The following is a 56,527-nucleotide window of genomic DNA, read 5'->3' as shown; positions in this document are numbered from 1 at the left end:
GACCTCGACCTCGACGAGGTGCAGGACGTCGTGGCGGCCGCGTGCCTGCTCGGCGTCGAGGACGCGGCAGCGGCGCGCGACGTGCTGCACCGCGTGGTGCCCGGCGTCCCGGTCCGGGCGGGCGCCCGCTGGCTGCTCTCGCTGCCGACGGCGCCGGTCGAGCTGGGGGAGGGCCCCGCGGGCGCCGACCGGTTCGGCGACCTGCTGGTCGTGGACCGGCTCGGGGGCTCGGTCGCGCTGGTCGGCTCGTGCACGTGGGGGCTGTCCCGCAGGGTGGCGCTGCGGGTGGTGCGCGTCGCGCGCCGGCTGGAGGTCGAGCTGTCCGAGGTCCCGGGCGCGACAGCGCTCGCCGCGGAGCTCCTGCGCCGCGCGGCCGACTCGTACGGCGACGACCCGCGCGCGCTGCGGACCGCGTTCCTGCTCAAGCCGCGCTCGGTCGCCGACGCGTCGCCCGACGACGTCGACAGGGGCGAGCGGGCCGTCGCGGCGGCCAAGGACGCCGTCGGGCGGGCCGAGGCGCTCGTCGACCTCGGGTCGGCGCTGCGCGACGTCGCGCGGCTGGCCGAGTCGGTCGAGGTGCTCGAGACGGGGGTCGCCGCCTGGCGCCGGATCGCGGCGGGCGACCCCGACCGGTATCGCACCGCGCTCGTCTCCGCCGTCAACGCGCTGGGGACGGCGCACTGGCGCTCCGGGCACGCGCAGGAGGCCCTGACGGCCCAGCGGGAGGCGGTCGAGCTGTGCCGCGCCGCACCCGAGCGGGACAAGACCTGGTGCGAGGCCGAGATGGCTCGCGTGCTGCTCAGCCTCAACGTGGTGCTCAACGACGTCGGCACGCCGCAGGACGAGGACGAGACCTTTGCCGAGCTCCTGCCGATCCTGCGCACGCTCGTCGGGCGCGACCCCCGGCAGTGGGCCACGTTCCTCACCACGGCGCTGTCCAACCGGTCCGTCACGCTCACCGAGAGCCGCCCCGAGGAGGCCGTCCCGCTGGCGCAGGAGGCCGTCGAGCTCAGCCGCCGGATGGTGCTCCAGGCCCCGGAGCGGCACCGGTTCGAGCTCGGGTTCGCGCTGACCAACCTGGCCAACGCCTACGCGGCGCTGGGGCGGGACCGGGAGGCGATCGCGCCGCTGGAGGAGGCCGTCGCGCTGCGCCGGGAGCTCTCGCGGGAGAACGCGGCGGCGCACACGTGGACGCTCGCCTACAGCCTCGCGTCGCTCGGCGCGGTGCGCTCACGCCTCGGCGACCACGACGAGGCCGTCTCGCTCGAGCGCGAGGCCGTGCTGCTGCGCCGCACGCTCGCCAAGGAGCACCCCGCCCGGTACCGGCGCATGCTCGCCGCGTCGCTGTCGAACCTCGCCGTCACCCACTCGCGCGCGGGCGAGCCCGAGGAGGCGCTGCCGCTGGAGCGGGAGGCGGTCGCGATCCGCCGCGGCCTCGCCGAGGAGGGGCAGCCTGGCGAGGAGTACCTCGCCAGCTCGCTGTCCAACCTCGGCGTGCTCTACTCCGAGCTCGGCAGGCCCGCCGACGCCGTGGCGCCGACCGAGGAGGCCGTCAGCAGGCTGCGGCGGCTCGCCCGCCGGGACCCCGACCGGTTCGAGCCCGACCTCGCCGACGCCCTGCTCAACCTCGGCGCGGCCCTCATGGACGCCCGCCGCTCGCGCGACGGCGTCGCGCCCACCGCCGAGGCGGTACGGGTGCGCAGGGACCTCGCCCGGCGCAGCCCCGACCGGCACCTCCCCGGTCTCGCCGCGGCCCTGTTCAACCTCGTGACGGTGCACATGGACCTCGAGGAGTGGGACACGGCCGCCGAGCACGCGCAGGAGGTGGTGGACGTGCGCAGGCGGCTCGTCGACGGCTCGTACGCGCACGAGCAGGACCTGCTGCGGGCCCTCGACCTGCAGTCCCGCGTGCGACGGTCGCAGGTCTCCGCGGGCCGTGCGGTGCGCTGAGCACCGCGCCGACGCGGTGCGAGCGGTGTGACCTGTCTGTGTGACCCATAGAACAGGCGTGCGAATGTCGGTGTCCCGCCCTAGGATGCCTGTGTGAGCAATCGTCTCGTCGTCTCGGGTGCCCGAGAGCACAACCTCAAGAACGTGGACCTGGACCTGCCCAGGGACCGGCTCGTCGTGTTCACCGGGCTGTCCGGGTCGGGCAAGTCGTCGCTCGCGTTCGACACCATCTTCGCGGAGGGGCAGCGCCGCTACGTCGAGTCGCTGTCCGCGTACGCGCGCCAGTTCCTCGGCCAGATGGACAAGCCCGACGTCGACTTCATCGAGGGCCTGTCGCCCGCGGTGTCGATCGACCAGAAGTCGACCAACCGCAACCCGCGCTCGACCGTCGGCACCATCACGGAGGTCTACGACTACCTGCGCCTGCTCTTCGCACGCGCCGGCACGCAGCACTGCCCGGTGTGCGGCGAGAAGGTGCAGTCGCAGACGCCGCAGCAGATCGTCGACCAGATCCTGGAGCTGCCCGAGAGCACGCGGTACCAGGTGCTCGCCCCCGTGGTCCGCGGCCGCAAGGGCGAGTACGCCGACCTCTTCAAGGAGCTGCAGGCCAAGGGGTTCTCGCGCGCCCGGGTCGACGGCGAGGTCGTGCAGCTGACCGACCCGCCCGCGCTGGAGAAGAAGCTCAAGCACGACATCGAGGTGGTCGTCGACCGTCTGGTCTCGCGCGAGGGGGTGCAGCGCCGGCTCACCGACTCGGTGGAGACCGCGCTCGCCCTGGCCGGCGGCCTGGTGATGATCGAGCTGGTCGACGCCGACGTGGACGACCTGAACCGGACGCGGAAGTTCTCCGAGAAGCGCGCGTGCCCGAACGAGCACCCGCTGACGCTCGACGAGATCGAGCCGCGCACCTTCTCCTTCAACGCGCCCTACGGCGCGTGCCCCGAGTGCACGGGTATCGGCTTCCGCCTCGAGGTGGACCCCGAGCTCATCGTGCCCGACGACGAGAAGACGCTGCGCGAGGGCGCGGTGGCCCCGTGGGCACAGACGTCGTCGGAGTACTTCGAGCGGGTGCTCACGGCGCTCGCCGACGAGATGAAGTTCTCGATGGACGTGCCGTGGCGCGCGCTGCCGGAGCGGGCACGGGAGGCGATCCTGCACGGCCGCGACCACAAGGTGCACGTCCGCTACAAGAACCGCTGGGGCCGCGAGCGGCAGTACTCGACCGGGTTCGAGGGGGCGGTGACGTTCCTGGAGCGCCGGCACCGCGAGACGGACTCCGACTGGTCCAAGGAGAAGTACGAGGCCTACATGCGTGAGGTCCCGTGCCCCACGTGCGGCGGCGCGCGCCTCAAGCCCGAGGTGCTCGCGGTCAAGATCGACGGCAGGTCGATCGCCGACGTGTCGCGCCTCCCGGTCGGCGAGGCGGCCGAGTTCCTCAAGGGCATCGAGCTCGGTGTGCGCGAGGCCCAGATCGCCACCGAGGTGCTCAAGGAGATCCACGCGCGCCTGGGCTTCCTGCTCGACGTCGGGCTGCACTACCTGACGCTCGAGCGCCCCGCCGGCACCCTGTCGGGCGGCGAGGCCCAGCGCATCCGGCTCGCGACCCAGATCGGCTCCGGCCTGGTCGGCGTGCTGTACGTGCTGGACGAGCCGTCGATCGGCCTGCACCAGCGCGACAACCGGCGGCTCATCGACACGCTGACCCGGCTGCGCGACCTCGGCAACACGCTCATCGTCGTCGAGCACGACGAGGACACGATCCGCGCGGCCGACTGGATCGTCGACATCGGCCCGGGCGCGGGCGAGCACGGCGGATCGGTCATCCACTCGGGCGACTACGCGGGCCTGCTGGAGAAGAAGGACTCGCTCACGGGCGCGTACCTGTCCGGGCGCCGTTCGATCGCGCTCCCGGCCGTCCGCCGGCCGGTCGACCCCGAGCGGCAGATCACGGTCGTGGGCGCGCGGGAGAACAACCTGCGCGACGTCGACGTGTCGTTCCCCGTGGGCGTGCTGACCGTGGTGTCGGGCGTGTCCGGGTCGGGCAAGTCGACCCTCGTGAACTCGATCCTCTACACCGTGATGGCCAACCACCTCAACGGCGCGCGCCAGGTCGCGGGCCGGCACCGGCGCGTCACGGGCCTGGAGCACCTCGACAAGGTCGTGCACGTCGACCAGGGGCCGATCGGCCGCACGCCGCGGTCGAACCCCGCGACGTATACCGGCGTCTGGGACCGCATCCGCAAGATCTTCGCCGAGACCGAGGAGGCGAAGGTCCGCGGGTACGGGCCGGGCCGGTTCTCGTTCAACGTCAAGGGCGGGCGCTGCGAGGCGTGCGCGGGCGACGGCACGATCAAGATCGAGATGAACTTCCTGCCCGACGTCTACGTGCCGTGCGAGGTCTGCCACGGCTCGCGGTACAACCGGGAGACGCTCGAGGTGCACTTCAAGGGCAAGACGGTCGCCGACGTGCTCGACATGCCGATCGAGGAGGCCGCCGAGTTCTTCAAGGCGTTCCCCGCGATCTCGCGGCACCTGACGACGCTGGTGGACGTGGGCCTCGGCTACGTGCGGCTCGGCCAGCCCGCCCCCACGCTGTCCGGTGGCGAGGCCCAGCGCGTGAAGCTGGCAGCCGAGCTGCAGAAGCGGTCGTCGGGCCGCTCGGCGTACGTGCTCGACGAGCCGACCACGGGTCTGCACTTCGAGGACGTGCGGCGCCTGCTCGGGGTACTGCAGTCGCTCGCGGACAAGGGCAACACCGTGATCGTCATCGAGCACAACCTCGACGTCATCAAGAGCGCCGACTGGGTCATCGACATGGGCCCCGAGGGCGGCAGCGGGGGCGGCACCGTCGTCGCGCAGGGCACGCCTGAGGCCGTGGCCGCCGTGCCCGAGAGCCACACGGGCACCTATCTCGCCGAGGTCCTGGACGCGGACGCCGTCGCGGCGGCGGCCGCGGCTCCGGCGGCCTCGAAGGCGTCGAACGGGTCCGCGAAGCGCGCACCGGCCCGCAAGCCGGCGAAGAGCAAGGCGAAGGCCAAGGCCTCGGCATGAGGTCGCGTCGGGACGTGCGCCGCGGCGCGCGTCCCGACGGTGTGTCAGCGCCCGCCTGTCGTCCCGCCTCCTGCTGCTCCGTTCCCCGTCGCCTCCGCCCGGGGCCGGGGCCGGGACCGGAGCAGTGCGGGGACGGGCGAGGCGCCGGAGAACCAGTCGCCGAGCACGGGGTCGATCGCGCGCAGGAGGCGCACCATCGTCCGGTGGTAAGCCAGGACATCGACCCCGATCAGCGGCTCGTGGTGCGCGACGCGGTTGCGCAGGCGGTGGAGTCGACTGACCCAGAAGTGGATCACGCCGGGGTCCTGGTGATACGGGAAGGCGTGCCGGATCGCTGCCTGCCACATCGTCTGCTGGGCGCGGCGCCGAGACGCGTGCGCCGTGCTGTCGGGCAGGAGCGTGACCCACGTGCCGAACATGAGGTTGGCCACCAGGTCGTCGTGCGTCACCGGGGCGGACGACCGCGGGTGTCCTGAGCCGCGAGCTTCTCTGCTCTCGGCGGCACGCCGCGCTGCGCGGAGGTACGTGCTGTGCCTGCGGCCGTGCCGGACCGTGTTGAGGAGACCGTAGAGCGGTGCCGCCGGGACCTCGAGCCAGTTCGAGGAGTAGCTCGCCACGCCGTGCTGCGGTGCCGGTGGTTGGACGGCGTTCCAGGTCCGCAGGCGTGCGTCCAGTGCGTTGCGCAACGCCACCTCGACGTGGCCGAGCGCCTCGTGCGTCGCGCCGGTGAGCCGGCTGTTCCACTGGTACAGCTCGAACGCCCGGTCGGCGTCGCCGGCCGCCCGGCCGAGATACGGCGCGAACCGGGCCGATGAGATGTACACCTCGAAGGCGTGCGCCGGTTGCTGGAACGCTTGCGACGCCGATCGGTCCACGTTATCGTCCTTTGCAGAGGCGCGGGCTTGAGACCGCGTGATGATTGAGCCAACCCCCTGGATCCTCGCGATCCAGGGGGCGCTTTCGTCTCGGGCGCCTCTATCCTCGGACCTCTAGCCCTCCCGCGCCATCGCACCGGTGATCTCGGTCGACGAGCACGGCCCCGGCGCGCCCGTGGCTTCCGGGCAACGCGACATCTAGGGTGTTCTCATGAGCGGAGCCACGCATGACTACGCCGTGACGGTGCGCTGGACGGGCGCGGGCGAGAAGGGGACCTCGTCGTACACCGCGTACTCGCGGGACCACGAGATCGACCTGCCGCACAAGCCGCCGCTGCCCGGTTCGGCCGATCCGGCGTTCCGTGGTGACCCGGAGCGGAACAGCCCCGAGGAGCTGTTCGTCGCGAGCCTGAGCCAGTGCCACATGCTGTGGTTCCTGCACCTGGCCGCCGAGTCGGGCCTCGTCGTGCGCGGGTACACCGACGCGGCGACGGGCACCATGCGGGTCGAGGCGCGCGGCGAGGGTGCGTTCACCGACGTCACGCTGCACCCGAAGGTCACGGTCGACCCGGGCGAGCTCGCCACGGACGAGCATGTCGACGCGCTGCACCACAAGGCGCACGCGATGTGCTTCATCGCGCGCTCGGTGAACTTCCCCGTGCGCGTCGAGCCCACGCCGCTGCAGGTGACCGCCTGACGCACGGCACCGGGGGAGCGCTGCCCCGACGTGTCAGTGGCAGCGCATAGGTTGGTGCCATGGCGGATCCAGCTACCTACAGGCCCAAGACGGGTGAGATCCCGACGTCGCCCGGTGTCTACCGGTTCCGCGACGAGCACGGCCGCGTCATCTACGTCGGCAAGGCGAAGAACCTGCGCCAGCGTCTGAACAGCTACTTCCAGGACGTGGCGCACCTGCACGAGCGCACGCAGCGCATGGTCACCACGGCCGCGTCCGTCGAGTGGACGGTCGTCGGCACCGAGGTCGAGGCGCTCGCGCTCGAGTACACCTGGATCCAGCAGTACGACCCCCGGTTCAACGTCAAGTACCGCGACGACAAGTCCTACCCCTACCTCGCCGTCACGCTCGGCGAGGAGGTGCCGCGCGCGCAGGTCATGCGCGGCGCCAAGCGCAAGGGAACGCGCTACTTCGGGCCCTACGGGCACGCCTGGGCGATCCGCGAGACCCTCGACCTGCTGCTGCGGGTGTTCCCGATCCGCACGTGCTCGGCCGGCGTGTACAAGCGGGCCGGGCAGTCGGGCCGGCCGTGCCTGCTGGGGTACATCGACAAGTGCTCCGCGCCGTGCGTCGGCCGCATCAGCGTCGAGGACCACCGCGCGCTGGTCATGGACTTCTGTGACTTCATGGCCGGCGACACAGCCAAGTTCGAGCGCCGCCTGACCAAGCGCATGCAGGAGGCGGCGGCCGAGATGGAGTACGAGCAGGCGGCCCGCCTGCGCGACGACATCGAGGCGCTGCGCCGGGCCACGGAGAAGAACGCCGTCGTGCTGGGCGACGCCACGGACGCCGACGTGTTCGCCCTCGTGGGCGACGAGCTCGAGGCCGCGGTCCAGGTCTTCCACGTGCGGGGCGGGCGCATCCGCGGCCAGCGCGGCTGGGTGGTCGAGAAGGTCGAGGACGTCACCGACAGCGAGCTCGTCGAGCACCTGCTCCAGCAGGTGTACGGGTCCGTCGAGGAGACGGGCGGGGTCGAGGCACGCGACGCGGTGCCGCGCGAGGTGCTCGTCCCGGTGCTGCCGCCCGACCTCGACCAGGTGGGCGCCTGGCTGAGCGGTCTGCGCGGCGCCCGGGTCGACGTCCGCGTGCCGCAGCGCGGCGACAAGAAGGAGCTCGCGGCCACCGTCCGCAAGAACGCCGAGCACGCGCTGATGCTGCACCGCACCCGGCGCGCGGGGGACCTCACCACACGGAGCCAGGCGCTGCGCGAGATCCAGGAGGCGCTCGACCTCGAGTCCGCGCCGCTGCGCATCGAGTGCTACGACATCTCGCACACGCAGGGCACCTACCAGTCGGCGTCGATGGTCGTGTTCGAGGACGGGCTGCCCCGCAAGAGCGAGTACCGCTCGTTCAGCATCCGCGGCTCGGACGGCGACGGCGCGCGCGACGACACCCAGGCCATGCACGAGGTCATCACCCGGCGGTTCCGGCGCTACCTCGCCGACCGGCTCCGGTCGAACGACGTCGAGATCTCCGCGGGCGAGGAGACCGGCCCGGACGATCCCGCCGGCACGCTGCCGGGTGGCGAGGTCGCGCCGGACGACGCCGGTGAGAGGAACCGCTTCGCGTACCCGCCGAGCCTCGTGGTGGTCGACGGCGGCCCGCCCCAGGTCGCGGCCGCCAAGCAGGCGATGGACGAGCTCGGCATCACCGACGTCGCCCTGTGCGGCCTCGCCAAGCGCCTGGAGGAGGTCTGGCTGCCGGGGGAGGAGTACCCCGTCATCCTGCAGCGCTCCAGCGAGGGGCTGTACATGCTGCAGCGCGTGCGCGACGAGGCCCACCGGTTCGCGATCACCCAGCACCGCAGGCGGCGCAGCAAGGGCATGACCGCCTCGGTGCTCGACGACGTGCCCGGCCTCGGCCCGGCCCGCAAGAAGGTGCTGCTGACGCACTTCGGCTCGCTCAAGCGGCTCAAGGCGGCGAGCGTCGAGGAGATCGCGAGCGTGCGCGGCATGGGGGACAAGACCGCGCAGGCCGTCGTGGCCGCTCTCAAGGGCTGACGCTGGCATGCTTGGAGGCATGAGCAACACCGAGCCCTCGCCCACCACAGCGCCCGACGGGATCGCCGAGGTCGAGGCCGCCACGCACGGGCCCGACCGCAGCGAACCCCAGGTGCTGATCATCACCGGCATGTCCGGCGCCGGCCGGACCCGGGCCGCCGCCGTGCTGGAGGACCTCGACTGGTACGTGGTCGACAACCTGCCGCCCATGATGCTGGTCCCGCTGGTCGACCTCATGGCCACGGGGTCGAGCATCGAGCGCGTCGCCGTCGTGGTGGACGTGCGGGGCCGGGAGTTCTTCTCCGAGCTGGACAAGGTGCTCGTGCACATGACGGAGGCGGACGTCGCCTACCGGATCCTGTTCCTCGACGCGAGCGACGAGGTGCTGGTGCGCCGCTTCGAGCAGGTGCGCCGCCCGCACCCGTTGCAGGGCGACGGTCGCATCCTCGACGGCATCGCCGAGGAGCGCGCCGTCGTCGCGACGCTGGCCGCGCGCGCCGACCTGCGCATCGACACCTCCGACCTGTCCGTGCACGACCTCTCGCGCGAGATCCGCTCCTGGCTGGCGCACGACGCGGAGCAGCAGCTGCGCATCAACGTGATCTCGTTCGGGTTCAAGTACGGCATCCCTCTGGACGCGGACCACGTGGTGGACGTACGGTTCCTGGCCAACCCGTACTGGATCACCGAGCTGCGACACCTGACGGGCCGTGACCAGCCCGTTCGCGACTACGTCCTGGCCCGGCCCGGCGCCGTCGAGTTCATCGACCGGTACGTCGACGCCCTGGCGCCGGTGCTCGCCGGCTACCTCAACGAGGAGAAGCGTTACGTGACCATCGCCGTGGGATGCACGGGGGGCAAGCACCGCTCCGTCGCCATCTCCGAAGCCATCGCCGAGCGCCTGCGCGCACGCGGTCAGCTCGTCTCCGTCTCGGCCCGGGACCTGGGACGCGAATGATCCCGCACGCCCCCGGAGTGCCCGACGTCCCGGCTCCGGAGTGGAGCAAGAACCCGTCGGTGGTCGCGCTGGGCGGAGGCCACGGGCTGTCCGCGAGCCTGTCGGCGCTCCGGCTCATGTCGGACCGCCTCACGGCCGTCGTCACGGTGGCCGACGACGGCGGCTCGTCCGGCCGGCTGCGTGACGAGCTCGACGTGCTGCCCCCGGGTGACCTGCGGATGGCGCTCGCGGCGCTGTGCGACGACTCGGAGTGGGGGCGCACCTGGAGCGCGATGCTCCAGCACCGCTTCGCGTCGTCGGGGGAGCTCGACAACCACGCGATGGGCAACCTGCTCATCGTGGCGCTGTGGGAGCTCCTGGGTGACCCCGTCGAGGGCCTGGACTGGGTCGGGCGCCTGCTCGGCGCCCGCGGGCGGGTGCTGCCCATGGCGTCCGTGCCGCTCGTCGTGGAGGCGGACGTCCGGCACGCGGCGGGCCCGGGGGAGCCGGAGCGGCCGCTGGAGACCGTCGTCGGGCAGAGCCGGGTCGCGGTGACCGACGGACGCATCGAGCAGCTCCGCCTCGTGCCGGCGGACCCGCCCGCGCTGCCCGAGGCGGTCCAGGCCGTGCTCGACGCCGACTGGGTCGTGCTCGGGCCCGGCTCCTGGTACTCGTCGGTGCTCGTGCACCTGCTCGTCCCTGCTCTGGCGGACGCGCTGCACGCCACGAAGGCGCGGCGCTGCGTGACGCTCAACCTGTCGGCCGACCACGGCGAGACCGCGGGGCTGACCGCCGTCGACCACCTCGAGGCGCTGCACAAGCACGCCCCGGGGCTGCGCATCGACGCGGTGCTGGCCGACCCGTCCGCCGTCGAGGACGTGGCAGCGCTCGAGGCGGCGGCGGCGTCCATGGGGGCGCGCGTCATCATGCGGCAGGTGCGGCGTGGCGACGGCACCGCACGGCACGACGGGCTGCGCCTCGCCGCGGCCTACCGCGACGTGTTCGAGGGTGTGTACGGGGACGTCTGACCGCGGCGACACGCGACGAGCACGAGCACGACGACGCAGGGCCCCGGGGACGGTTCCCCGGGGCCCTGCGCGTACGTCCCCCGGGCCTGACCAGGGGAGGGCCCCGCGCGTGTCCACGACCGCGTCCGGCATGCGAGACGGCGCCGGGAGACCGTTGACACGCCCCTGACCCGGCCGTAACTTCCCGCGCACCTCGATCCCCGACGACGTTCCCGACCACATCGGTCGGGAACACGACCCGACCCCAGCCCCCGCGTCACCGCCGGTGACGGGCCTGAGTGCACCCGCACGCAGGTCTGCCTCGGCGTGCCCTCGCGCGGACATCGGAGAGGACCTCGCATGTACCCGACCAGCCGTCAGCAGGACGCACCCCTGCGCCGCTCCGCCCGGCGCGCCGCCTCGATCGCCGCCGTCCTCGGCGCCTGCCTCGCGCTGGCCGGCTGCGCGGGCACCGCAGCGCAGGGGGCAGGCCAGGAGGCAGGTCCTGCCGAGCCCGCCCCGGGCGGCACCCTGCGGTTCGCGCTCGGCGCGGCACCGCAGGGCGTGGACCCGCAGCAGGTCGGCACCAACGTGAGCATCTACGTCGCACGCCAGCTCGCCGACTCGCTCACCGACCAGGACCCGGTGACCGGCCGCATCGAGCCGTGGCTCGCGGAGAGCTGGGACATCAGCGACGACCTCACCCGCTTCACGTTCCACCTGCGCGAGGGCGTCACGTTCTCCGACGGCAGCGACCTGACCGCGGACGACGTCAAGGCAGGCTTCGACGCGATCGCGGGCGACCTCGGGGCGACCGCCCCGCTCGCGGCGAGCTACCTGGCCGGCTACGAGGGCACAGAGATCGCCGACGACCACACCCTCACCGTCGTCTTCGACGCACCGAACGCCCAGTTCCTGCAGGCGACCTCGACCGTGTCGCTCGCGGTGCTGGCGCAGGAGACCGCCGCCGTCGACCCGTCCGAGCGGTTGCAGGGCGAGATCGTCGGGTCGGGCCCCTTCGTCCTGGAGAGCTACACGCAGGACCAGGGTGCCGTGCTCACGCGCCGCGCCGGGTACGACTGGGCGCCCGCGTCCGCCGCCCACGACGGCGAGGCGTACCTCGACCGCATCGAGTTCTCCGTGGTGCCGGAGTCCGGCGTGCGCGCGGGCGGTCTCGCGTCCGACCAGTTCGACGCCGTCGGCGACGTGCTGCCGCAGGACGTGCCGCAGATCGAGGGCTCGGGCGGCACCGTCCTGACCCGCGCGAACCCCGGCGTGCCGTTCATCCTCCAGCCCAACCTCACGCGCCCGCCGCTGGACGACGCCGACGTCCGCCGCGCACTGCTGCTCGCCGTCGACCGGACCGAGCTCGTCGACACGGTGCTCTCCGACGCCTTCGAGCCGGCCACCGGCGTGCTCGCCTCCACGACGCCGGGTTACGTGGACCGGTCCGACCGGCTCGCGTTCGACCCCGACGAGGCGGGCCGCATCCTCGGTGCGGCGGGCTGGACGCCCGGCGCCGACGGCATCCGGGTCAAGGACGGCGAGCCCCTCGAGCTCGAGGTCACCTACGCGCCCGTGTTCACGGGCAGCGGCCCGGTGCTCGAGCTGGTCGCCCAGCAGCTCCGCGCCGTCGGCGTCGACCTGCGTCTGCGCCAGGTCACCGCGGCGGAGCAGACCACCGCGCAGCAGTCGGGCGACTACGACCTGTACTACTACAACGTCACCCGGGCCGACGCCGACATCCTGCGCACGCAGTTCTCGACGGCGCAGCGCAACCTCAGCCTGCGCGAGGCGGACGACGTCGTCGACCCCCTGCTGGAGGAGCAGCTCGGCGAGCGTGACGCGGACGCGAGGGCCGCGCTCGTCGCCGACGCGCAGGACGCGATCCTCGACGACGCCCTCGCGGTACCGCTGTTCGAGCTCTCGCAGTCGATCGGCGTGCGCGGAGACGTGCACGACGTCACCTTCGACGCCTCCTCCCGCCTCCTGTTCCACGACGCCTGGATCGAGCAGGAGGGCTGATGGCCGCCTACGTCCTGCGCCGGGTCGGCGGCGCCGTCGGGGTGCTCTGGGCGGCGTTCACCGTCTCCTACCTCATCCTCTACCTGCTGCCGAGCGACCCCGTCGCGATCATGCTCGACCAGGGCGCGGGCGGCGAGCGCGTCGACCCCGCCCGCGTGGCCGAGCTGCGCGAGCGGTACGGGTTCGACCAGGGGCCCGTCCAGCAGTACCTCACCCTCCTCGGCCGCGCCCTCACGGGTGACCTCGGCACGTCGATCAGCAGCGGGGCGCCCGTCGCGGGACTCATCGCCGACGCCCTGCCGCAGACCGCCCAGCTGGCGGGCCTCGCGCTCGTGCTCGGGCTGGCCGGCGGGACCGCGATCGCGGGGCTCGCGTCGTGGACCCGTGCCGCCTGGCTCCGCGACCTCCTGCTCCTGCTGCCGCCGCTCGGTGTCGCCGTGCCCGGCTTCTGGGTGGGCCTGGTCCTGCTGCACCTGTTCTCGTTCACCTGGTTCGTCTTCCCGGCCGTCGGCAACGAGGGGTTCTCCGCGCTCGTGCTGCCCGCCGTCACGCTCGCGGTCGGGCTGTCGGCCGTCGTCGCGCAGGTGCTCGCCCAGGGACTGCGCGAGGCGTGGCGGGCCCCCTACGTGGAGGTCGCCTTCGCCAAGGGTGCCGGTCGGGGCCGGGTGCTGGCGGCGCACGTGGCGCGCAACGGGTCGCTGCCCACCGTCACCGTGCTCGGCGTGCTCGTGGGCAACCTGCTCGGCGGCACGGTCGTGGTCGAGACGGTGTTCTCCCGCCAGGGCTTCGGCCGCCTCGTCGAGAACGCCGTGACGACGCAGGACATCCCGGTGGTCCAGGGGCTCGTCGTGGTCGCGGCGGCGGTCTTCGTCACCACGAGCCTGCTCGCCGACCTCGCCCACCCGCTGCTCGACCCCCGCGTCACCACCGCACGGGGCGCGCGATGACGGCGCTCCGGCCCCCGGTGCGTCCCGCCGGCCGGCTCGCCGCCCTCGCCCGCCCCGCGACCCTCGTGGCGGCGCTCGCCGTCGCCGTCGTCCTCCTGTGGGCGCTCGCCCCCGGTCTGTTCACCGGCCACGACCCGGTCACCGGCGTGCCCGCCGAACGGCTCCAGGCCCCCGGCGCCGCCCACTGGTTCGGCACCGACCACCTCGGCCGCGACCTGTACGCACGCACCGTGCACGGCACCAGCCTGTCCGTGCGCGCCGCGCTCCTGGCCATCGCCGTCGCCCTCGTCGCGGGCTCCGCCGTCGGGCTCGTCGCCGGGTTCACGGGCGGCCCCGTCGACGAGGCGCTCATGCGCGGCACCGACGTGCTGCTCGCCATCCCCGGCCTGCTCCTGTCGCTCGCGGTCGTCACGGCACTCGGCTTCGGCACGGTCAAGGTCGCGATCGCCGTCGGCGTCGCCTCCGTCGCCACCTTCGCGCGCGTCATGCGCACCCAGGTGCTGCGCGTCCGGCACGCCACCTACGTCGAGGCAGCACGTCTCGCCGGCGCCGGCCGCGCCGCCGTCCTGCTGCGCCACGTCCTGCCCAACGCGGCAGGGCCCGTGCTGGCGCTCGCGGCGGTCGAGCTCGGCGCGGTGATCCTCGCGGTCTCGGCCCTGAGCTTCCTCGGGTACGGGGCCACGCCGCCGACGCCGGAGTGGGGCTCGCTCGTCGCCGAGGGGCGTGACTACCTGGCCGTGGCGTGGTGGTACTCGACCCTGCCGGGTCTCGTCGTCGCCGTGTTCGTGCTCGCCGTCGGCGTGCTGGGGCGGGCGCTGGCCCGCGAGGGGAGGACCGACCGATGACCTTCACGACGAGGCAGGCCGCCGCGCGGGACGTGGTGCCCGTTCCCGGGGCCGTCGGGGCGGGGGAGGGCGCGCCCGGTGCCCTGCTCACGGTGCGCGGTCTGCGCGTCGCGTACGGCGGCCGCGAGGTGGTGCACGGCATCGACCTGGACGTGCGGCCCGGCGAGGTCGTCGCGCTCGTGGGCGAGTCGGGCAGCGGCAAGTCCACCACCGCGCACGCGCTCGTCGGCCTGCTGCCCGACGGCGGGCACGTCACCGGGGGCGAGGTGCGCCTCACCGACACCGGGCACGAGCGGGCGGTGTCGCTCACCGCGCTGCTGCCGGACGCGTGGCGGCGTGTGCGCGGCGTCCGCATCGGCCTCGTGCCGCAGGACCCCGGCGCGGGCCTCGACCCGGTCGTGCGGGTCGGGGAGCAGGTCGCCGAGGCGCTCGTGGTGCACGGCACGCCGCGGCGGGACGCGCGCCGCCGGGCCGTCGAGATCCTCGGTGCCGTCGGCCTGGACCACCCGGAGCTGCGCGCCCGCCAGTACCCGCACCAGCTCTCGGGCGGCATGCGGCAGCGCGTGCTCGTCGGCATCGCGACGGCGTGCGAGCCGCGCCTCGTGATCGCCGACGAGCCGACGTCGGCCCTCGACGTGACGGTGCAGCGCCGGGTGCTCGACCTGCTCGCGGACCTCACGTCCCGCACCGGCACGGCCGTGCTGCTCATCACCCACGACCTCGCCGTGGCGGCCCACCGCGCGGACCGCGTCGTGGTGCTCAAGGACGGGCGGGTCGTGGAGGAGGGCCCCGCGCGGCAGGTGCTCGGTGCACCCGCGCACCCGTACACCCGCGAGCTCGTCGCCGCGGTGCCGGGACGGGCGACGTCGGCGGCGGCAACAAATAGTGTGCCAAGCGCCGCCGTCCTCCCCGACGCGGCCGCCGCACCAGCGCTCCTGGAGGCGCGGGGGCTCGTCAAGGAGTTCCGGCTCGGCCGCGGTCGGCGGCTGCGCGCCGTCGACGACGTGTCGTTCACCGTGCCGCGGGGTTCGGCGTACGCACTGGTGGGGGAGTCGGGGTCGGGCAAGTCGACGACCGCACGCCTCGTGCTCGGCCTGGAGCGCCCGGACGCCGGGTCGGTGCGGCTGGACGGTGCGCCCGTCGCCGACGACCGTGCGACCCGGCGCAGGACCCAGCTCGTGCACCAGGACCCGTACTCGTCGCTCGACCCGCGGTTCACGGTGTCCGCGGTCGTGCAGGAGCCGCTGCGCGCGCACCGGGTCGGTGACCGGGCCGAGCGGCGCGACCGGGTCGCCCACCTGCTCGAGCAGGTGCACCTGTCGCCGGACCTGGCCGGGCGTCGCCCCGCGGAGCTCTCGGGCGGACAGCGGCAGCGTGTGGCCATCGCCCGTGCCCTCGCGCTCGACCCGGAGCTGCTGGTGCTCGACGAGCCGACCTCCGCGCTCGACGTGTCGGTGCAGGCCCGCGTGCTCGAGCTGCTGGACCGGCTCCGGGCCGAGCGGGGCCTGACCTACCTGTTCGTGTCCCACGACCTCGCGGTGGTGCGCCAGGTCGCCGACCACGTCGGCGTGCTGAGCGCCGGCCGGCTCGTGGAGACCGGCCCCGTCGGCCGCGTCTTCGACCACCCCGCCCACCCCTACACCGCCGACCTGATCGCCGCGATCCCCGGCGCCGCCCGGCGCCCTGACCGGAAGGACCACCCATGACCGGAACCCTCGGGAGCACACGGGCCGCGACGTCGGGCGCGCAGGCCGCGGACCGGCACGCGGCCTGGCGCGCCGCCCGCGACCGCGCGCTGCGCGCCCCGCACGGCTGGCTGTCGCCGACCGCCCTGCTGTGGCCCACGTCGACCCCCGGCCGCCTGCCGGGGCTCCCCGGCGAGTGGTGGGTCGCCGACGACCGGCTCCTGACCCGAGCCGTGGCAGGCGACGAGAGCGTCCTGGTGGGCGAGCTCGTCGAGTACGGCGGCCCGACGGCGGTCTCCGTGGCCGAGGGGCGCAGCCTCGTGCTCGGCACGTTCCTGCCCGCGGGGCGCTCCGGCACGGCGTCGGACGGCGACCCGGACGGTGGTTCGGACGGCGAGCGGGAGGTCGCCGTCGAGGTGGTGCGCCGCACCGGCCGGTACGGCCTGCGTCCGCGTGACCCGCTCGCCCCCACCCGCACCGGCTTCACCGGCGTCCCGGCGTTCGCGTACGACCCGGCGTGGGTGCTCGACGCACCCGTGCGCTGGTACGACGAGCCCGCACCACGGACGGTCGGCGCGGCCCGGCCACGGCTGGTGCACCACGTGGAGGCGGTCGGCGAGATCGAGGTCCGGCACGACGGGGCGACGCACGTCCTCGTCCTGACGGGCAGCCGCACCCGGCCGACGGTCCTGTTCACCGACGAGGCGGACGGCGTCGCGCCGTGGCGGGTCGTCGACGTCGAGGCAGGGGACGAGCAGCAGGGCACCGTCCGCGTCGACCTCAACCGGGCGACCAACCTGCCGTTCGCGTTCACCGACCACGGCACGTGCCCCGCCCCGGTGCCCGGCAACCACCTGCCGTTCGCCGTGACCGCGGGCGAGAGGGCACCGCGATGACGACGCCTGCCACCACGCCTCACGCCGTGCCGCTGTCCGTGCTCGACCTCGCGCTGGTCCCCGAGGGCGGCACCGGCGCCGAGGCGCTCCGCGACGCCGTCGACCTCGCCGTCGACCTCGACGAGCTCGGGTACCGGCGCGTCTGGTACGCCGAGCACCACCTCGCGCCGGGCGTCGCCTCGGCGGCACCGGCCGTCCTGGCCTCCGCCGTCGCCGCCCGCACGTCCCGCATCCGGGTCGGCTCGGGCGCCGTGCTCCTGTCGACGACGTCGCCCCTGGTCGCCGCGGAGCAGTTCGGCACGATCGCCGCCCTGCACCCCGGACGCGTCGATCTCGGCCTGGGGCGGGCGTTCACCGTGCCGCCGTCGGGCGGGCGACCGGCCCCGCCGCCCCGTCCGGTGCCGTCGGCCGGTCCCCGCGTCGTGGACGGGCTGTACGTGCCGCCCGCCCCGCCCACCGGGCTCGACGACCCCGCGCTCCGCGACCGCCTGGCCGCCCAGCAGGAGGTCGTCGGCGCCCAGCGCACACCCGGCGGCCTGCGGGCGGAGGTGGAGCTCGTGCTCGGCCTCCGGCGCGGCATGTACCGCGACGCGGACGGCGGCGCGTGGTCGAGCCCGCCCGTCGAGGGCGCGGCGTTCGACCTGTGGCTGCTCGCCTCCAGCGGCGGCGAGAGCGCCCGTGTGGCCGGCGAGCTGGGTCTGCCCCTCGCGGCGAACTTCCACGTCAGCCCGGCGACGGTGCTGGACACCGTCGCGGCCTACCGGGCGGCGTTCCGGCCGGGAGTGCTGAGGGCGCCGTACGTGCTCGTGTCGGCGGACGTACTCGTCGCCGACACCCTGGAGCAGGCCCGCGCGCTCGCCGAGCCGTTCGCCGACTGGGTGCTGTCCATCCGGCGCGGCGAGCGCGGTGCGGTCCCGTACCCGGCGCCGGGATCCAGCACACCGTGGACCGACCGGCCCGACGACGAGCGCGCGCTCGTGGCCGACCGGGTCGACACCCGGATCGTCGGCGACCCCGAGACGGTCGTCGAGCGCCTGTCGACGCTGGCCCGCGTCACCGGCGCCGACGAGCTGCTGGTCACCACCGCCGCGCACGACCACGCCGCGACCCGCCGGTCGTTCCGGCTCCTCGCCCAGGCGTGGGGCACGACGGCCCCGACCACCGGGGCCGCCGCCGTCGCGACCCGTTGACACCGTCCCCGCCCCCACCCACCCCCGTACCCGTCATCGCGAGAAGGAGAACCCCATGCCCGTCGAGTTCCTCGGCATCGCCGCCACCAACGACGCCTCCGAGACCACCGAGCGCACCACCGAGCCGTTCGACCCCGACTACCTGGTCCGGCTCGCCCGCGCGCACCAGGACAACGGCTGGACCCGCATCCTGTTCGCCTACGGCTCCTCCGGCCCCGAGCCCGCTGCGCTCGCGTCGTACGTCGCCGCGCACGTCCCCGACATCGAGCTGCTGCTGGCGCACCGGCCCAACGTGTCGTACCCGACGTACGCCGCCAAGACGTTCGCGACGCTCGACCAGCTCTCGGGCGGGCGGCTGTCCGTGCACTTCATCTCGGGCGGCAACGACCACGAGCAGGGCCGCGAGGGCGACACCCTGACGAAGGACGAGCGGTACGCCCGCACCCGCGAGTACATCCAGATCGTCAAGCGCGCGTGGACGAGCGCGGAGCCGTTCGACCACCACGGCGAGTTCTACGACTTCGACGACTTCGTGCTCGACACCAAGCCGGTCGACGGACACGTGCCGACCGTCTCGTTCGGCGGCTCGTCGGAGGCCGCGTACCCCGTGGGCGCGGCGGAGGCCGACATCTACGCCGTCTGGGGCGAGCCGCTCGACCGCACCGCCGAGCAGATCGCGCGCGTGCACGCCGAGGCGGAGGCCGCGGGCCGTGCGACGCCGCCGCGGATCCACGCCGCGTTCCGCCCGATCATCGCGCCCACCGAGGAGCTGGCCTGGGAGAAGGCCCACGGCATCCTCGGTCGCATCGAGGCCCGCAAGGCCGCACAGGGCGGGGTGCTGAGCCGGCGCCACCCGATCGACAAGCCCGAGAACGCGGGCTCGCAGCGCCTGCTGGAGATCGCCGCCCAGGGCGAGCGGTTCGACACCGCGCTCTGGACGGCGACAGCGAAGGCGACCGGCGGCGCCGGGAACTCGAACGCGCTCGTCGGCACGCCCGAGCAGGTCGCCGAGGCGCTGCTCGCGTACTACGACCTGGGTGTGCGGGTGATCTCGGCGCGCGGCTACGACCTGCTGGACGACGCGATCGACTTCGGCCGGTACGTGATCCCGCTGGTCAAGGAGGGCGTCGCGGAGCGCGACCGCGCCGCGGCGGGCGGCGCCGAGGTCGCCGCCTGATGCGCTTCCAGGTGCTCGACATCGCCTTCAACCCGCCCCATCCCGTCACGGGCGAGGCGGTACCCGCCGCCGACCGGCTGAACCGGATCGTGGAGACCGCGGTGCTCGCCGAGGAACTCGGGTTCGACTCCTTCGCGGTGGGGGAGCGGCACGCTGGCCCCGTGCTGTCCTCGGCCCCGACCGTGCTGCTCGGTGCGATCGCGGCCGGCACCTCGCGCATCCTGCTCTCCACGGGCGTCACGGTGCTGTCGCTGCACGACCCGATCCGGCTGGCGGAGGACCTCGCCACGGTCGACCAGCTCAGCCGCGGCCGCCTGGAGATCGTCATCGGCAAGGGCAACGAGGACCTCCAGTACCCCCTGCTCGGCCTCGACATCGACAAGCAGTACGAGTACCTGCGGGAGAACTACGAGCTGCTGCGGCTCCTGCTGTCGTCCGAGGACGTCACCTGGGAGGGCAGGTACCGGCACCGCCTGGAGCACGCGACCACGCTGCCGCGCCCCTTCGCCGGTCCGTTCCGCATCTGGCACGGCTCGGCGACGTCGACCTTTGCCGTCGACCTGGCGGCGGAGCACGGCGACCCGATCGTCAGCGCCAACGCCCTGCAGCCGCGCGAGGCGTACGGCGTGCTCATCGACCGGTACCGGGAGCGGTACGCGGCCGCGGGGCACGACCCGGCGTACGGGTTCGTCGGGGCGGGCTCCGGCGGCCTGTTCCTCGCGGACACCACGGAGGAGGCCGTCGAGCAGTACCGCCTGCTCTACGAGGGGCAGGTGCGGCAACAGGACCAGCGCAGGCACGCGCCCGGCGCGGTCGGCAAGGTGACGAGCTTCCGCACCGTCGAGGAAGCGGTCGATCGCGGGCCCGCGCTGGTGGGCCCGCCCGAGCGGGTCGCCGAGAAGATCCTCGACTACCACGCCTCGTTCGGACACGTGCTCCAGTCGGTGTCCGTCAACCACCTGCTCGAGCCCGCACAGCAGGAGGACGTGCTGCGCCGCTTCGCCGCCGAGGTGGTCCCCCTGGTGCGCGCCGAGGTGCGGACGGACCTGTGGGGACCGCGCGACCTGCGCAGGGCGGCGGGATTCACGGCACCCGACCCTGCCGGCAGCACCACGACATCATCAGTGGAGGCGATCGCATGACCGACCGGACACCGCCCGCCGACGGCCTCGTCGTCGTCAGCGGCAACCCGCGGCCCGGGTCGCGCACCCTTGCCGTCGCCGAGGCCGTCGCCCGCCGGCTCGCGCCGGCCCTCGGCCTGTCCGACGGCGACCCGGGCGAGCCCGTCGACCTCGCCCTGCTCGCGCCCGAGGTGCTCACCGGCTCACCGACGGTGACCGCGGCGCGGGAGCGGGTCGCGGCGGCGCGCGTCGTCGTCGTGGCGACGCCGGTCTACAAGGCGTCCTACACCGGACTGCTCAAGGCGTTCCTCGACGGGTACGGCCCGGACGCGCTCGCGGGCGTCGTCGTCGTGCCCGTCGTGGTCTCGGCGAGCCCGGCGCACGCCCTGGCGGGCGAGGTCCACCTGCGACCCGTGCTCGTCGAGCTCGGCGCGTCGGTGCCGACCCGCACCGTCGCGGTCACGGAGGCCCAGCTCCCCGACCTCGACGACCTTCTGCACACCTGGGCGGACCGCTGGGCCGACGTCGTGGCGCGCTCCGCCCCGGCCCGGGTCACCACCTGACGGAACGCCCGCCGTCGGTGCCGTCCCGCGGTGCGCTCCCCGACGTGCCTCCCCGAGCCTCCCCTTGGTGCCTCTTCCCACGATGCCTCCGACCGACCTGGGCACGTCGGCCCCTGGAGCGGCATGTCCTCCCGAGCGTGTTGCCGAGCGTAGGCGTTGTCGACGCTCCGTATCGTGCTCGGGAGCCGGTCACGTGCGGCCGTCCTTCTGGCGCGTCGTGCGCCGGGGCGCGTCCCGTGCCGGAACGGTGGGCCCGCTCGAGCGTGTTGCGGAGCGTCGATCTTGTCGACGCTCCGCGACACCCTCGGGGGAAGGTCTCGCCCGAGGGCCTCGGGGGCGCGTCGGCGGCCGGGCGAGTCGTGCGCCAGTCCGGGCATGCCCTCACGGGCGTGTTGCGGTACGTCGATCTTGTCTACGCACAGCAACGCGCTCGGGGGAAGATCGCTCGCGGACTCGCGGACTCGCGGACTCGCGGACTCGCGGACTCGCGGACTCGCGGACTCGCGGCCTCGCGGACTCGCGGGCGTCGCGACGTGCAGCGCGCGGCCCGTCACCCGCTGCCTTCCCCGCTCGCTGCTCTCGCCGCCGACCGCCGGAGGCCCGTCGGCCCGTGTGCTCTGACCTCGGCCCCTGAACCCGCCGCCCGCCGGTGAGATCTGGTCGTTGCGCTGAGATCTGGTTGTGCGCGGCCAGATCCCACCGTGGACACCAGATCCCACAGCGGACACCAGGCCTCACAGCGGACACCAGGCCTCACAGCGGGCACCAGACCTCACAGCGGGCAGATCTCACCCGGGCCCGAGCGGCACCGGCGCGATCCTGTGCCGGCCGGGGCCGGGGCCGGGGCAGGGGCCGGCGGCGGGCCCGGCGTCGGGCATCGGCGGCGGTGCGACGTGAGACGGAGCACCGCACCCTCCGGGCGAGGCGACACGCCGGGACAATTCCCCCGAGCTTCCGCGATTCGCCTCTCTCGGCGCGAGCCGGACCGTGGCAGGATGACGCCATGGCGCTCACGGGACAGGTCAAGGAGGAGCTCGCTCGGGTGAGGGTCGCGAAGACGTCCTGCCGCAAGGCAGAGGTCTCCGCGACACTGCGGTTCTCCGGCGGCCTCCACATCATCTCCGGGCGGGTCGTGATCGAGGCGGAGCTCGACACCGAGTCGGCCGCGACGCGGCTCCGGCACGCGATCCACGACCTGTACGGGCACAGCAGCGAGCTCATCGTGGTTCAGGCGGGCGGGTTGCGGAAGAGCTCGCGGTTCGTCGTCCGCGTCGTGCGCGAGGGGGAGTCGCTCGCCCGCCAGACGGGCCTGCTCGACGCCCGGGGCCGCCCCGTGCGCGGCCTCGCACCCGAGGTGGTGTCAGCGGGCGTGCAGGAGGCGGAGGCGGTGTGGCGTGGGGCGTTCCTCGCCCACGGCTCGCTCACCGAGCCCGGCCGGTCCATGTCTCTCGAGGTCACCAGCCCCGGCCCGGAGGCGGCGCTCGCGCTCGTCGGTGCCGCTCGCAGGCTCGGGGTCGCCGCCAAGTCGCGCGAGGTGCGGGGCATCGACCGCGTCGTGATCCGCGACGGGGACTCGATCGCGCGCATGCTTGAGCGCATCGGCGCCCCCGAGACCCTCAAGGTCTGGGAGGAGCGGCGCGAGCGCCGCGAGGTGCGCGGCACGGCCAACCGTCTGGCGAACTTCGACGACGCCAACCTGCGCCGGTCGGCGCGGGCCGCCGTGGCGGCGGGGGCGCGCGTGCAGCGCGCGTTCGAGATCCTCGGCGACGAGCTGCCGGACCACCTGCGGCAGGCGGGCGAGCTGCGTCTCGCGCACAAGCAGGCGTCGCTGGAGGAGCTCGGGCGCCTCGCGGACCCGCCCCTGTCCAAGGACGCCGTGGCGGGCCGGATCCGGCGGTTGTTGTCGACGGCCGACAAGCGCGCCCTCGAGCTCGGCATCCCGGACACCGAGGCGGGCCTGCCCGCTGACCTGCTGGATCTCTGAGCCGGGCGCGGGCCGCCCGCGGTGCGGCACAAGGACTTCACCCGGTACTGTGCTGCCCCGCCGCATCCGATTTGTGAGAACGAACAGAACCGGCGGTTTCACACTGTCCGGCTCGGGTCACGGTCGGGTGCGGTTCGGGTATAGGCTCGAAATCGTCAGGTGACGACGCCGTGACCATCGTGTTTCCCGTTCGGGTCGTCGCGTGGTCGCGGTGCCCGGAAACCCTGGCGAACGCCACCCGCCGTCGGGCATCGACGGCAGTGGCGACAGAGACAAGGAACCGTGTGCGCCGGGACGGCCGGCGCCCCCTGAGGAGGGCATTGTGACCATCCGCGTCGGCATCAACGGCTTCGGCCGTATCGGCAGGAACTTCTACCGGGCTCTCGTGGAGTCGGGTGCGGACATCGAGGTCGTTGGCGTCAACGACCTGACCGACAACAAGACCCTGGCCCACCTGCTCAAGTACGACACGGTGCTGGGCCGCTTCGGCAAGTCCGTCGACTTCGACGACGACAACATCATCGTCGACGGCAAGAAGATCCGTGCGCTCGCCGAGCGCGACCCCGCGAACCTCCCCTGGGGCGAGCTGGGCGCCGACATCGTCATCGAGTCGACGGGCTTCTTCACGGACGCCACCAAGGCGAAGGCGCACATCGACGCCGGTGCCAAGAAGGTCATCATCTCGGCCCCCGCCAAGAACGAGGACGCCACGTTCGTCATGGGCGTCAACGACTCCCTGTACGACCCGGCGGCGCACCACATCATCTCGAACGCGTCGTGCACCACGAACTGCCTCGCCCCGCTGGCCAAGGCGCTGAACGACTCGATCGGCATCGAGCGTGGTCTCATGACCACGATCCACGCCTACACGGGTGACCAGAACCTGCAGGACGGCCCGCACAAGGACCTGCGTCGCGCCCGCGCGGCCGCGCAGAACATCGTGCCGACCACCACGGGTGCGGCCAAGGCCGTCGCCCTGGTGCTCCCGGAGCTCAAGGGCAAGCTCGACGGCTACGCCCTGCGCGTGCCGGTCATCACCGGCTCGGCGACGGACCTCACGTTCGAGGCCCCGCGCGACGTGACGGTCGAGGAGGTCAACGCCGCGGTCAAGGCTGCGGCCGAGGGCCCGCTCAAGGGTGTTCTCGAGTACGTCGAGGACGACATCGTCTCGTCGGACATCGTGACGAACCCGCACCAGAGCATCTTCGACGCGAAGCTCACCAAGGTGATCGGCAACCAGGTCAAGGTCGTCTCCTGGTACGACAACGAGTGGGGCTACTCGAACAGCCTCGTCTCGCTCACCGTGCTCGTCGGCCAGAAGCTCTGACCTTCTCCGCCTCGGCGTGAACCCCGACGTCCGCGTGCGCATCGGCCTGCCGGCGCACGCGGACGTCGTCATGTGACGCAAACCCGACCGGGCCCTGGCGGCCGGTCCACGACCTGGAGTGCTCATGAAGACCATCGACTCCCTGGGCGACCTGCGCGGCAAGCGCGTCCTGGTCCGCTCCGACTTCAACGTCCCGCTCGACGGGACGACCATCACGGACGACGGCCGCATCCGCGCCGCGCTGCCCACGCTGAAGCGTCTGACGGACGCCGGCGCACGCGTCGTCGTGACGGCCCACCTGGGCCGCCCGAAGGGCACGCCGGACCCGCAGTACTCGCTGGCCCCCGTCGCTGCCCGCCTGGGCGAGCTGCTGGGCCAGGACGTGGCGCTGGCCGAGGACCTCGTCGGCGAGTCCGCGAAGGCCACGGTCGAGGGCCTGGCCGACGGTCAGGTCGCGCTCCTGGAGAACGTGCGCTTCGACGCCCGTGAGACCTCGAAGGTCGACGCGGAGCGCGCCGAGCTCGCCGGCGAGCTCGCGCAGCTGGCCGACGCGTTCGTCTCCGACGGCTTCGGCGTGGTGCACCGCAAGCAGGCGTCGGTGTACGACGTCGCGCAGGTGCTGCCCGCCGCCGCGGGCGACCTCGTCCTGAACGAGGTCGAGTCGCTGTCGAGGGCGACCGGTGACCCGGAGCGCCCCTACGCCGTGGTGCTCGGCGGGTCGAAGGTCTCGGACAAGCTCGGCGTCATCGCCAACCTGCTCACCAAGGCCGACCGCCTGCTCATCGGCGGGGGCATGGTGTTCACGTTCCTCGCGGCCAAGGGCCTGTCGGTGGGTGACAGCCTGCTCGAGTCGGACCAGATCGACACGGTCAAGGGCTACCTCGCCACGGCGGAGGAGAACGGCGTCGAGATCGTGCTGCCGGTCGACGTCGTCGCGGCCGACTCGTTCGCCGCGGACGCGCCGCACCGGGTGGTCGCCGTCGACGCGATCCCCGAGGGCACCATGGGCCTGGACATCGGCCCGGAGTCCGGGAAGCTGTTCGCGAGCAAGCTCGCCGACGCACGGACGATCGCGTGGAACGGCCCCATGGGCGTGTTCGAGTTCGAGGCGTTCGCCGCAGGCACCACCGCCGTCGCGCAGGGCATCGTGGACGCGACCGCGAGCGGCGCGTTCTCCATCGTGGGTGGCGGCGACTCCGCCGCGGCGGTGCGCGCGCTCGGCTTCGACGAGGCGGGCTTCAGCCACATCTCCACGGGCGGCGGCGCGAGCCTCGAGCTGCTCGAGGGCAAGGAGCTGCCCGGCCTGACGGTCCTCGCCGACTGACCCGCCCCACCCAGACGAAGGAAGAAGCACACGTGGCAACCACTCGCACGCCCCTGATGGCGGGCAACTGGAAGATGAACCTGGACCACCAGCAGGCGATCAGCACGGTCCAGAAGCTCGCCTGGTCCCTCAAGGACGCCAAGCACGACTACTCCGCGGTCGAGGTGGCGGTGCTGCCGCCGTTCACCGACCTGCGCTCGGTGCAGACGCTCGTGGACGGGGACAAGCTGGAGCTCGTCTACGGCGCGCAGGACCTGTCGCGGCACGAGTCCGGCGCCTACACCGGCGAGATCTCGGGCGCGATGCTCGCGAAGCTCGGCTGCACCTACGTGGCCGTGGGCCACTCGGAGCGCCGGGAGTACCACGCGGAGACGGACGACCTCGTCAACGCCAAGGTGCGCACCGCGTTCGCGCACGGCCTGACGCCGATCCTGTGCGTGGGAGAGGGCCTGGACGTCCGCAAGGCGGGCGACCAGGTGCCGTACACGCTCCGGCAGGTCGAGGCCGCGCTGGCCGACGTGCCGCCCGAGCAGGTCGCGAAGATCGTCATCGCGTACGAGCCCGTGTGGGCCATCGGCACGGGCGAGGTCGCGACCCCCGAGGACGCGCAGGAGGTGTGCGGCGCGATCCGCCGCGTGCTGGGCGAGCTGTGCGACCAGACCGTCGCCGAGGGCGTCCGCGTCCTGTACGGCGGCTCCGTGAAGTCGGGCAACGTCGCGCAGATCATGGCGCAGCCCGACGTCGACGGCGCCCTCGTGGGCGGCGCGAGCCTCGACCCCGAGGAGTTCGCGAAGATCGCTCGCTACCAGTCGCACGTCACCGCCTGACCAGCCGTACCGACACGCACCGGGTGCACGGGCCGACACGGCTCGTGCACCCGGTTCGCGTCCCCGCCTGAGGTACCCTCGCAGGTGCGCGACGTGCCCCTCCGACGTCAGGTGCAGGCATCTGAGCAGGGGGTTAGCACTGTGAGGTACGTCTCGCTTACTCTTGACCGGAAATCCGCCGCCGGGTGACGCCCGGCACACCTACAACCGAGGACGTGAACCCGTGGACGTGCTCCGCATCATCCTGGAAGTCCTGCTGGTCCTGACCAGCGCCTTCCTCACCATGCTCATCCTGCTCCACAAGGGCAAGGGTGGCGGGCTGTCCGACATGTTCGGTGGCGGTATCTCGATGGGCGCCGGCTCGTCCGGCGTGGCCGAGCGGAACCTCAACCGCATCACCATCGCCTTCGCCCTCGTGTGGGCCGTGGTGATCGTCCTGCTCGGACTCATCCAGAAGGTCAGCTGACCGGTCGCCAAGCGCCTAGCAGCTGACGGCCGCACACAGAGGGGACGACAGACGTGGCATCAGGCGGTCATGCGATCAGGGGGAGCCGGGTAGGCGCCGGACCCCTCGGCGAGACGGAGCGGGGCGAGACGGCCCCGCGGGTCCGGGTTTCTTACTGGTGTGCCAACGGGCACGAGACGGCGCCGAGCTTCTCGGTGGGCGAGGACGTGGAGGCTCCCACGCAGTGGGACTGCCCGCGCTGCGGCTTCCCCGCAGGGATGGACCCCGCCAACCCGCCCGCACCGGTGCGGAACGAGCCCTACAAGACGCACCTCGCCTACGTGAAGGAGCGCCGGTCCGACGAGGACGGCGCGGCCCTCCTGGAGGAGGCGCTGGAGGCCCTGCGCATCCGCCGGGGCGGACGGGTGGCCGGCTGACCGGCACCGGGGCCGTCCGGACACGCAGCACCGCGGTACACGCACCAGGACACGAACGGAGCGCCTGCTCACCACCCGCTGTGCGGGGGTGAGCAGGCGCTCCGTCGTTCTTCGGCCGCGGGGCGGGCCTACGCCCCCGTACCGGCCGCCTGCGCGTCCAGCAGCCACAGGGTCCTGGCCTGCCCGACGGCGCCCGCGGCGGGCACCTCGGTGACCGGGTCACCCCGTAGCGCGGCGGCCACCCGGTCGGCCTTCTCGGAGCCCGCCGCCACGACCCAGACCTCCCGCGCGGCCCGCAGGGCCTCGAAGGTGAGCGAGACGCGCTCCGGCGGGGGCTTGGGGGAGCCGTGGACGCCCGTGGTCGTCCCCGTCGCCTCCAGGCCCTCGTGCCCCGGGAAGAGGGACGCGACGTGCCCGTCGGGGCCCATGCCGAGCAGCAGGACGTCGAACGCGGGGACGGACGCGCCGTCGTCGCCCGCGTGCTCCGCGAGGAGCCGTGCGTACGCCGCGGCGCCCTCCTCGGGTGTGGCGACCGCCGAGGGCCCGGGCATCGGGTGCACGTTGGCCTCGGGGAGCCCGTGCCCGGCCACGAGCGCGTCGACCAGCGCCTCGCGTGCCTGCGTCTCGTTGCGGTCGGCGTCGCCGTCCGGCAGGAAGCGCTCGTCGCCCCACCACAGGTGGACACCCGACCAGTCGATCGCGCGCACCAGCGGGCTGGTGGCCGCCGCGGCGAGCGTCGCGATGCCCACCGTGCCGCCGGTGAGCACCACGTGCACCGGGGAGCGCACCGACTGCACGTCGAGCACCCGCGTGAGCAGGCGCGCGGCGGCGGCCTCGGCCAGCACCTCCTTGTCGGGGTGCACGACCACGAGCCGCACGCCGGGTGACTCCTGAGCCATCAGGCCGCCGTCCGCGTCGTGAGGGTGCCGAGGCCCCGGATGAGGGTCTCCTCGAAGATCTCGTCCGGGTCGAGCCGGCGCAGCTCCTCGATGAGGGCCTCGTTGAGGGCCCGGATGGGCAGGGCGATGCGCCGGGCGGGCTTGCCGGGCTGCGTGATCGTCACGGTGCGGCCGTCGGGCCGGTCGAGGACGATCGGCCCGCTCCTGCGCTGGAGCGTGACGCGCGTGATGGCGTCGTCGCTCTCGGTGCGCACGACCTCGGCCGGGCAGTTCAGCCGGGCGCCGAGCCACGCGGCGAGGAGGTCGAGCGACGTGTGCCGCTTCTGCCCCTCGACGGTGACCCCGAGCACCGGCTCGAACGGGGGCTGGTCCACGGCCGCGGCGATGAGCGCGCGCCACAGGGTCACGCGCGCCCACGCGAGGTCGGTGTCCCCGGGGGCGTAGGCGCCCGCGAGGTTCTTGAGCATCCCCGACGGGTCCTTCGCCACGGTGCTGTCGATGATCCGGCGGGTCGCCATGGCGCCCACCGGGTCCTGCGACGGCACGGCGGGCGCCTCACGCGGCCACCAGGCCACGATCGGCGCGTCCGGCAGCAGGAGCGGCATGACGAGCGTGTCGGCGCGCTCCAGGAGCGCGCCGGACGCCCGCAGCACGACCACCTCGGAGGCGCCCGCGTCACCGCCCACGCGGATCTGGGCGTCGACCCGGCCCTCGTCGCTGCCGGAGGCCGGCGCGACGACGATCACGCGGCACGGGTGCTCCCTGCTCGCGTCGTTGGCCGCCTCGACGGACTCCTCGACGTCGCCCTCGTCGGCCAGCACCACGAGGGTGAGCACACGGCCGAGGGCCACGGCACCGCCCTCGTCGCGCAGGCGGACGAGCCGCTTGTTGACGTCGTTGGTCGTGGTGTCCGGCATGTCGATGATCATGGACGCCTCCAGGTCCTGCCGTCGCGCTCCATCATGGCGTCCGCCGACGCGGGGCCCCACGTGCCCGACGCGTACGGCTCGGGCTTGCCCTTGCGGGCCCAGTACGAGGTGATCGGGTCGAGGATCTTCCAGGAGAGCTCGACCTCCTCCCGCGTCGGGAACAGCGGCGGGTCGCCGAGCAGCACGTCGAGGATGAGGCGCTCGTACGCCTCGGGGGAGGACTCGGTGAACGAGTGCCCGTACCCGAAGTCCATCGTCACGTCGCGCACCTGCATCGCGGTGCCCGGCACCTTCGCGCCGAACCGCATGGTCACGCCCTCGTCGGGCTGCACGCGGATGACCAGCGCGTTGTTGCCGAGCTCCGACGTCAGGGACGTCTCGAACGGCAGGTGCGGCGCCTTCTTGAACACGACGGCCACCTCGGTGACGCGCCGGCCCAGCCGCTTGCCGTGCCGCAGGTAGAACGGGACGCCCGCCCAGCGGCGGTTGTCGACGTCCACGCGGATGGCGGCGAACGTCTCCGTGGTGGAGTCCTTCGCAATGCCGTCCTCCTCCAGGAAGCCCGGCACCTGCTCGCCGCCCTGCCACCCGGCCTCGTACTGGCCGCGGGCGGTGTGCTTGCCGAGGTCGCGCGGCAGCCGCACCGACGAGAGCACCTTGATCTTCTCGGCGCGCAGCTCGGCGGCGTCGAAGTTCACGGGCTCCTCCATGGCCACCAGCGCCAGGAGCTGGATCAGGTGGTTCTGGATGACGTCGCGCGCGGCGCCGATCCCGTCGTAGTACCCGGCGCGACCGCCGATGCCGATGTCCTCGGCCATCGTGATCTGCACGTGGTCCACGTAGTTCGAGTTCCAGATGGGCTCGAACATGGTGTTCGCGAAGCGCAGGGCGAGCAGGTTCTGGACCGTCTCCTTGCCCAGGTAGTGGTCGATGCGGAACACCGAGTCCTGGTCGAACACCTTGGAGACGACGGCGTCGAGCTCCTGTGCGCTGGCCAGGTCGTGGCCGAACGGCTTCTCGATGACGACACGGCGCCACGCCTTGACGCCGTCGCCGTCCGCGTCGTCGTCCGGCCGGGACAGTCCGTGCTTGGAGAGCTGCTCGCACACCACCGGGAACGCGGACGGCGGCACCGACAGGTAGAAGGCGTGGTTGCCACCCGTGCCGCGCTCCCGGTCCAGGGTCTCGACCGTCTCCCGGAGGCGCTCGAACGCCTCGTCGTCGTCGAAGGAGCCCTGCACGAACCGGATGCCCTCGGCGAGCTGACGCCACGTGGCCTCGCGGAACGGCGTGCGGGCGTGCTCCTTGACGGCGTCGTGCACCACCTGCGCGAAGTCCTGGTCCTCCCACTCCCGGCGGGCGAAGCCCGTCAGGGCGAAGCCCGGCGGCAGGAGGCCGCGGTTGGCGAGGTCGTAGACGGCCGGCATGAGCTTCTTGCGGGCCAGGTCGCCCGTCACGCCGAAGATCACCAGACCGCTCGGCCCGGCGATGCGGGGCAGGCGCAGGTCGAGAGGGTCACGCAGCGGGTTGACGCCCTGCGCGATCTTGGCAGGCTTCACCGCTCACCGGCCTTCGCCTCGTCGAGCCCCGTCTTCGTGGTGGTCAGGAGCTCGTCCCAGCTCACCTCGAACTTGGACACGCCCTCCTGCTCGAGCTGGGCCGTCACCTCGTTCATCGACACACCCACGGCCTCGAGGGCCTGGATCGTCGCCGTGGCCTCCTCGGCCGTGCCGGTGACGGTGTCCGCCAGCACGATGCCGTGGTCGGCGAACGCGTCGAGCGTCTTCTCCGGCATGGTGTTCACCACGCCGGCGACGACGAGCTCGTCGACGTACATCGTGTCGCGGTAGGACGGGTCCTTGACGCCCGTCGAGGCCCACAGCGGCCGCTGCGGCTTGGCGCCCGCGGCCTCGAGGGCCTTCCAGCGCTCGCCGGAGAAGACCTCCGAGTAGGCGGCGTAGGCGAGTCGCGCGTTCGCGATGGCGGCCTGGCCGCGCAGCGCGAGCGCCTCGTCGGTGCCGATCGCGGTCAGGCGCTTGTCGACCTCCGCGTCCACGCGGGACACGAAGAACGACGCCACGGACCCGATCGCCGAGAGGTCGTGGCCCGCCTCCTTCGCCTGCTCGAGGCCGGCCAGGAAGGCGTCCATCACGGCGCGGTAGCGCTCGATGGAGAAGATCAGCGTGACGTTGACGCTGATGCCCTTCGCGAGGGTCGACGTGATGGCGGGCAGACCCTCGACCGTCGCGGGGATCTTGATCATCACGTTCGGCCGGTCGATCGTCTCCCACAGCCGGACGGCCATGGTCGCGGTCGCTGCGGTGTCCCTGGCCAGCCGGGGGTCCACCTCGATGGACACCCGGCCGTCCACCCCGGACGTGGCGTCGTAGACAGGGCGCAGGACGTCGGCGGCGTCACGGACGTCGTCGGTGGTGATGCGCTCGACCGCGGCCTCCACGTCCGACCCGGCCAGCTCGCGCAGGCTGCCGTCGTAGGCGTCCCCCTGGGCGAGCGCCGCCGCGAAGATCGTCGGGTTGGTCGTGACCCCCACGACGTTCTTCGTGGCGACCAGCTCGGCGAGGTTGCCGGAGCGCAGACGCTGGCGGGACAGGTCGTCCAACCAGATCGCGACACCCGCCTCGGACAGCCGTTGGGTGGGGCTGACGTTCTCGCCGGCGGTGCCGGTGCTGTCGGTCATGGTGCTTCCTCTCTCGTGCCCGTACGACCGCTGCGGCTCAGGACGCCGCGGCGATCGACTCCTTGGCGGCCTGGGCGACAGCCTCGGCCGTGATGCCGTACTCGGCGTAGAGGGTCTTGTAGTCGGCGGAGGCCCCGAAGTGCTCGAGCGACACGATGCGGCCGGCGTCGCCGACCACCTCGCGCCAGCCCTGCGCGACGCCCGCCTCGACCGAGACGCGGGCCCGGACGCCCGCGGGGATCACGGACTCGCGGTAGGCCTCGTCCTGCTTGTCGAACCACTCGCGCGACGGCATCGAGACCACGCGGGCCTGCACGCCGTCGGCGGCCAGCAGCTCGCGCGCCTCGACGGCGAGCTGGACCTCGGACCCGGTGCCGACGAGCACGACGTCAGGGGTGCCCTCGGTGTCGAGCAGCACGTAGCCGCCCTTGAGGGTGCCCTCGGCGCCGGCGAACCCGTCGGTGCCGCGCGGGAACGTCGGCACGTTCTGGCGCGTGAGCACCAGGCCCGCCGGGTTCTTCGTGTTCTCCAGGACGCCGCGCCACGCCCAGGCGGTCTCGTTCGCGTCGGCGGGACGCACGACGTCGAGGTTCGGGATGGCCCGCAGCGCCGCGAGGTGCTCGACCGGCTGGTGCGTCGGGCCGTCCTCGCCGAGGCCGATCGAGTCGTGCGTCCACACGAACGTCGACGGGATGCCCATGAGCGCCGCCAGGCGGACGGACGCGCGCATGTAGTCGGCGAACTGGAGGAACGTGCCGCCGTACGGCCGGGTCAGGCCGTGCAGCACGATGCCGTTGAGGATCGCGCCCATCGCGTGCTCGCGGATGCCGAAGTGCAGCGTGCGCCCGTAGGGGTCGCCCGGGAACTTCTTGGTCGCGTGCTCGGCGGGGACGAACGACGGGGCGCCGTCCATGGTCGTGTTGTTCGAGCCGGCCAGGTCGGCCGAGCCGCCCCACAGCTCGGGCAGCACGTCCGCGAGGGCGGAGAGCACCTTGCCCGACGCCGCGCGGGTCGCCACGCCCTTCTCGCTCGCCTCGAACTCGGGCAGCGCGTCGGTCCAGCCCTCGGGCAGCTCGTGCGACCGCAGGCGCTCCAGGAGCGCGGCCTGCTGCGGGTTGGCGTCCTTCCAGGCGGCGAACGCGGCCTCCCAGGCCTTCCGCTGGTCGGCCTGGCGCTCGGCGACGGAGCGCGTGTACGCGAGCACCTCGTCGTCGATCGCGAACGTCTTCTCGGGGTCGAGGCCGAGGGTCTCCTTGAGGCCCTTGATCTCGTCGGCGCCCATGGCCGAGCCGTGGATGCCGCCCGTGTTCTGCTTGGTGGGCGAGGGCCAGCCGATGATGGTGCGCAGCGCGATGATCGACGGCTTGCCGGTCTCGGCCTTGGCGGCGTCGAGCGCGGCGGCGAGGGCGTCGGTGTCCTCCGCGTAGCCGCCGTCGCCCGCGGTCCAGTCCACGCGCTGGGTGTGCCAGCCGTAGGCCTCGTAGCGCTTCAGCACGTCCTCGGTGAACGCGATGTTCGTGTCGTCCTCGATCGAGATCTTGTTGTCGTCCCAGATCACGACCAGGTTGCCGAGCTGCTGGTGGCCGGCGAGCGACGAGGCCTCCGAGGTGACGCCCTCCTGCAGGTCGCCGTCGGAGGCGATGACGTACACGTGGTGGTCGAACGGCGACTCGCCCGGGGCGGCCGCCGGGTCGAGCAGGCCGCGCTCGCGGCGGGCGGCGAACGCCATGCCGACGGCGGAGGCGAGGCCCTGGCCCAGCGGGCCGGTCGTGATCTCGACGCCCGCGGTGTGCCCGTACTCGGGGTGGCCGGGGGTCTTCGAGCCCCAGGTGCGCAGCGCGGCGATGTCGTCCATCTCGAGGCCGTAGCCTGCGAGGAACAGCTGCAGGTAGATCGTCAGCGACGAGTGGCCTGCGCTCAGCACGAACCGGTCACGGCCGACCCAGTCGGGGTCGGCGGGGTCGTGCCGCATGGTCTTCTGGAAGAGGAGGTACGCGGCCGGCGCGAGGGAGATCGCGGTGCCGGGGTGTCCGTTCCCCACCTTCTCGACGGCGTCGGCGGCCAGAGCCTTGATGCTCTTGACGGCTCGCTCGTCGAGCTCCGACCACTCCAGGGGCTTCAGCACGGGGTCGAAAGCGTTCACGAGTCCTCTTTCTCTCCGCCGGCGGCCCCCGGCCGGGCCGGAGAGACGCGCGGCGTGCGTGCGGTGGCGGCGGTGTGCCTGCCACCCGTTGTCGTTCGATTGCGTTCGGTTGCGTCAACAACCCTATACGCGTGGCTCTTCCCGTGCTCGGGCCTGTCCAGGCCCTGAGAGTCCTAGCCTGGCCAGGACAAATCTCACACCGGCGGCCGGGAATGCGGTGCGCGGGCACCTCCGAACGATGCGTACCATGGGCACGCACCCCCACCTGCCCGCAGACCCTCTCGAACGGAACCACGACGCGCCGTGAGCACGAGCCAGACGACGAACGGTCACACCGCGCGTCCCCAGACGTCCACCGCCGGACAGCCCGCAGCAGGCTTCGAGCCGCCGCGGCCGGGTGGCTGGTTCCTGCGGCGCGCGGGCGCCTACGTCGCGCTCACCAAGCCCAGGGTCATCGAGCTGCTGCTGGTCACGACCGTCCCGACGATGATCCTGGCCGCCGACGGCCTGCCGAGCTTCTGGCTGATCCTCGCGACGCTCGTGGGCGGCGCCGGGGCCGCGGGCAGCGCCAACGCGTTCAACATGTGGTGGGACCGTGACATCGACCAGGTCATGAACCGGACGAAGAAGCGTCCGCTGGCCACGGGGGAGATCACCCCGCGCGCCGGCCTCGTGTTCGCCTCGATCCTCGGCCTGCTCTCGCTCGCGTGGTTCGCGCTCGTCATCAACTGGGCGGCGATGTGGCTGACGCTGGCCGCCATCGCGATCTACGTCGTCGGCTACACGATGATCCTCAAGCGCCGCACACCGCAGAACATCGTGTGGGGCGGCATAGCGGGCTGCATGCCGGTGTTCATCGGCTGGGCGTCGGTGACCGGCGGGCTGAGCTGGGCGGCCCTCGCGCTGTTCGGCATCATCTTCTTCTGGACGCCGCCGCACTACTGGCCGCTGTCCATCAAGTTCAAGAAGGACTACGCCGCGGCCCAGGTGCCGATGCTGCCGGTGGTCAGCGACGACCGGCGCGTGGCGGCCGAGATGGTCGGCTACACGCTCGCGATGATCGCGTGCTCCCTGCTGCTCACGCCGCTGGCCGGCATGTCCTGGGTGTACACCGTCGTCGCGGCGGGCCTGGGCGCCTGGTTCCTGTGGTCGACGATCGCCATGCTCCGCAGGGCGCAGGGCCGCGCACGCGGCAAGCTCGGCGCCATGAAGGTGTTCCACGGGTCGATCACCTACCTGTCGCTGCTGTTCCTCGCGGTCGCGGTCGACGTCTTCCTGCCGCTCTGACGCTCACCGCCGGGCCAGCGCCCGGCATAGCCACGGTCATGATTCGGCCTGTCCCCGCGGCGCCGCCTAGGCTTGGCGTGTGACCGAGATCTCCACCGACCGAAGCGCCGACCAGCCCGGCAGCTATTCCGCGGGCCTGCCTGCCGCGTCCACCGTCACCCCCGAGAGCGACCTGGCCGCGCGCCGGGCCGCGCGGGAGAAGTCGCGGGTCGCGCCCGACTACGCACGCGCCTGGCTCCTGCTCTCCGCGATGCGGACCGAGCTGTTCGACAAGGCGCAGCTCTCGCGCGCCGACCAGGTGATCCTCGACTGCGAGGACGCGATCGACGACTCCCTCAAGGACGAGGCGCGCGAGAACGTCATCCGGTGGATCAAGGCCGGCGGCAGCGCCTGGGTGCGCATCAACGACCGCACCGCGCCCGCCTGGGCCGACGACGTCGCGTACCTGCGGGGGCTCGACGGGCTCAACGGCGTCATGCTCGCCAAGACCGAGAGCGCGGACGACGTCATCGACACCGCGCAGCGTCTCGGCGGCGACGTGCCGGTCATCCCGCTCGTGGAGTCGGCGCTCGGCATCGAGGAGGCGGTGCGCATCGCCAAGGCGCGCGGCGCGTTCCGCCTCGCGTTCGGCTCGGGCGACTACCGGCGCGACACGGGCGCCGCGAACGAGCCCATGGCCATGGCCTACCCGCGGACCCGGCTCGTGCTCGCCAGCCGCATCGGCGGGCTGCCCGGCCCGGTCGACGGCCCGACGGTCGGTTCGTCGCACGCGCTGCTGCGCGAGCAGTCGGCGGACGCCGTGAACCTCGGCATGACCGGCAAGCTGTGCCTCGACTTCGACCAGTCGAGCGTCATCAACGAGTCGTTCGCGCCCAGCCCGTCCGACGTGGCGTGGGCGGTCGACTTCTTCGCCGAGTTCGAGGCGGCGGGCTCGGTCATCCGCGACGGCAGCGACAAGCCGCGCCTCGCGCGTGCCCAGGTGATCCGGTCGCGCGCGGAGCTGTTCGGCATCAACCCGGCCTGAGCGAGACCTGACCCGGCATCCGCCTGCGCACCCTCCGGCGTGGCCTGCCGTCCCGGCGGGCCACGCTCGGCATGATGGGGCGGTGCCCACCGCCACCGCCCACCCGTCGTCGTCCCGCCAGGCCGCAGGCGCGGCGCTGGACGGCGCCCTGCGGGACTACCTCGCGCACCTGAGCGTCGAGCGGGGCCTCTCGGCCAACACGGTCGCCGCCTACCGTCGTGACCTCGCGCGGTACGTGGCCTTCGTCGACGCGGCCGGCCGCGTCCGGCTCGACTCCGTCACCGAGGCGGACGTGACGGCCTTCGTCGAGGCCGTGCGGCAGGGGTCCGACGGGGGGCGCCCGCTCTCGCCGTCGTCCACCGCGCGCGCCCTGGCGGCCGTGCGGGGCTGGCACCGGTTCGCGCAGGCCGAGGGCCTGGCGCGCGACGACCCGTCCGCCGAGGTGCGCGCGCCCACCCAGCTGCGCCGCCTGCCGCACGCCCTGTCCGTCGACGACGTCGCCGCCCTGCTCGACGCCGCGGGCACGGGAGACGGTCCGCTGCCGCTGCGCGACCGCGCGCTGCTCGAGCTGCTCTACGCCACGGGTGCGCGCATCTCGGAGATCGTGGGCCTCGACGTCGACGGCGTCGCGGACGCCGCCGTCGTGCGGCTGCTCGGCAAGGGCTCCAAGGAGCGGGTGGTGCCGGTCGGCTCGTTCGCGCGCGACGCGCTGCAGGCCTATCTCGTGCGCGCCCGCCCCGCGCTCGCGGCAGCGGGCCGCGGCACGGCGGCGCTGTTCCTCAACACCCGCGGCGCCCGCATGTCCCGGCAGACCGCGTGGGCCGCGCTGCAGTCCGCCGCGGCGCGCGCCGGGCTGACCGAGCACGTCTCGCCGCACACCCTGCGGCACTCGTTCGCCACGCACCTGCTGTCCGGCGGCGCGGACGTGCGCGTGGTCCAGGAGCTGCTCGGGCACGCGTCGGTCACGACGACGCAGATCTACACGATGGTCACGCCCGACGCCCTGCGCGAGGTCTACGCGGCCGCCCACCCCCGTGCCCGCTGAAGGACGCCACGCCGGGGCTTGACCCCGGTCGTGCCCACACTCTGGTATAGCGTGGCGGGCGTGAGCGAGGCAGCCAGCGAGGAGGGAGCGAGCGCGATGACCGACATGCTTCTCGGCAAGACCGTCGTCGGCGACTCCGACTCCCGGACCGTGCGCGACGTGGTCGGGCGGGTCATGCCCGACCTCCCGGAACCGGCGCCCCTGACGAGCCACGGGCCGGCCCGCATCATCGCGATGTGCAACCAGAAGGGCGGGGTCGGCAAGACGACCACCACCATCAACCTCGGCGCGTGCCTCGCCGAGTACGGACGCAAGGTGCTGCTGGTCGACTTCGACCCGCAGGGCGCCGCGTCCGTCGGCATCGGCGTGAACCCCCACGAGCTCGACCTCACGGTCTACAACCTGCTCATGGAGCGGGGCGTGGACATCCAGGACGTGCTGATCCCGTCCGGCATCGAGAACCTCGACGTGCTGCCCGCCAACATCGACCTGTCCGCCGCAGAGGTGCAGCTCGTGGGCGAGGTCGCCCGGGAGTCCGTGCTGGCCCGCGCGCTGCGTCCGGTGATGGACGACTACGACGTGATCCTCATCGACTGCCAGCCGAGCCTCGGCCTGCTCACGGTCAACGCCCTGACCGCCGCGCACGGCGTGCTCATCCCGCTGGAGTGCGAGTTCTTCGCGCTGCGCGGCGTCGCGCTGCTGGTGGAGACCATCGAGAAGGTGCGCGACCGGCTCAACCCGGCCCTCGAGATCGACGGTATCCTCCCCACCATGTACGACTCGCGCACCCTCCACTCCCGGGAGGTCGTGGCCCGGGTGCACGAGGCCTTCGGCGACACCCTGCTGCACTCGGTCATCGGCCGCACCGTGAAGTTCCCCGACGCCACCGTCGCGGCGGAGCCGATCACGGCGTACGCGCCGGGGCACCCGGGCGCCGCCGCGTACCGTCAGCTCGCCCGGGAGCTCGTGGCCCGTGGCGACGCTGCCTGAGGCGCCGCCGGAGGCGGAGGCGCCCGACAGCTCGGCGCCGGACACAGCCGTGACGGCCCCCGAGCCCGACGCCCCCGACGAGCGCCGCGCCTCCCGCACCTTCCAGGTCCGCCTGCACAACTTCGAGGGCCCGTTCGACCTGCTGCTCTCGCTCATCGCGAAGCACAAGATGGACGTCACCGAGGTGGCGCTCGCCGTCGTGACGGACGAGTTCGTCGCGCACATCCGCGAGGCCGAGCGTGCGTCACGGGAGGCCGCGGAGCGCGGCGAGGTGCACGAGTCGTGGGACCTGGGCGTGGCGAGCGAGTTCCTCGTCATCGCCGCGACGCTGCTCGACCTCAAGGCGGCGCGCCTGCTGCCGGGCGTGATCGACGAGGACACGGAGGACCTGGAGCTGCTGGAGGCCCGGGACCTCCTGTTCGCACGCCTGCTGCAGTACCGGGCGTACAAGGAGATCTCGAAGTTCGTGGCCGAGCGGCTCGCGGCGGGCGGACGACGCGTGCCGCGCCTGGCGCCGCTCGAGCCGCACCTCGCCGAGCTGCTGCCCGAGCTGGTCTGGGACACGCCGCCGGAACGCCTGGCGGACCTCGCCGCGAAGGTGCTGGCGCCCAAGCCGCCGCCCGTGGTCGGGCTGTCGCACCTGCACGGCTCCGCGGTCAGCGTGCGCGACGAGGCGGGCGTGCTCGTGCGGCGGCTGCGCACCGAGCGCTCGGTGACGTTCCGCTCGCTCACGTCGGGCACGGAGCGGCTCGTGACCGTCGCGCGGTTCCTCGCGCTGCTCGAGCTGTTCCGCGACGCGCTGGTCGCGTTCGAGCAGGTCACGCCGCTGGGTGAGCTCACAGTGCGGTGGACGGCGGGACCGGAGGACGGCGAGAGGTACCTCGGCCCGGGCGCCGGCCCGAGCGAGTTCGACGAGGAGAGCGGACCGGTCGCCGCCGACGGCGTTGCGCCCGACCCGGGCGGGATCGGGCACGACGGGACCGGGCACGACGGGACCGGGCAGGACGTGACGGAGCAGGCTGGGACGGAGGCGAGCACATGACGGTCGAGGAGCAGGCGCCGCAGGCCGTGGCGGACGGCGCCCCCGCGGAGGCGGACGCGCAGGGACGCACGGCTGCCGAGCAGCCGCTCGTCGACGTGCACACGCTGCCCGGCGGCGCGCACGCGGCGGTCGAGGCGGTGCTCATGGTCGCGGACGCGCCCATCCCCGCCGAGCGCATCGCCGCGGCGCTCGAGCTGACGCGGGACGAGACGGACGACATCCTGCACGAGCTCGCCGACGAGTACGCCGGCCACCTCGGCGGGCGGCCGCGCGGGTTCGAGCTGCGCCGCACGGCCGAGGGCTGGCGCATCTACTCGTCGACGGCGCACGCCGACCCGGTCGGGCGCTTCGTGCTCGACGGCCAGTCGGCCAAGCTCAGCCAGGCGGCGCTGGAGACCCTCGCCGTGATCGCGTATCGTCAGCCGGTCACCCGCGGCCAGGTCAGCGCCGTGCGTGGCGTGAACGTGGACGGCGTGGTGCGGACGCTCCTGACCCGCGGGCTGATCGCCGAGATCGGCCAGGACCCGAGCTCGGGTGCCGTCCTGTTCGGAACCACGGGATACTTCCTGGAGCGGATGGACCTCTCGTCGCTCGACGAGCTGCCTCCGCTCGCTCCCCACCTGCCCGACCTCGAGACGATCGAGGAACTCGACGGGCTGGACTCGACACCGAGAGACTGAACATGAGCAACGAACGCCGCGGCGGGAGCCGCCGCGACCAGCAGGGCAACCAGCACGGCAGCCAGCGCGGCAACCAGCAGGGCAGGCCGCAGGGCGGCAAGCCCGGCAGGCAGGGCGGCAAGCCGCAGGGCGGCAAGCCGGGCCGCCCGGCGGGTGCCCGTGGGGGCGCTGCCCGCACCCCCGCGAACGACCGCCGCCGGCGACCGGCCCGCCCGGCCGAGCCCCCGGTGGACGTGCACGTCGAGGGCGGCGTCCGGCTCCAGAAGGTGCTCGCCCAGGCAGGGCTCGGCTCGCGTCGCGCGTGCGAGGAGCTCATCGCGACGGGGCACGTCGAGGTCGACGGCCAGATCGTCACGGAGCTCGGGGTCCGGGTCGACCCGGCGACCGCCGTCGTGCACGTGGACGGGCTGCGCATCCAGCTCGACCAGGAGAAGGTGACGCTCGCGCTGAACAAGCCGCTCGGCGTCGTCTCGACCATGGACGACCCGAAGGGCCGGCCGACCGTCGCCGACCTCGTGCGCAACCGGGACGAGCGGCTGTTCCACGTGGGCCGTCTCGACGCGGACAGCGAGGGCCTGCTCCTGCTGACCAACGACGGCGAGCTCGCCAACCGGCTCTCGCACCCCCGCTACGGCATCGCCAAGACGTACCTGGTGACCGTCGAGGGCGAGGTGTTCCCGCGCATCTGCAAGCAGCTCGTGCGGGGCGTCGAGCTCGAGGACGGCGTCGCGAAGATGGACTCGGTGCACGTGGTGCAGCAGATCGACGACCTGGCGATGCTGGAGGTCGTGCTGCACGAGGGCCGCAACCGCATCGTGCGGCGCATGTTCGAGGCCGTCGGGCACCCGGTGACGCGCCTGGTGCGCACGCGGATCGGCCCCATCCCGCTGGGCGACCTCAAGCCCGGCCGCACGCGCGTGCTCGGCCGCACCGAGCTCGGCACGCTGATGAGCGCCGTCGACCTGTAACCTTCCCGGCTGGGCCGTACGGCCCGTACGGCCCGGCCAGGGCCACCACCCCACGACCTGCAGCACGGAAGCGAGCGAACCTGTGACCACCCCCGTAGTGATCGCCATCGACGGGCCGTCGGGCTCCGGCAAGTCCAGCGTCTCCAAGGCGGTCGCCGCGCGGCTCGGGCTGGCGTACCTCGACACGGGCGCGATGTACCGGGCGGCGACGGTGTGGGTCATGGAGACGGCGGACCTCGAGGACCCGACGTCCGTCGCCACGGCCGTGCGCGCGATGCCGCTGGTCATGGGCGTGGACCCGGCGGCGCCCGGTGTCGAGCTGGACGGGCGCGACGTCGCGACGACGATCCGCGGCACCGAGGTGACGACGAACGTCTCGAAGGTCGCCTCCAACCTCGAGGTGCGCGCGGAGCTCAAGCGGCGGCAGCGGGAGATCATCGACCAGGAGTCGAGCCCGACGGAGGCCGTGCTGTCCGGTGGCCGCGGGATCGTCGCCGAGGGGCGCGACATCACCACCGTCGTGGCGCCCGACGCCGACGTCCGCGTGCTGCTCACCGCGTCGGAGGAGGCGCGGCTGCGCCGCCGGTCGCTGGAGGTGCACGGCGCCGCCGACGCGTCCGCGGTCGACGCGACGCGCGACCAGGTGCTGCGGCGCGACCGGGACGACGCGAAGGTGACGTCGTTCCACACGGCCGCCGACGGCGTGGTCACGGTCGACTCCAGCGACCTCGACTTCGAGCAGACGGTCCAGGCCGTGCTCACCGTCGTCGCGCAGCAGACCGGGCGAGAGGTCGCGCCCTCGGCGTGAGCACGGCCCGGGCCGGGCCGATCGCCGCCGGGCTGTGCTTCCCTGAGGCCGCGGTCCGCAAGCACGCCGGGAACATCTTCGCCACGCTGCCGCTCGGCCCGGCGTCGGACCGGCGCGTCTCGGCCGTGCTCGCCTCCCTGCGCGACGAGTGACGTCGCGGCGGGCTCGGTGGAGCGCGACGCAGGTCATACGGCCACGGTTCGGCCTGGGCGCGCCGGGCCTGCGACAATGGGGGCATGACCCACGACCCCTCCGCATCGGAGGCTGCTGCGCGCCCCGCCGCGGCCCGAGAAGATGCCGCACCCGAGGTCGAGCCCGCGCTCGACGCCGTGGACCTCGACGAGGCCCTGAACGAGACCGAGGACGACCTCGCGCGCGAGCGTGCGCTGCGCGCCGGGCTGGAGGAGTTCGAGCTCGACGAGACGGACCAGGAGCTCCTCGAGGGGGAGTGGTCCGACGAGGAGGCCGAGGCCGAGCCGGTGCTGCCCGTGCTCGCGATCATCGGCCGGCCCAATGTCGGCAAGTCCACCCTCGTCAACCGCATCCTGGGCCGCCGCGAGGCCGTCGTGGAGGACAAGCCCGGCGTCACGCGCGACCGGGTGTCCTACCCGGCCGAGTGGGCGGGCCACCGGTTCCTGCTCGTGGACACGGGCGGCTGGGAGGTCGACGTCGCGGGCATCGAGTCGAAGGTCGCCGAGCAGGCAGAGGTCGCGATCTCGCTCGCCGACGCCGTGGTCTTCGTGGTCGACGCGGCCGTCGGCGCCACCGCGACGGACGAGCGCGTCGTCGAGCTGCTGCGCCGCTCCGGCAAGCCGGTCGTGCTCGCCGCCAACAAGGTCGACGGCGCGTCCGGCGAGGCCGACGCCGCCTACCTGTGGAGCCTCGGGCTGGGGGAGCCGTACCCGGTGTCGGCGCTGCACGGCCGCGGCACGGGCGACCTGCTCGACGCCGCGGTCGAGGCGCTGCCCGAGGAGTCCGCCCACGGCGCGCAGCGGCCGTCCGGCCCGCGCCGCGTCGCGCTCGTCGGCCGGCCGAACGTCGGCAAGTCGTCGCTGCTCAACAAGATCGCCGGCAGCGAGCGCGTCGTCGTCGACGACGTCGCGGGCACCACGCGGGACCCCGTCGACGAGCTGATCGAGCTGCGCGGCGTGCCGTACTGGTTCGTGGACACCGCGGGCATTCGGCGGCGCGTGCACCAGACGCGCGGCGCCGACTTCTACGCGTCGCTGCGCACCGCCGCCGCCATCGAGAAGGCGGAGGTCGGCGTCGTGCTCGTCGACGCCTCCAACCCGCTGACCGAGCAGGACATCCGCGTGATCCAGCAGGTCGTGGACGCGGGCCGCGCGCTCGTCATCGCGTACAACAAGTGGGACCTCATGGACGAGGACCGTCGCCCCTATCTCGAGCGCGAGATCGAGAAGGAGCTCGTGCAGATCCAGTGGGCGCCGCGCGTCAACCTGTCCGCGCGGACCGGCTGGCACGCCGAGCGCCTCGTGCCCGCGATCGAGCGGTCGCTGGCGTCGTGGGACCGGCGCGTGCCGACGGGCAAGCTCAACGGGTTCCTCGGCGAGCTCGTCGCGGCCCACCCGCACCCGCTGCGGGGCGGCAAGCAGCCGCGCATCCTGTTCGCGACGCAGGCCTCGACCCGCCCGCCGCGGTTCGTCATCTTCGCCACCGGGTTCCTGGAGGCGGGGTACCGGCGGTTCATCGAGCGCCGGCTGCGCGAGACGTTCGGGTTCGAGGGCACGCCCATCGAGATCTCCGTGCGGGTGCGGGAGAAGCGGCGCCGCTGAGGCGTGGGGTCGTCGACCGGGTCCGGACCGTCGCCGGACCGTGACCCGGCCGATGCCCGCCGGGCGGGCTGATCGCGGTACCTTCGGTTCGTGATCCCGGCCAGCATCCCGAGCCCCGACCCGGTGTGGTCCCAGTTCTCCCTGGGCCCGCTCACCATCCACACCTACGCCCTGTGCCTGCTGGCCGGCATCGCCGCCGCCGCGTACGTCACCGACCGGCGCCTGCGCGCCCGCGGCGCGGCACCGGGCCTGGCCCTCGACGTGACGATGTGGGCGGTGCCGATCGGCATCGTCGGCGCCCGCATCTACCACGTGCTCACGCACCTGAGCGACTTCACCGGCCCGGGCGTGGACCCGTGGGCCTGGGTGCGGATCTGGGAGGGCGGCAACGCCCTGTTCGGCTCGCTGCTCGGCGGTGCCGTCGGCGTCTGGATCGGGTGCCGTCAGTCCGGCCTGCGGTTCTGGTCGTTCGCCGACGCGCTGGCCCCCGGCCTGCTTCTCGCCCAGGCGATCGGCCGCCTCGGCAACTACGTCAACCAGGAGCTCTTCGGCCTGCCGACGACGCTGCCCTGGGGCCTCGAGATCCGCCCCGACGCCCCGATGTTCCCCGCCGGCACCCCCGAGGGCACGCTGTTCCACCCGCTGTTCCTGTACGAGATGATCTGGAACCTGGTCGGCGTGGCGCTGCTGCTCACGATCGAGCGCCGGGTGACCCGCCGTGCCGAGGCGCTCGCGACGCCGGGTCCCGGCCTGCGCTGGGGCCGCCTGTTCGGCCTCTACCTCGTCTGGTACGGGCTGGGCCGGAGCTGGCTCGAGGCGATCCGCATCGACCCGACGAGCGACGCACCCCTCGGCGTGCCGGCCAACATCTGGACCTCCGGCATCGCGATCCTGCTCGGCATCGCGATCGTCGTGCTGCAGGGCCGCAGGCACCCCGAGGCCGAGGAGTCGGTCTACGTGCCGGGGCGCGAGCCCGCGGAGGAGGTGGCGGACGGCGACGATGGCGCTGGGGCGGAGTCGACCGATGCTGCTGGGTCGGAGTCGGCTGACGGCGCTGGGTCGGAGTCGACCGTTGACGCGGGCTCGGAGCCGACCGCCGGTGCGAACCCGTCCGACGTCGACTCAGCCGACTCGGCCACCGGCCGGTAACCACCCGCACCCCCCGGCCGACTGCAGACTTCGTCGCACCGGCCGCTGCCCCCTCGGCCGAGTGCAGAGTTTGTGCTCGCCGACACCGCTGTCCCCCCGGACAAACTCTGCACTCGGCGGACGGCGCTCGGTGTCCGGTGTCCGGTGTCCGGCATGCCGCGTCCGGCGGGTGGTGACCGGTGCTCGGTGACCGGCGCCGCCAGCGACCGTCCCCTCGACCGAGTGCAGAGTTTGTGCTCGGGGATGCTGCCGCCGGGCGTACGAACTCTGCACTCTGCGGACGGCCGGTCGGCGGGCTCGGTGGAGCGCAGCGAGCCGGGGGCGATGCCCGGGCGAACCGACGACGGCCGCCGTGCCGCCGCGCTGCCCGCGCAGCCGTGCCGCTGCGCCGTCGTCCTGCCGCGCCTTCGCGCCGTCGTCGATCGTCTTCCACCCCGACGTCGATCGGCTTTCGGGGCCGTCAAAGACGATCGGCGTCGGGTTCGAAACTGATCGATCAGCGGCGCCCGCCCCGCCCGCCCCGGCCCGGTGAGGCACGGACCACAGCGACCGATACCGTTTTTCGCGCTCATTCGAGCGGGCGACGTGCAGTTTTGACCCATTCGTGACTCTTGTGGTGTTGACCACCCTGCCAAGGTTGGGCAGCGTTCTCTGTCGGCACGTGTGCCGGGCCGCTCCATCGCCGGTGTGCCGCACCCCCAGGCAAGTTCGAAGGAGAACCCAGTGCGTCGAAAGATCCCGCTCATCCTGACCGCTGCGCTCGCGTCAGTGCTCCTCGTGGCATGTGCGAGCGCCTCGGGCGCGGCCCCGGAGGGCTCGGCGTCCGCGACCGGCGGCCGGCAGGCGGTCACCGTCGGTGTCATCCCCATCGTGGACGTCGCCCCGATCTACCTCGGCGTGCAGGAGGGGATCTTCGCCAAGCACGGTCTCGACGTCACGCTCGAGCCGGCGCAGGGCGGCGCCGCGATCGTGCCCGCCGTGGTGGCCGGGGAGTACCAGTTCGGGTTCAGCAACGTGACGTCCCTGCTGCTGGCCTCCGCCGCGGGCGAGCCGCTCAAGGCGGTCGCGCCGGGCAACTTCACGACGGGGCAGGACGGCGTGGACTTCAGCGCGGTGGTGGCGCCCGCCGACTCCGACATCGCCACCGCGGCCGACCTGGCCGGCCGCACGGTCGCGGTGAACTCGCTCAACAACATCGGCGACACGACGGTGCGCAACGTCGTGGACGAGTCGGGCGGCGACCCGGCGGGCGTCGACTTCGTCGAGATGCCGTTCCCGGAGATGCTGCCGGCGCTGAGCGCGGGCGACATCGACGCCGCCTGGGTGGTCGAGCCGTTCCTGACCACGGCCGTGCAGCAGGGGGCGAAGGTCATCAGCTCGAACTTCGCCCAGACGGACCACGACCTGCTGGTCGCGGCCTACTTCACGTCCGACCAGCTCATCGAGTCCGACCCGGAGACCGTCGCGGCGTTCACGGCCGCGATCAAGGAGTCGCTCGTCTACGCGCAGGAGCACCCCGAGGAGACGCGGGCGGTCCTGGACACCTACACCGAGATCGACCCCGTCGTGAAGTCGGTGATGGTGATGCCGCGGTTCGCTGCCGACATCGAGCCCACCTACCTCCAGGTGCTGGCCGACCTCGGCCTCAAGTACGGCGTGTTCGACAAGCCGGTCGACGTGAACAAGCTCCTCGTGCAGGAGCCCGCGCAGTAGCGCACGCCTGGTCCGCTTGCGCCGCCCGCGTCCCGACGCGCGGGCGGCGCAGGCCTGTGACCTGCGGCTTCGTTCCCTCCGGCGGCGGGATGTGGTGACCGGATCGTGACCGGGCGGGGTGTTGACCCCGCCGGGCGATCCTGGGAGTGTTCTCTGTGAGCACGGGCGTTCGGAAGGCGTACACCGGCCCGGTGGCGCGCCGACTCTCATCGCATCCATCCGTTTCGAAGGAGAACCACAGTGCGTCGCACGTTCCCTCTCGCGGTGGTGGCCTCGGCCGCAGCCCTCGTCCTGACCGCCTGTGGCGGTACCGCCGACGCCGGAGGCGAGGGGGACGCCCCGGCCGACGGCGAGCTCACGCCGGTCACGGTCGGCGTCATCCCGATCGTCGACGTCGCCCCGATCTACCTCGGTGTCCAGGAGGGCTTCTTCGAGGAGCAGGGCCTCGACGTCACCCTCGAGCTCGCGCAGGGCGGAGCCGCGATCGTGCCCGCCGTCGTGAGCGGCGAGTACCAGTTCGGGTTCAGCAACGTCACCTCCCTGCTGGCCGCGTCGTCGCAGGGCCTGCCGCTGAAGGCGGTCGCTGCGGGCAACTTCACCACCGGCACGCCCGGCGAGGACTTCGGCGCCGTGGTCGTGCCCGAGGGCTCCGACATCAAGGACGCCGCCGACCTGGCCGGCCACACCGTCGCCGTCAACACGCTCAACAACATCGGCGACACCACGATCCGCAAGGTCGTCGGCGACGCGGGCGGCGAGGCGGGCGACGTCGAGTTCGTCGAGATGGGCTTCCCGGACATGCCGGCCGCGCTCGCGAGCGAGCAGGTCGACGCCGCCTGGGTCGTCGAGCCGCATTTGACCACCGCGCTGCAGCAGGGTGCCGAGGTCGTCGCGTCCAACTTCGCCGAGACCGACCCCGACCTCATGATCGCGGCGTACTTCACGTCCGAGCAGACCATCGCGGAGGACCCGGAGACCGTCGAGGCGTTCACCGCCGCGATGGAGGAGTCGCTCACCTACGCCGAGGAGAACCCGGACGAGACGCGTGCCGTCCTGGACACCTACACCGAGATCGACCCCGAGGTGAAGGAGGCCATGGTCATGCCCCGGTTCTCCGCCGAGCTGACGGACGCCTCGTTCCAGCTCCTGGCCGACCTCGGCGAGGAGGACGGCCTGTTCGACGAGCCCGTCGACGTGAGCAAGCTCCTGCCGTGACCCGCACGCACCGGCCTGCCGGTCGCCGCACCCCCGCCCGGGCCCTCGGCCTGGCGGGGGTGGCGGCGCTCCTGGTCGTGCTCGAGCTCGCACCGCGGCTCGGCCTGGTCGACGACCGGTTCCTGCCGCCGACCTCCCGGATCGCGGTGGCGCTCGCCCAGCGCCTCGGCACGCCGGACTTCTGGGTCGCGCTGGGCCAGACGCTGACCACGTGGGGCACCGGCCTGGCGATCTCCCTGGTCGCGGGCGTCGTGCTCGGTGTCGTCATCGGGTCGGTGCCCGTGCTGCGGGCCGTCACCGCCTCGACCATCGAGTTCCTGCGGCCGGTGCCGTCCGTCGCGCTCATCCCCGTGGCCGTGCTGCTGTACAGCACGGGGATGGCCGGCACGCTCATCCTCGTCGTGTACGCGAGCTTCTGGCAGGTGCTCGTGCAGGTCCTGGCGGGCGTGCGCGACGTCGACCCCGTCGCCGCCGACACCGCACGCTCCTACCGGTTCTCGGCGCTGACCCGGATCCGCACCGTCGTGTGGCCGACGACGCTGCCGTACGCGATGACGGGTCTGCGGCTGGCCGCGAGCGTCGCCCTCATCCTCACGGTCACCGGGGAGCTCCTCATCGGCACGCCCGGCATCGGCAAGGCGCTCGGCATCGCGCAGTCGTCGGGCGCCGTCGACTCCATGTACGCGTACGTCGTCGTCGCCGGGCTGCTCGGCGTCGTCGTCAACGTGCTCGCCCGGGCCCTGGAGCACCGGGTGCTCTTCTGGCACCCGTCCGTGCGCGGGGAGGTGGCGGCATGAGCACGCTGCGTCGCGTCGCCCGGTCGGTGCTGCTGACCCTCGGGCTGCCCGTGGCCATCCTCACCGTGTGGTGGGTCGCGAGCGCGGGCAGCACGTCGTTCTACAGCCCGCCGCTGGCCGAGATCGTCGGCACGTCCCGCGAGACCTGGTTCTCGGCGCCGCTCGCGGAGAGCCGGCTGGCCGTCGACGTCGTGCCGTCGGTGCTGCGGCTGCTGGCTGGGTACGCCGTCGCGCTCGTCGTCGGCGTCGCGCTCGGCGTCGCCGTCGGCTCCTCGCGGGCGCTGCGGGCCTTCCTCGAGCCTGTGCTCGAGTTCTTCCGCGCCATCCCGCCGCCGGTCCTCGTGCCCGTGCTCATGCTGTTCTTCGGCATCGGCGACACGATGAAGATCGTCGTGATCGCCATCGGGTGCGTGTGGCCCGTGCTGCTCAACACGGTCGAGGGCGTGCGCGGCCTCGACCCCGTGCTGCGCGACACCGCCCGGGCCTACCGGCTGGGCCGCGTGGCCACGCTGCGCCACCTCGTGCTGCGCGGCGCGAGCCCGCAGATCGTCACGGGCGCGCGGCAGGCCCTGTCGATCGGCATCATCCTCATGGTCATCAGCGAGATGTTCGCCGCCAAGGACGGGCTCGGCTTCTCGATCGTCCAGTTCCAGCGCAGCTTCGCGATCCCGGAGATGTGGAGCGGGGTCCTCCTGCTCGGCGTCGTGGGCGTGCTGCTGTCCCTCGTCTTCCGCGCCGTGACGGACGCGGTCCTGCGCTGGTACCTCGGGTACCGGCAGTCCCAGCACGGAGGTGCCTGACATGACCAGCCCCGCGGACGTGGCCCCGGACCACGACGTCGTCGACCACCCGGGCGGCGCGAGCCTCGAGGTGCGCCACCTGCGCAAGGTCTACGCCGGCCGCGGCGAGCCCGTCGAGGCCGTCGCCGACCTGACCTTCGAGGTCCGGCCCGGCGAGCTCGTCTGCGTCGTCGGCCCCTCGGGTGCGGGCAAGACGACGCTGCTGCGCTGCCTGGCCGGCCTCCTGCCCGCCACGTCGGGCGAGCTCGCGCTCGGCGGCTCGCCCATCACCGGCCCGCCGCCCGGCATGGCCGTGGTGCTGCAGGAGTACGGGCGCTCGCTGTTCCCGTGGATGAGCGTGGCGCAGAACGTCGAGCTGCCCCTCAAGGAGAAGGGCGTCGCGAAGGCGCGCCGGGCCGAGCTCGTGGCCGAGACGCTCGCGGCGGTCGGGCTGGCCGACGTCGCGCGCTCCTACCCGTGGCAGCTCTCCGGCGGCATGCAGCAGCGCGTCGCGATCGCGCGCGCCGTCGCCTACGAGCCGCAGGTGCTGCTCATGGACGAGCCGTTCGCCGCGGTCGACGCACAGACCCGGTTCGAGCTCGAGGACCTGGTGCGCACGCTGTGGAAGCGGCTCGGGATCACCGTCGTCTTCGTCACGCACGACATCGACGAGGCGATCTACCTCGGCGAGCGGGTGCTGGTGCTGTCGGCGCGCCCCACGGTCGTGCTGGAGGACGTCGAGGTCGGCCTCGGTGCCGACCGCGACCAGCTCGAGACCCGCGGGGACGCGGAGTTCGCGCGCCTGCGCACGCACGTCTACGAGCTCGTCCAGCAGGCCAAGCAGGGCGTCCGTAGCCTGGCGGACGCGCACCTGACCCATCCGGCGGACGCACCGCCGCCGCCCGGGGCGTGAACCGTGCTGCGAACCGAGGGGGACGAGATGGTGAGGGACGAGACGGCCGGCGACGACGCCGCGCGGTCGCCGGAGTTCGTGCAGTCGCTCGAGCGGGGGCTGGCGGTGATCCGGGCGTTCGACCAGGAGCACCGGTCGCTCACGCTGAGCGACGTCGCGCGGGAGACCGGGCTGAGCCGGGCGTCGGCGCGCCGGTTCCTGCACACGCTCGTCGAGCTCGGGTACGTCGCCACCGACGGGCGGGAGTTCACGCTGCGCCCGGCGATCCTCGACCTCGGCTACGCCTACCTGTCGAGCCTGACCCTGCCGGAGATCGCGCTGCCGCACCTGCAGGAGCTGTCCCAGCGGGTGGGGGAGTCGTCGTCGGTCGCCGTGCTCGACGGCGCGGACATCGTCTACGTGGCCCGCGTCGCCACCCACCGGATCATGAACGCGGCGATCCAGGTGGGCACGCGGTTCCCCGCGTACGCGACGTCGATGGGCCGGGCCGTGCTCGCGCACGCGGAGCCTGCCGTCGTGGACGACTACCTCGCCGAGACGACGCTCGCGGCGCTGACGCCGCGCACGGTCACCGCGCCGGACCGGCTGCGCGCCGTGCTGGGACAGGTCCGCGAGCAGGGCTGGGCCCTGGTGGACCAGGAGCTCGAGGAGGGGCTGCGCTCGGTGGCGGCCCCGCTGCGGGACGGCGCGGGCCGCGTGGTGGCGGCCGTGAACGTCTCGGCGCCGGTCCGGCGGGGCTCCGTCCCCGAGATCCTGGAGCACCTGCTGCCGCCGCTGCTGGAGGCCGCGCGGGCCATCGAGGCCGACGTGGCCCGGATGAGAGGAACGATCTGATGGCTGTGCCGACGCAGGACGCCTACGTGCTCGACGCGGTCCGGACGCCGTTCGGCCGCTACGGCGGGGCGCTGTCCCACGTGCGGCCCGACGACCTGGCCGCCTTCGTGGTGGGCGAGGCCGTGCGGCGCGCGCCGGACCTGGACCCCGCGCTGGTGGACGACGTGATCCTCGGCAACGCGAACGGCGCCGGGGAGGACAACCGCGACGTCGCCCGCATGGCCGTGCTGCTCGCCGACCTGCCGATCACCGTGCCCGGCGTGACCGTCAACCGCCTCTGCGGCTCGTCCCTCGAGGCCGCCGTGCAGGCCGCGCGCGCGATCGAGGCGGGCGACGCCGACGTCGTCGTCGCGGGCGGCGTCGAGTCCATGAGCCGCGCGCCGTACGTGCTGCCCAAGTCCGAGAAGCCGTTCCCCGCGGGGGACCTGACCCTCTCCTCGACCACGCTCGGCTGGCGCATGGTCAACCCGCGCATGCGCGCGGAGTGGACCGTCTCGCTCGGCGAGGCCACCGAGCGCCTGCGCGAGCGGCACGGCATCACGCGCGAGCGGCAGGACGAGTACGCCCTGCGCAGCCACACGCTGGCCCACGCGGCCTGGGAGGCCGGGCACTACGACGACCTCGTGACGCCGTACCCCGCCGCGGGCAGGCACCCGGTGCTGACCCGCGACGAGCCGATCCGGCCGGACACCTCGCTGGAGCGGCTCGCCACGCTCGCGCCCGCGTTCCGGCCGGCGGGCGACGGTCCGGGCACCGGCACCGTGACGGCGGGCAGCTCCTCGCCGCTGACCGACGGCGCCTCCGCCGCGCTCATCGGCTCCGAGCGCGCCGTCGCGCTCACGGGCCTGCAGCCGCTCGCGCGGATCGCGGGCCGCGCGACCGTCGCGAACGAGCCGCAGTACTTCGGGTACGCCCCCGTCGAGGCCGTCGAGCGCGCCCTGGACCGGTCCGGCATCGGCTGGGCCGACGTCGCCGCCGTCGAGATCAACGAGGCGTTCGCCGCGCAGACCCTCGCGTGCACCGACGCGTGGGACGTGGACCCGGAGATCGTCAACGCGTGGGGCGGCGCCATCGCGCTCGGCCACCCGCTCGGCGCCTCGGGCACGCGCGTGCTCGGTACGCTCGCGCGCCGCCTGGCCGCACAGGGCGCCCGCTGGGGCGTGGCCGCGATCTGCATCGGCGTGGGGCAGGGCATGGCCGTGGTGCTCGAGAACGTGTCGGGCGGGAGCCCGGCATGAGCGCGACGGTCCTGGCCCCCGACGCGCTCGCCGCGCTCGGGGACGTCGCCGACGGCGCGACCGTGATGATCGGCGGGTTCGGCCCCGCGGGTCAGCCGACCGAGCTCGTCGAGGCGCTGCTGGCCCAGGGCGCCACGGGGCTGACCGTGGTGAGCAACAACGCGGGCAACGGCGACGACCCGCTCGCGCGGCTCATCCGCGACGGGCGCGTGGCGAAGATGGTGTGCTCGTTCCCGCGGCAGGTCGACTCGTGGCACTTCGACGCCGCCTACCGGTCGGGTGCGGTCGAGCTCGAGCTCGTGCCGCAGGGCAACCTCGCCGAGCGCATCCGGGCCGCCGGCGCGGGCATCGGTGCGTTCTACACGCCGACCGGCTACGGCACGCCGCTCGCCGACGGCAAGGAGACCCGCCGCATCGACGGCGTCGACCACGTGCTCGAGCACCCCATCCACGCCGACCTGGCCCTCGTGCGCGCCGACCGGGCCGACCGCGCGGGCAACCTCGTCTACCGCAAGACCGCGCGCAACTTCGGCCCCGTCATGGCGACGGCGGCCCGGCGCACCGTCGTGCAGGTGCGCGAGGTCGTGCCGGCGGGCGCCCTCGACCCCGAGGCCGTCGTGACGCCGGGGATCTACGTGGACGCCGTCGTCGCGACGGGCACGCACGCCGGGGGAGAGGCGAGCGCATGACCCACCTGGAGCACGCCCCGCGCACCGACACGCCCCTGACCAAGGCCCAGATCGCCGCCCGCGTCGCCGCGGACATCGCGCCCGGCTCGTACGTGAACCTCGGCATCGGGCTGCCCACGCTCGTGGCCGACCACCTCGACCCCGGCAGCGGCGTCACCCTGCACACCGAGAACGGCATGCTCGGCATGGGCCCCGCGCCGGAGCCCGACGCCGCCGACCCGGACCTCGTCAACGCGGGCAAGACGCCGGTCACCGAGCTGCCGGGCGCCGCGTACTTCCACCAGGCCGACTCGTTCGCCATGATGCGCGGCGGCCACATCGACGTGTGCGTGCTCGGCGCGTTCCAGGTCTCCGTGACCGGCGACCTCGCCAACTGGTCGACGGGCGAGCCCGGCGCGGTGCCCGCCGTCGGCGGCGCCATGGACCTCGCCGTCGGCGCCCGGCGCACCGTCGTGACCATGACCCTGCTCACCAAGGACGGCGCCCCCAAGCTCGTGGAGCGCTGCACGCTGCCGCTCACCGGCGTCGCCTGCGTCTCGCGCGTCTACACCGACCTCGCGGTGCTCGACGTCGGGCCGGACGGCGCGCGCGTCGTCGAGACGTTCGGCACCACGCACGGCGAGCTGGAGACCCTGCTCGGCCTGACTCTCGGAAGGACCTCGTGACCGCCCCGACCTCCGCAGCACCCGTGCCCGAGCGCACGCCCGTCGCCGTCGTGGGTGGCGGGCCCGCCGGGCTGCTGCTCTCCCACCTGCTGCACACGTCGGGGATCGAGCACGTGGTGCTGGAGGCCCGCACGCGCGAGGAGATCGAGAACACCCACCGCGCCGGGATCCTCGAGGCGTCGTCGGTGCAGGTGCTCGTCGACCACGGCCTGGACCGGGTGCTGCGCGAGGGCGACCGGCACGACGGCATCGTGCTGCGCTTCGACGGCGCCGACCACCGCGTCGACCTCACCGGGCTGACCGGCCGCAGCGTGTGGCTCTACCCGCAGACCGCCGTCTTCACCGACCTCGCCACCCGGCGCGCGGCCGACGGCGGCGACGTGCGCTGGGGCGCCACCGTCACCCGCGTGCTCGACGCGGACGGCGACCGCCCCGGCGTGCTGTGGACCGACGCCGAGGGGACCGGGCACGAGCTGCGCTGCGACGTGCTGGTCGGCGCCGACGGCTCGCGCTCGACCCTGCGGCACACCCTGCCCGAGGCGCAGCGCCGCACGTACGCGCACGAGTACCCGTACGCGTGGTTCGGCGTGATCGTCGAGGCGCCACGCAGCGCGCCCGAGCTGGTCTACACGACCTCGGAGCACGGGTTCGCGCTGATCAGCCAGCGCACCGACACCCACCAGCGGATGTACTTCCAGTGCGACCCCGACGAGGACCCGGAGGGCTGGAGCGAGGACCGGATCTGGGCCGAGCTGCAGCGCCGTGTCGCCGGGCCCGACGGCTTCCGGCTCGTCGAGGGCCCCGTGCGCGAGCGGTCCGTGCTGCGCTTCCGGTCCTCGGTGGTCGAGCCCGTGCGGCACGGCCGCATGCTGCTCGCCGGCGACGCCGCCCACACCGTGCCGCCCACGGGCGCCAAGGGGCTCAACCTGGCGCTCGCGGACGTGGTGGTGCTGCACGACGTGCTGGAGACGTGGTTCGCGACGCGCGACGACGCGGTGCTCGACGCGTACGGGCACCGCGTGGCGGAGCGCGTGTGGCGGGCGCAGCACTTCTCGGCGTGGATGAGCACGATGCTGCACTCCCACCCGGGCGAGACGGGGTTCGCGGCACGGCGGCGTCTGGCCGAGCTGCGCACGCTCGTGGCCTCGGAGGCGGGGCGGCGGTTCCTCGCCGAGGGGTACACGGGCTGGGGACCGGTGCTGGGCACGGGTCCGGGAGCGATGTCGGCAGCGATGCCGGGAGGGGAAGGACGATGACGGTGCAGGACGCCGGGCAGGACACCGGGCAGGACACCGGGGACCCCGCGGCGGGCGAGGTCTCGGGCACGGGTCCGGCCACGGTGCTGGACGCCGCGGCGGAGTCGCAGGCGCAGCTCAGCGCCGAGATCGAGGCGGGTCACGCCGCGTACGCGGCCGGCCGGGAGCGGGGCGAGCCGGAGGAGCACGGCCCGCGCAAGAACTGGCCGCCGTACCGCAGCTCGCTGCTGCGCCATCCGACCAAGGATCTGCACCACGCCGACCCGGAGACCATCGAGCTGTACGCGCCGGTGTTCGGCGAGCGGGACATCGGCCCGCTCGAGGCCGACCTCACGGTGCAGCGCGGCGGGGAGCCGATCGGGGAGCGGATCGTGGTGCGCGGGCGCGTCGTCGACGGGGAGGGACGGCCCGTGCGGCGCCAGCTCGTCGAGGTGTGGCAGGCCAACGCCGCGGGCCGGTACGTGCACAAGCGCGACCAGCACCCGGCGCCGATCGACCCGAACTTCACGGGCATCGGCCGCATGCTCACCGACGACGACGGCTGGTACCGGTTCCAGACCATCAAGCCCGGCCCGTACCCGTGGAAGAACCACTTCAACGCGTGGCGGCCCGCCCACATCCACTTCTCGCTGTTCGGCCGCGAGATCACGCAGCGCATCGTCACGCAGATGTACTTCCCGGGCGACCCGCTGTTCGCGCTGGACCCGATCTACCAGTCGATCCAGGACCCGCGCGCCCGCGAGCGCCTGGTGGCGACCTACGACCACGACCTGTCGGAGCACGAGTGGGCCACGGGGTACCGGTGGGACATCGTGCTGACGGGGTCGCACCGCACGTGGACGGAGCCGGAGGACGGCGATGAGTGAGGTCCTGCCCGTGAGCCTGCCCCCGACGCCCGGGCAGACCGTGGGCCCGTTCTTCGGGTACGCGCTGCCGTACGCGCGCGGCAACGAGCTGGTGGAGCCGGGTACGCCGGGCGCGGTGCGCCTGCACGGCACGGTGCGCGACGGCGCGGGCAACCCCGTGCCGGACGCGCTGCTGGAGATCTGGCAGGCCGACCCGGCGGGCCGGGTGCCCGCACGCAGCGGGTCGCTGCTGCGGGACGGCACGTTCGCCGGGTGGGGCCGGGCCGAGACCGACCGCGAGGGCGGGTTCTGGTTCCGTACGCTGCTGCCGGGCGCGACCGAGGCGGGTCGCGCGCCGTTCTTCCACGTGACGCTGTTCGCGCGCGGGCTGCAGGACCGTCTGTTCACGCGCGCGTACCTGCCGGCGTCGGACGGCGCGGGCCGTGCCGCTCTCGACGCCGACCCGCTGCTCGCCTCGCTGGACCCGCGGCGACGCGCGACGCTGGTCACCGAGCGCGAGCCGGACGGCTCGCTGCGCTGGGACGTCCGGCTGCAGGGGGAAGGGGAGACGGTGTTCCTCACCTATGACGCGGGGCCGCACGCGGGCAGGGACGGCGTCGGTGCGTGACGTCGGGCTGCTGTTCCCCGGCGCGGCGGGCGACGACGTGACCGACGACGTCGCGGTGCTGCGGGCGCTGCTGCGGGCGGAGGTGGCGTGGGTGCGGGCGCAGGCGACGGCCGGGCTGGTGCCGGGCCCGGTCGCGGACGCGGTCGCGGCG

At 73.4% G+C, this 56,527-nt stretch carries 50 protein-coding genes; 44 read left to right on the top strand and 6 right to left on the bottom strand.

What is annotated here, in order from left to right:
• Positions 1-1,950, top strand: a 1,950-nt coding sequence (locus HLB15_RS04435) for a tetratricopeptide repeat protein (protein ID WP_171104083.1), incomplete at its 5' end; no start/stop codon positions are given.
• 93 nt (positions 1,951-2,043) lie between these two features.
• Positions 2,044-5,001, top strand: coding sequence for an excinuclease ABC subunit UvrA (uvrA, locus tag HLB15_RS04430; protein WP_171104081.1), 2,958 nt, complete (start codon positions 2,044-2,046; stop codon positions 4,999-5,001).
• A 44-nt stretch (positions 5,002-5,045) separates the two neighbouring features.
• Here uvrA and HLB15_RS04425 read toward each other — a convergent pair whose 3' ends face one another.
• Positions 5,046-5,876: an Abi family protein gene (locus tag HLB15_RS04425; protein ID WP_171104080.1), complete on the bottom strand. Its 831-nt coding sequence runs from the start codon at positions 5,874-5,876 to the stop codon at positions 5,046-5,048.
• 211 nt (positions 5,877-6,087) lie between these two features.
• Between HLB15_RS04425 and HLB15_RS04420 the strand changes: the two genes are divergently transcribed.
• The 19 genes from HLB15_RS04420 to HLB15_RS04330 all read left to right on the top strand — a co-directional run bounded on the left by HLB15_RS04420 (position 6,088) and on the right by HLB15_RS04330 (position 27,349).
• Positions 6,088-6,573: an OsmC family protein gene (locus tag HLB15_RS04420; protein WP_171104078.1), complete on the top strand. Its 486-nt coding sequence runs from the start codon at positions 6,088-6,090 to the stop codon at positions 6,571-6,573.
• Positions 6,574-6,632: 59 nt separating this feature from the next.
• Complete coding sequence (gene uvrC / locus HLB15_RS04415; protein ID WP_171104076.1) at positions 6,633-8,612, top strand: excinuclease ABC subunit UvrC; 1,980 nt, start codon at positions 6,633-6,635, stop codon at positions 8,610-8,612.
• A gap of 19 nt (positions 8,613-8,631) precedes the next feature.
• Positions 8,632-9,570 (top strand): RNase adapter RapZ, encoded by a 939-nt coding sequence (rapZ, locus tag HLB15_RS04410; RefSeq protein WP_171104074.1) that lies wholly within the window; start codon positions 8,632-8,634, stop codon positions 9,568-9,570.
• The gene (locus tag HLB15_RS04405) at positions 9,567-10,577 is read left to right on the top strand and encodes a gluconeogenesis factor YvcK family protein (RefSeq protein WP_171104071.1); all 1,011 of its coding nucleotides are present in this window, start codon (positions 9,567-9,569) and stop codon (positions 10,575-10,577) included. Before rapZ ends, HLB15_RS04405 begins: the two co-directional genes overlap by 4 nt.
• Positions 10,578-10,916: 339 nt before the next feature.
• On the top strand, positions 10,917-12,581 hold the full coding sequence (locus HLB15_RS04400) for an ABC transporter substrate-binding protein (RefSeq protein WP_171104070.1): 1,665 nt from the start codon (positions 10,917-10,919) through the stop codon (positions 12,579-12,581).
• Entirely contained in the window at positions 12,581-13,528 is a 948-nt protein-coding gene (locus HLB15_RS04395; RefSeq protein ID WP_171104068.1) for an ABC transporter permease, read from the top strand. Before HLB15_RS04400 ends, HLB15_RS04395 begins: the two co-directional genes overlap by 1 nt.
• The gene (locus HLB15_RS04390) at positions 13,525-14,373 is read left to right on the top strand and encodes an ABC transporter permease (RefSeq protein ID WP_171104066.1); all 849 of its coding nucleotides are present in this window, start codon (positions 13,525-13,527) and stop codon (positions 14,371-14,373) included. The genes HLB15_RS04395 and HLB15_RS04390 overlap by 4 nt, the downstream gene beginning before the upstream one ends.
• Entirely contained in the window at positions 14,370-16,079 is a 1,710-nt protein-coding gene (locus HLB15_RS04385; protein WP_171104064.1) for a dipeptide ABC transporter ATP-binding protein, read from the top strand. Before HLB15_RS04390 ends, HLB15_RS04385 begins: the two co-directional genes overlap by 4 nt.
• The gene (locus HLB15_RS04380) at positions 16,076-16,954 is read left to right on the top strand and encodes a DUF1684 domain-containing protein (protein ID WP_171104062.1); all 879 of its coding nucleotides are present in this window, start codon (positions 16,076-16,078) and stop codon (positions 16,952-16,954) included. Before HLB15_RS04385 ends, HLB15_RS04380 begins: the two co-directional genes overlap by 4 nt.
• Positions 16,951-18,144 carry an LLM class flavin-dependent oxidoreductase gene (locus HLB15_RS04375; protein ID WP_171104059.1) on the top strand — a complete coding sequence of 398 codons (1,194 nt, stop codon included), beginning with the start codon at positions 16,951-16,953 and terminating at the stop codon, positions 18,142-18,144. The genes HLB15_RS04380 and HLB15_RS04375 overlap by 4 nt, the downstream gene beginning before the upstream one ends.
• Positions 18,145-18,199: 55 nt before the next feature.
• The gene (locus tag HLB15_RS04370) at positions 18,200-19,321 is read left to right on the top strand and encodes an LLM class flavin-dependent oxidoreductase (protein ID WP_171104057.1); all 1,122 of its coding nucleotides are present in this window, start codon (positions 18,200-18,202) and stop codon (positions 19,319-19,321) included.
• On the top strand, positions 19,321-20,463 hold the full coding sequence (locus HLB15_RS04365; protein WP_171104055.1) for an LLM class flavin-dependent oxidoreductase: 1,143 nt from the start codon (positions 19,321-19,323) through the stop codon (positions 20,461-20,463). Before HLB15_RS04370 ends, HLB15_RS04365 begins: the two co-directional genes overlap by 1 nt.
• Positions 20,460-21,005: an NAD(P)H-dependent oxidoreductase gene (locus tag HLB15_RS04360; RefSeq protein ID WP_171104053.1), complete on the top strand. Its 546-nt coding sequence runs from the start codon at positions 20,460-20,462 to the stop codon at positions 21,003-21,005. Before HLB15_RS04365 ends, HLB15_RS04360 begins: the two co-directional genes overlap by 4 nt.
• A gap of 1,003 nt (positions 21,006-22,008) precedes the next feature.
• Positions 22,009-22,989 (top strand): DNA-binding protein WhiA, encoded by a 981-nt coding sequence (whiA, locus tag HLB15_RS04355; RefSeq protein ID WP_171104051.1) that lies wholly within the window; start codon positions 22,009-22,011, stop codon positions 22,987-22,989.
• 322 nt (positions 22,990-23,311) lie between these two features.
• Entirely contained in the window at positions 23,312-24,316 is a 1,005-nt protein-coding gene (gene gap, locus HLB15_RS04350; RefSeq protein WP_171104048.1) for a type I glyceraldehyde-3-phosphate dehydrogenase, read from the top strand.
• A gap of 124 nt (positions 24,317-24,440) precedes the next feature.
• Positions 24,441-25,640, top strand: a complete 1,200-nt coding sequence (locus HLB15_RS04345) for a phosphoglycerate kinase (RefSeq protein ID WP_171104046.1) — start codon at positions 24,441-24,443, stop codon at positions 25,638-25,640.
• Between the two features lie 56 nt (positions 25,641-25,696).
• Entirely contained in the window at positions 25,697-26,467 is a 771-nt protein-coding gene (tpiA, locus tag HLB15_RS04340; protein WP_212759498.1) for a triose-phosphate isomerase, read from the top strand.
• Positions 26,468-26,690: 223 nt separating this feature from the next.
• Positions 26,691-26,933 carry a preprotein translocase subunit SecG gene (gene secG / locus HLB15_RS24455; protein ID WP_171104042.1) on the top strand — a complete coding sequence of 81 codons (243 nt, stop codon included), beginning with the start codon at positions 26,691-26,693 and terminating at the stop codon, positions 26,931-26,933.
• Positions 26,934-26,986: 53 nt separating this feature from the next.
• Positions 26,987-27,349: an RNA polymerase-binding protein RbpA gene (locus HLB15_RS04330; protein ID WP_171104040.1), complete on the top strand. Its 363-nt coding sequence runs from the start codon at positions 26,987-26,989 to the stop codon at positions 27,347-27,349.
• A 128-nt stretch (positions 27,350-27,477) separates the two neighbouring features.
• Here the strand turns inward: HLB15_RS04330 and pgl are convergent, their stop codons facing one another.
• From pgl to tkt, 5 genes are read right to left on the bottom strand one after another with little or no spacing between them, the layout of a single operon-like run.
• Complete coding sequence (pgl, locus tag HLB15_RS04325) at positions 27,478-28,248, bottom strand: 6-phosphogluconolactonase (protein WP_171104039.1); 771 nt, start codon at positions 28,246-28,248, stop codon at positions 27,478-27,480.
• Positions 28,248-29,177 (bottom strand): glucose-6-phosphate dehydrogenase assembly protein OpcA, encoded by a 930-nt coding sequence (gene opcA, locus HLB15_RS04320; protein ID WP_171104037.1) that lies wholly within the window; start codon positions 29,175-29,177, stop codon positions 28,248-28,250. Before opcA ends, pgl begins: the two co-directional genes overlap by 1 nt.
• Positions 29,174-30,736, bottom strand: a complete 1,563-nt coding sequence (zwf, locus tag HLB15_RS04315) for a glucose-6-phosphate dehydrogenase (protein WP_171104035.1) — start codon at positions 30,734-30,736, stop codon at positions 29,174-29,176. The genes opcA and zwf overlap by 4 nt, the downstream gene beginning before the upstream one ends.
• A complete protein-coding gene (gene tal / locus HLB15_RS04310) occupies positions 30,733-31,875 on the bottom strand; it encodes a transaldolase (protein WP_171104032.1) in 1,143 nt (380 codons plus the stop codon). The genes zwf and tal overlap by 4 nt, the downstream gene beginning before the upstream one ends.
• 37 nt (positions 31,876-31,912) lie before the next feature.
• Positions 31,913-34,018, bottom strand: a complete 2,106-nt coding sequence (tkt, locus tag HLB15_RS04305) for a transketolase (protein ID WP_171104030.1) — start codon at positions 34,016-34,018, stop codon at positions 31,913-31,915.
• Between the two features lie 303 nt (positions 34,019-34,321).
• Here tkt and HLB15_RS04300 point away from each other — a divergent pair, with 303 nt between their 5' ends.
• The 23 genes from HLB15_RS04300 (at position 34,322) to pcaG (ending at position 56,376) form a co-directional block, all read left to right on the top strand.
• The gene (locus tag HLB15_RS04300; protein WP_171104028.1) at positions 34,322-35,305 is read left to right on the top strand and encodes a heme o synthase; all 984 of its coding nucleotides are present in this window, start codon (positions 34,322-34,324) and stop codon (positions 35,303-35,305) included.
• Positions 35,306-35,477: 172 nt separating this feature from the next.
• Entirely contained in the window at positions 35,478-36,329 is an 852-nt protein-coding gene (locus HLB15_RS04295; protein WP_171104098.1) for an HpcH/HpaI aldolase/citrate lyase family protein, read from the top strand.
• A gap of 82 nt (positions 36,330-36,411) precedes the next feature.
• The gene (gene xerD / locus HLB15_RS04290; RefSeq protein WP_373291127.1) at positions 36,412-37,374 is read left to right on the top strand and encodes a site-specific tyrosine recombinase XerD; all 963 of its coding nucleotides are present in this window, start codon (positions 36,412-36,414) and stop codon (positions 37,372-37,374) included.
• A 96-nt stretch (positions 37,375-37,470) separates the two neighbouring features.
• Positions 37,471-38,364, top strand: coding sequence for a ParA family protein (locus HLB15_RS04285; protein ID WP_171104094.1), 894 nt, complete (start codon positions 37,471-37,473; stop codon positions 38,362-38,364).
• Complete coding sequence (locus HLB15_RS04280; protein WP_171104026.1) at positions 38,348-39,406, top strand: segregation and condensation protein A; 1,059 nt, start codon at positions 38,348-38,350, stop codon at positions 39,404-39,406. The genes HLB15_RS04285 and HLB15_RS04280 overlap by 17 nt, the downstream gene beginning before the upstream one ends.
• The gene (scpB, locus tag HLB15_RS04275; protein ID WP_171104024.1) at positions 39,403-40,086 is read left to right on the top strand and encodes an SMC-Scp complex subunit ScpB; all 684 of its coding nucleotides are present in this window, start codon (positions 39,403-39,405) and stop codon (positions 40,084-40,086) included. Before HLB15_RS04280 ends, scpB begins: the two co-directional genes overlap by 4 nt.
• 2 nt (positions 40,087-40,088) lie before the next feature.
• Entirely contained in the window at positions 40,089-41,054 is a 966-nt protein-coding gene (locus HLB15_RS04270) for a pseudouridine synthase (RefSeq protein ID WP_212759487.1), read from the top strand.
• A gap of 82 nt (positions 41,055-41,136) precedes the next feature.
• Positions 41,137-41,862 (top strand): (d)CMP kinase, encoded by a 726-nt coding sequence (gene cmk, locus HLB15_RS04265; RefSeq protein WP_229785703.1) that lies wholly within the window; start codon positions 41,137-41,139, stop codon positions 41,860-41,862.
• Complete coding sequence (locus HLB15_RS04260) at positions 41,859-42,014, top strand: hypothetical protein (RefSeq protein ID WP_212759486.1); 156 nt, start codon at positions 41,859-41,861, stop codon at positions 42,012-42,014. The genes cmk and HLB15_RS04260 overlap by 4 nt, the downstream gene beginning before the upstream one ends.
• 84 nt (positions 42,015-42,098) lie before the next feature.
• Positions 42,099-43,655, top strand: a complete 1,557-nt coding sequence (gene der, locus HLB15_RS04255) for a ribosome biogenesis GTPase Der (protein ID WP_171104022.1) — start codon at positions 42,099-42,101, stop codon at positions 43,653-43,655.
• A 90-nt stretch (positions 43,656-43,745) separates the two neighbouring features.
• Entirely contained in the window at positions 43,746-44,804 is a 1,059-nt protein-coding gene (gene lgt / locus HLB15_RS04250; RefSeq protein ID WP_229785702.1) for a prolipoprotein diacylglyceryl transferase, read from the top strand.
• 723 nt (positions 44,805-45,527) lie between these two features.
• On the top strand, positions 45,528-46,517 hold the full coding sequence (locus HLB15_RS04245) for an ABC transporter substrate-binding protein (RefSeq protein ID WP_171104020.1): 990 nt from the start codon (positions 45,528-45,530) through the stop codon (positions 46,515-46,517).
• Positions 46,518-46,757: 240 nt separating this feature from the next.
• Positions 46,758-47,732 carry an ABC transporter substrate-binding protein gene (locus tag HLB15_RS04240; protein ID WP_229785701.1) on the top strand — a complete coding sequence of 325 codons (975 nt, stop codon included), beginning with the start codon at positions 46,758-46,760 and terminating at the stop codon, positions 47,730-47,732.
• On the top strand, positions 47,729-48,529 hold the full coding sequence (locus HLB15_RS04235; protein WP_171104018.1) for an ABC transporter permease: 801 nt from the start codon (positions 47,729-47,731) through the stop codon (positions 48,527-48,529). The genes HLB15_RS04240 and HLB15_RS04235 overlap by 4 nt, the downstream gene beginning before the upstream one ends.
• A complete protein-coding gene (locus HLB15_RS04230) occupies positions 48,526-49,329 on the top strand; it encodes an ABC transporter permease (protein ID WP_171104016.1) in 804 nt (267 codons plus the stop codon). The genes HLB15_RS04235 and HLB15_RS04230 overlap by 4 nt, the downstream gene beginning before the upstream one ends.
• Before the next feature lies 1 nt (position 49,330).
• Positions 49,331-50,221 carry an ABC transporter ATP-binding protein gene (locus HLB15_RS04225; RefSeq protein WP_171104013.1) on the top strand — a complete coding sequence of 297 codons (891 nt, stop codon included), beginning with the start codon at positions 49,331-49,333 and terminating at the stop codon, positions 50,219-50,221.
• A 27-nt stretch (positions 50,222-50,248) separates the two neighbouring features.
• The gene (locus HLB15_RS04220; RefSeq protein ID WP_171104011.1) at positions 50,249-51,055 is read left to right on the top strand and encodes an IclR family transcriptional regulator domain-containing protein; all 807 of its coding nucleotides are present in this window, start codon (positions 50,249-50,251) and stop codon (positions 51,053-51,055) included.
• On the top strand, positions 51,055-52,293 hold the full coding sequence (locus HLB15_RS04215) for a thiolase family protein (protein ID WP_171104009.1): 1,239 nt from the start codon (positions 51,055-51,057) through the stop codon (positions 52,291-52,293). The genes HLB15_RS04220 and HLB15_RS04215 overlap by 1 nt, the downstream gene beginning before the upstream one ends.
• Positions 52,290-52,982, top strand: coding sequence for a 3-oxoacid CoA-transferase subunit A (locus HLB15_RS04210; RefSeq protein ID WP_171104007.1), 693 nt, complete (start codon positions 52,290-52,292; stop codon positions 52,980-52,982). Before HLB15_RS04215 ends, HLB15_RS04210 begins: the two co-directional genes overlap by 4 nt.
• Complete coding sequence (locus HLB15_RS04205) at positions 52,979-53,647, top strand: 3-oxoacid CoA-transferase subunit B (protein WP_171104005.1); 669 nt, start codon at positions 52,979-52,981, stop codon at positions 53,645-53,647. Before HLB15_RS04210 ends, HLB15_RS04205 begins: the two co-directional genes overlap by 4 nt.
• Entirely contained in the window at positions 53,644-54,903 is a 1,260-nt protein-coding gene (locus HLB15_RS04200) for a 4-hydroxybenzoate 3-monooxygenase (protein WP_229785700.1), read from the top strand. Before HLB15_RS04205 ends, HLB15_RS04200 begins: the two co-directional genes overlap by 4 nt.
• A complete protein-coding gene (gene pcaH, locus HLB15_RS04195) occupies positions 54,900-55,769 on the top strand; it encodes a protocatechuate 3,4-dioxygenase subunit beta (RefSeq protein ID WP_171104004.1) in 870 nt (289 codons plus the stop codon). Before HLB15_RS04200 ends, pcaH begins: the two co-directional genes overlap by 4 nt.
• On the top strand, positions 55,762-56,376 hold the full coding sequence (pcaG, locus tag HLB15_RS04190; protein ID WP_171104002.1) for a protocatechuate 3,4-dioxygenase subunit alpha: 615 nt from the start codon (positions 55,762-55,764) through the stop codon (positions 56,374-56,376). Before pcaH ends, pcaG begins: the two co-directional genes overlap by 8 nt.
• Positions 56,377-56,527 lie beyond the last annotated feature (151 nt).

Origin of the sequence: Promicromonospora citrea (assembly GCF_013004695.1) — a bacterium.
Taxonomy (GTDB): Bacteria; Actinomycetota; Actinomycetes; order Actinomycetales; family Cellulomonadaceae; genus Promicromonospora; species Promicromonospora citrea.
This window is presented reverse-complemented; position numbering and strand designations above follow the sequence as displayed.

Bases quoted from the DNA above. Each gene is read 5' to 3' on its own strand.
- HLB15_RS04420 (WP_171104078.1), top strand. From the start codon at position 6,088: ATGAGCGGAGCCACGCATGACTACGCCGTGACGGTGCGCTGGACGGGC.
- uvrC (WP_171104076.1), top strand. From the start codon at position 6,633: ATGGCGGATCCAGCTACCTACAGGCCCAAGACGGGTGAGATCCCGACG.
- rapZ (WP_171104074.1), top strand. From the start codon at position 8,632: ATGAGCAACACCGAGCCCTCGCCCACCACAGCGCCCGACGGGATCGCC.
- HLB15_RS04405 (WP_171104071.1), top strand. From the start codon at position 9,567: ATGATCCCGCACGCCCCCGGAGTGCCCGACGTCCCGGCTCCGGAGTGG.
- HLB15_RS04400 (WP_171104070.1), top strand. From the start codon at position 10,917: ATGTACCCGACCAGCCGTCAGCAGGACGCACCCCTGCGCCGCTCCGCC.
- HLB15_RS04395 (WP_171104068.1), top strand. From the start codon at position 12,581: ATGGCCGCCTACGTCCTGCGCCGGGTCGGCGGCGCCGTCGGGGTGCTC.
- HLB15_RS04390 (WP_171104066.1), top strand. From the start codon at position 13,525: ATGACGGCGCTCCGGCCCCCGGTGCGTCCCGCCGGCCGGCTCGCCGCC.
- HLB15_RS04385 (WP_171104064.1), top strand. From the start codon at position 14,370: ATGACCTTCACGACGAGGCAGGCCGCCGCGCGGGACGTGGTGCCCGTT.
- HLB15_RS04380 (WP_171104062.1), top strand. From the start codon at position 16,076: ATGACCGGAACCCTCGGGAGCACACGGGCCGCGACGTCGGGCGCGCAG.
- HLB15_RS04375 (WP_171104059.1), top strand. From the start codon at position 16,951: ATGACGACGCCTGCCACCACGCCTCACGCCGTGCCGCTGTCCGTGCTC.
- HLB15_RS04370 (WP_171104057.1), top strand. From the start codon at position 18,200: ATGCCCGTCGAGTTCCTCGGCATCGCCGCCACCAACGACGCCTCCGAG.
- HLB15_RS04365 (WP_171104055.1), top strand. From the start codon at position 19,321: ATGCGCTTCCAGGTGCTCGACATCGCCTTCAACCCGCCCCATCCCGTC.
- HLB15_RS04360 (WP_171104053.1), top strand. From the start codon at position 20,460: ATGACCGACCGGACACCGCCCGCCGACGGCCTCGTCGTCGTCAGCGGC.
- whiA (WP_171104051.1), top strand. From the start codon at position 22,009: ATGGCGCTCACGGGACAGGTCAAGGAGGAGCTCGCTCGGGTGAGGGTC.
- HLB15_RS04345 (WP_171104046.1), top strand. From the start codon at position 24,441: ATGAAGACCATCGACTCCCTGGGCGACCTGCGCGGCAAGCGCGTCCTG.
- tpiA (WP_212759498.1), top strand. From the start codon at position 25,697: ATGGCGGGCAACTGGAAGATGAACCTGGACCACCAGCAGGCGATCAGC.
- pgl (WP_171104039.1), bottom strand. From the start codon at position 28,248: ATGGCTCAGGAGTCACCCGGCGTGCGGCTCGTGGTCGTGCACCCCGAC.
- opcA (WP_171104037.1), bottom strand. From the start codon at position 29,177: ATGATCATCGACATGCCGGACACCACGACCAACGACGTCAACAAGCGG.
- tal (WP_171104032.1), bottom strand. From the start codon at position 31,875: ATGACCGACAGCACCGGCACCGCCGGCGAGAACGTCAGCCCCACCCAA.
- HLB15_RS04285 (WP_171104094.1), top strand. From the start codon at position 37,471: ATGACCGACATGCTTCTCGGCAAGACCGTCGTCGGCGACTCCGACTCC.
- scpB (WP_171104024.1), top strand. From the start codon at position 39,403: ATGACGGTCGAGGAGCAGGCGCCGCAGGCCGTGGCGGACGGCGCCCCC.
- HLB15_RS04270 (WP_212759487.1), top strand. From the start codon at position 40,089: ATGAGCAACGAACGCCGCGGCGGGAGCCGCCGCGACCAGCAGGGCAAC.
- der (WP_171104022.1), top strand. From the start codon at position 42,099: ATGACCCACGACCCCTCCGCATCGGAGGCTGCTGCGCGCCCCGCCGCG.
- HLB15_RS04230 (WP_171104016.1), top strand. From the start codon at position 48,526: ATGAGCACGCTGCGTCGCGTCGCCCGGTCGGTGCTGCTGACCCTCGGG.
- HLB15_RS04225 (WP_171104013.1), top strand. From the start codon at position 49,331: ATGACCAGCCCCGCGGACGTGGCCCCGGACCACGACGTCGTCGACCAC.
- HLB15_RS04220 (WP_171104011.1), top strand. From the start codon at position 50,249: ATGGTGAGGGACGAGACGGCCGGCGACGACGCCGCGCGGTCGCCGGAG.
- HLB15_RS04215 (WP_171104009.1), top strand. From the start codon at position 51,055: ATGGCTGTGCCGACGCAGGACGCCTACGTGCTCGACGCGGTCCGGACG.
- HLB15_RS04210 (WP_171104007.1), top strand. From the start codon at position 52,290: ATGAGCGCGACGGTCCTGGCCCCCGACGCGCTCGCCGCGCTCGGGGAC.
- HLB15_RS04205 (WP_171104005.1), top strand. From the start codon at position 52,979: ATGACCCACCTGGAGCACGCCCCGCGCACCGACACGCCCCTGACCAAG.
- pcaH (WP_171104004.1), top strand. From the start codon at position 54,900: ATGACGGTGCAGGACGCCGGGCAGGACACCGGGCAGGACACCGGGGAC.
- pcaG (WP_171104002.1), top strand. From the start codon at position 55,762: ATGAGTGAGGTCCTGCCCGTGAGCCTGCCCCCGACGCCCGGGCAGACC.